We start from the raw sequence: 53,906 nt of genomic DNA on the forward strand, positions 1-53,906 counted from the left end.
ACGGCCGCTTCCGGCAATGGCGTGGGTGGTGCGGTGCGCAAGAAGCCGAAGCCGCGCAAGCGCGGTGGCGCGGGCGCCGGTGCCGCCTCCGGTGATGCCGTGACCGCCCCGATGCAGGGCACCGTCGTCAAGGTCGCGGTCGAAGAGGGACAGTCCGTCGAGGCGGGCGACCTGGTGGTCGTGCTCGAGGCCATGAAGATGGAGAACCCGGTCACCGCCCACAAGGCCGGTGTCATCACGGGTCTCTCGGTGGAGGCGGGCGCCGCCATCACCCAGGGCACCGTCCTGGCCGAGATCAAGTAGCGCAACACCATTCGCGTCAAGTAGCGCAACGCAAGTCACCGAGTGGCCGCTCACCTGCAGGTGGGCGGCCACTCGCGCTAATGTCATGGCATGGCTGAACCACCCGAGATCCGTATTGGCACCGCCGAGCGTGAGGACGCGATGAAGCGGCTGTCCGATCATTTCGCGGCGGGCCGGCTCAGCGTCGCGGAGTTCGACGAGCGCAGTGGGGTCGTGGCCGCCGCCCTGACGCGCGGTGACCTCGAGCGGGTGTTCACCGATCTGCCGGAGCCGGTGGCGGAGAAGAGCGTTCCGGCGCAACGGGAGTCGCGGTTCGGTGCGCACTGGCGCGATCGGGTGATGCCGGTCGTTCCGATCATCGCGCTGATCCTTTTCTTCGTGACCCACCAGTGGTGGATGTTCCTGTTGATCCCGCTGGCGGGCGCGGTGCTGTACGGCGGCGGCAATCCGGGGCAGCGGCGGGAGCACCGGGAGCGCCGGCGGCAGCGGCGACTGGATCGGGGATCGGAGGACTGATGGAGCCCATCGAGATCAATGCGGGCAGTTGGTATCTGCGTGCGCTGCGTGCGGACGAGCGCATCGACGACCGGCCCGCCCTGGCCGACTCCGGCATCACCGAGCCCGGCTATGTGGCCCGGCGCAGCGCCGAATGGGCTGAGGAGACCCACTTCTCGTGGGCGGTGTGCATCCCCACCACCGCGGAGATGGTCGCCGAGATCGGTGTGCGGCCCAATGCCGACGGCACCGCGACCGTGACCGGCTGGGCCCGTGCGGGATACGACGCCGCACTGGCGGACGGCCTGGTGACCGTGCGCCGATTCACCGCGGGCGCCCTCGGCCTGGAACCGGTCGACGCCTGAATCCGAGCCGCCGGATGCGTCCCGCTGTCCGGTCCGGACACCGATCTTCGTCGTGAAAGTCCGTATCTACCAGCCTTGATGGCGTCCGCACCCGAAAAATCGGTCGTGCTCGGCCCCGGTCGTGGGTCACTCTGGAGTCGCATCCGAAACCGACGACCCGGGGAGGCGGTTATGTGGAGCTGGAGTGAACACCAAGCAGATCGGGCAGCGGCGGCATCGTTCACCGCGTGGCGGACCCGTGATCCGGAGCCGACAATGACCGATCCGGAATTCAGTGAAACCTCGGACGACGACGGCGCGAGCGGCGGCGGGCGCACAGCCCCGCTCACGGGCGACGGCCGTACCGGGGATGGCGGCGAATCGACGGGGGACGCCGCCGCTGTGTACGCGGAGATGCCGTGTGCGGGTCGGGTGCCGGTCCCGGGCACCCCGGTGGCAGGGGTGGGTAACCCGGTACTCGTGTCCGCCGACGCCGAGTCCGACGCGGCCGAGCCTGCGCGCGAGGACATTTCCGAGCAGGTGCTCGCCGGCCTGTTCGAGGCCCTCGCGGGCATGTTGCAGGCGGTGTCCGCGCCGCGGTAGCGCGCCGGGCGAGCAGGGGCGGTCCGATCCGGACCCGCCCCTTGTCGTTGCCGTGTGGATGCGAGCGGGGGAGTAGCGTGCGGTGCATGGAGAGGTCGCCGCTGGATGTTGACGTGCTGGGCCGGAGTGTTGCCGAGGTGCCCGAGCTGGGTTTCTTCTCGGTCGTCGAGGTGGTCGAGTCGACCGGGTCGACCAATGCGGATCTGGTTGCGCGGGCCGCGGATTCGAGTGCCGATCGGCTGGTGCTGATCGCCGAGTCGCAGGAACACGGCCGCGGCCGCCACGACCGGCGGTGGGTGAGCCCCGCGCGGGCGCAGATCGCCATGTCGCTGCTGGTGCGGGTGCGCGGGATCGATCCCGCCGTGCTGGGCTGGCTGCCGCTGCTCACCGGCGTGGCCGTGGTGGACGCGGTGCGCGCGGTGGCCGGGGTGAAGGCGGTGCTCAAGTGGCCCAATGACGTGCTGGTGGACGGCCGCAAGCTGGCCGGGATCCTGGCCGAGATCGCCGCAGCGGGTGCGGACCCGGCGGTGGTGGTCGGGGTCGGGTTGAACGTCTCCCTCACCGAGGCCGATCTGCCTGTCCCGCACGCCACGTCCCTGCTGCTGGCCGGGGCTCCCGAGATCGATCGCACGGTGCTGGTGCAGGCGATGCTGCGCGAGTTCGCCCGCCGCTTCACCGCCTGGGAGGCGTCCGGCTGGGATATCGCCGAGCTGTCCGCGGCCTATCGCGAACGGTGTGCCACCCTCGGCGCGCAGGTACGCGCGGAGCTGCCCGGTGGGGAGGTTCTCACCGGAATTGCCACGGGCATAGACGAATACGGCAGGCTGCTGGTCGGTGACCGCGCCGTCTCGGCGGGCGACGTCACCCATCTGCGCGCCGAGTACTGACGGAAACGCTTTTCCCGCAACCTGATTCGCGCCGGTTCCCGAACAGGTTCGGCGCGCGGACTATTGGCTGTTCTGTCCGTGCGGGCGACCGCCGTGGCGGTTGCCGCCGGCGGGCCCGGGGAAGCCCGGAAGGGTGAAGCCGGGACCGGGCAGACCGGGACCGGGGATCTCGAGTCCGGGTAGCCGCGGGCCGGCCGGGGCGTCGATGGCCGGCGGTTCGGCGGGGGCCAGTGTGTCGTCCGTCGTCGGTGTGACGGATGCGGCGGCGGGGTCCTCGGGAGGTTCGGTCGTCGGCTCGTTGGTCGGTGGAAGCGCCGCCTGGACAGGAACTTTCGGGGTCGGTACGGCCGAGGTCCGGGCGCGCTGCTCGGGCTGCGGTTCCGCGGCCCGGCTCGTGAACAACGCGGCGCCGATCGCGATGGCGGTGGCGGCGGCCGCGAAGCTCGCGGCGGCGAGCAGTCGCTGCCGGGTCCAGCGGCGGGCGGGCAGATCCAGATCGGCTTCCTTGGACAGCGCGACGGTATGCATATCCATTCGGGCCGGGATTCCCGCGGCGGGCGCCGGGCGCGGGAGGGCGGTGGTGCGCGCGTCGGTGGCGGCCGGGTTCGGGATGGTCACGGTCACCTGCGCCTCGGGAGCCGGCTCGGCCGGTACGGCGGGCGCGGCGAGGGCGGCCTTGGCGGCGGCGGCGAATTCGCCTGCGGTGGAATACCGTTCGCCGGGTTTCTTGGCCAGGGCGCGCAGGACGACGGCGTCGAGGGCGGCCGGAACGGTCTCGTCGAGGGTGGACGGCGGCTTGGGCGCGAGGTCGAGGTGAGCGCGCATGAGCTGCGCCGGATTACGCACCCGGAAGGGCCGCTGCCCGGTGAGGCATTCGTAGAGGACGCAGCCCAGGGAGTAGATGTCGGAGCTCGGTGAGGCGGCGCCCTCGAAGCGTTCCGGCGCCATGTAGGCGGGGGTGCCGACCAGCATGCCGGTCTGGGTGATGGCGCTCTGGCCGTCCTGCAGGGCGGTGCCGAAGTCGATGAGGTAGGCGACGTCGTCGGGGGCGACGATGATGTTCTGCGGCTTGACGTCCCGGTGGATCAGCCCGGCGGCGTGGGCGTCGTCGAGCGCGGAGGCGACCTGGGAGATGAGGTCCACGGCCGCGTCCGCGGCCATCGGGCCCTCCCATTCGAGCAGGGCCTCGATATCGAGGCCGTCCACGAATTCCGAATCGATGTACAGCCGGCCCTCGAGCTCGCCGTAGCTGTGCACGGGCACCACGTGCGGTCCGTGTAGCAGTGCGGCGGCCCGGGCCTCCCGCTCGAAGCGCCGCCGGTATTCGGGATCGGAGGTCAGGACCGGTGCCAGCATTTTGAGCGCGACGGTGCGATCCGCCACGGTGTCGTGCGCACGCCACACTTCCGCCGACCCACCGCTGCCGAGCAGTTCGTCGAGGCGGTATCGGCCCAGGTAGCCATCCCCCAACGGATTTCCTCTCGTCACACTGGGGGACACCTTAGCGAACCGAATTTATTTCAATCGCACACAACGTCCCCCTGGTGTCAGACCGTTTGCAGTTCGCCGCGGGCGGCTTCCCGGGCGAGCATGCGGTCGCGCTGTTCCTCGAACTTGACGACGTCCTGGCCCAGTTTGTCCAGATAGGCGGCCAGCTCCTCGCGCGCTTTCTCGCCGCGCGGCCCGAAGTCGTTGCGCTCGAAGATATTCCAATTCTTCAGCACCGGACCGACCACTTCCTCCAGGTGCTGGCGCAGGTCGTAGATGCCGTGCTTGGCCATCATGACCCCGTTGCGGCGGAAGTTCGGCATGCCGGCGCCGGGCATCACGAAGTGGGTGAGCACCTTGGTGATGGCCGCCACCGCCTGGTCGGGCGCCAGGTCCAGGCCGGCCGCGCACAGGGTGCGGTAGAAGATCATGTGCAGGTTCTCGTCGGCGGCGATGCGCTGCAGCATGCGGTCCGCGACGGGGTCCTTGCAGACCCGGCCGGTATTGCGGTGACTCACCCGGGTGGCCAGCTCCTGGAAGGTCACGTACGCGACATTCTCCAGGAAGCCGCCCCAATCAGCGGGCGACCGCACGCCATTGGTCATGTGGATCATGCGCGCCTGTTCCAGCGCCACCGGATCCACGCCACGGGTGACCACCAGATAGTCCCGCATGACGATGCCGTGCCGGTTCTCCTCGGCGGTCCAGCGGCCCACCCAGGTGCCCCAGGCGCCGTCCTGGGAGAAGTTCTCGGCGATCTCGCGGTGGTACGAGGGCAGATTGTCCTCGGTGAGCAGGTTGGTGATCATCGCGATCTTGGCGACCTCGGTCAGCCGCGACTGCGCGGGATCCCAGTCCTCGCCGCCCATGGCCGCGAAATTGCGGCCCTGCTCCCACGGCACGTAATCGTGCGGGTGCCATTCCTTGGCCATCGACAGATGCCGATTCAGATTCGCCTCGGCGACCGGTTCGAGCTCGCGAAGTATCTGGAACTGCGTCAACTCTCGGGTCACACACGCCTCCTGTGTCTGGCACAACCGGGTAGAGCCTGCTGTCGACGATCACCGGCGAAGCCGGATGGTCCTGCTCGGGAAAACCCTGACGGTCTTGCGCGGTACAACTAGGAAGAAAGGCAACTCGTGCCTGCCGATGGTACCGGCAACCGCACGATTGTGCCCCAGCCCGCAGATCGTCGTGCGGCCTTCCGGCATCCGGCCGCGATAGGGTTTCGGCATGGGTTATCCGGAGGAGGCATTGGCGCCCGAAGAGGTGCTGCTGCTGCACCGCCATCCGCACTGGAAGATGTTGTTCTGGCCGGCTGTGACTTTCATCCTTGTCACCGCGTTGGCCGGATTCGCCGCGGGGGTGACGGCGCGCAATACCGGCGGCACCCTCCAGACCGGTTTGCTGCTCGGCATTCTGGCGTTGTGGCTGGGGATCGTGGTGTGGCGCAGCCTCGCTCCGCTGATCCGGTGGAAGTCGACGCATTTCATCGTGACCGATCGGCGGGTGCTGATCCGGCAGGGCGTGCTCACCCACACCGGCATCGACATTCCGATGAACCGGATCTCGAATGTGCAGTTCCGCCATGGGTTGTTCGATCGCATGCTGGGTACCGGCACGCTGATCATCGGTTCGTCGTCGGAGGATCCGCTGGAGTACGACGACATTCCGCATGTGCAGCAGGTGCACGCGATGCTCTATCACCAGGTCTTCGATGTGGTGCAGAACAATCCGAACGGTGGCGGCTTCTACGGATCCGCCGGGGCGTACCCGTAGTCTGGTGCCGTGACCGCAGTACTGCTGGCCGAAGACGACGAGGCCATCGCCGCCCCGCTGTCGCGGGCGCTGGGCCGTGAGGGCTATTCGGTGACCGTGGAGAGCTACGGTCCCGCCGTGCTCGAACGGGCCCTCGAGGGTGGTCACGACCTGCTGATCCTGGACCTCGGCCTGCCCGGTATGGACGGGCTCGAGGTGTGCCGCCAGGTGCGGGCGCGCGGCGCCGAGCTGGCCGTGCTCATGCTCACCGCGCGTACCGACGAGGTGGACTTCGTGGTCGGCCTGGACGCCGGCGCGGACGACTATGTGGGCAAGCCTTTCCGGCTGGCGGAGCTGCTGGCCCGGGTGCGGGCGTTGTTGCGCCGCAGCGGAATCGGGGACGAGGCGGTGGAGGTGGGCGGCATCCGGCTGGAGCCGGCCGCGCGCCGGGTGCTGGTGAACGGCATCGAGGTGAACCTGGCGAACAAGGAGTACGAGCTGCTGAAGGTGCTCATCGACCGGGCCGGGCAGGTGGTCTCGCGCGAGATGATCCTGCGCGAGGTATGGGGTGACGCCGATCTGCGCGGCTCCAAGACCCTGGACATGCACATGTCGTGGCTGCGCCGCAAGATCGGCGACGAGGGGCCGGTGGCCGAGCGGCGTATCGTGACCGTCCGCGGCGTAGGCTTCCGGTTCAATACCGACTAGCCGCTCAGTTCGAAATCCTTTTGTTGTGCTGTTCCGCGCGCGTCCGAACCCCGAAAACCCGGCGAAGCGAGGCATCTCGACGATGAGACGCAGGATTCTGCTGTCCATGGTGGCCGCCTTGACCCTCACCACTCTGGTTCTCGGTGTGCCGCTGGCGTTCACGGCCTGGAAGTGGGTCGAGGACATCAACCGCAATGAACTGCGCAACCGGCTCGACGGCATCTCCGAGGAGGTGACGCGCCAGGAGCGCGACGGCGTGGTGTACGGCGAGCTGGACACCAAGGCGGTGCGGCTGCTGATTCCGGCCAACGGCAAGCTGACCATCATCTATCCGACGCCGACCGAGCCCAACAAGAAGGTCGACATCGGCGCGGACACGGTGCGCGATCCGCTCTCGGAGTCCTGGTCGATGGGCACCGACGGCTCGCTGCGGCTGGAAGTGCCCTCGGCCCCAATGCATTCCATGCAACGGCAGGCGCTCGGCGCGGTGCTGGGCCTGGTGCTCATCTCGCTGGGCGCGGGCATCGCGGTGGCGGTGGTGACCGCGCGCCGGGTGGCCGACCCGCTGCGGGACGTAGCGGCCCGCGCGGCGCGGCTGGCCATGGGCGACTTCCGCGCCGATCCGCGCCGCCACGGCATCACCGAACTGGACCGGGTATCCGACGTCCTGGATTCGGCCACAGTGGAAATCGCGGGCCGGCTGCAGCGCGAGCACGCCCTGGTCGCCGATGTCTCGCATCAGCTGCGCAGCCGGCTCACCGCCGTGCGCCTGCGCCTGGACGAGCTGTCCGCGCACGCCGACCCGGCGGTGGTGCACGAGGCGGAAGAGGCCATGGCACAGGTGGATCGGCTCACCGACGCCATCGACGAGCTGGTGCGCGCCTCCCGCGACGAGGGCGCGGCCGAACGCGATCCGCTGCCGGTCGTGGCCGAATTGCGCAGTGTCGTCGCGGAATGGCGGCATCCCTTCGCCGAGGCCGGGCGCAAGCTGGTGCTGCTCGGCGACCCGACTCTCAAAGCGCCCGTGACGGGTTCACGCCTGCGCGAGGCGCTCGCGGTGCTGGTCGACAATGCCCTCATGCACGGCGGCGGCACCTGCACGGTGTCGGTGCGCACGGTGACGGGCCGCATGGACGATCGCGAGCCGCTGGTGGTCGTCGAGGTCGCCGACGAGGGCGACGGCGTGCGAGATGAGCTGGCGCCGCACATCTTCGACCGCGGCTTCTCGGCGGCGGGCTCCACCGGGGTCGGTCTGGCCCTGGCCCGCGCGCTGATCGAAGCCGACGGCGGGCGACTGGAACTCCAGCGTCGCCGCCCCGCCCTGTTCGCCGTGTTCCTCGGCTCCTCGGGGGTGGCGTCACGGCCGATCGCGGTCGGCACCGAGCCGCGCTGATCTTCTATCCGTTCTCTAACCGTTCGCTAGCCGGTCCTGAGAATCCGCTTCCTACCTTCGGATTCGTCAACCGGAGCCGGCGCCCGATCGCCGGCGAGAGAACAGGAGACGCCATGCCGATCTTCACCGTCCGCCGCACCGTGACCGCCGCGGTCCTCGGGACCGCCGCCCTCGGGGCGCTGGCACTGCCCGCGCTGGCGCAGGCCGCGACGCCGGATTCGATTGCGGGACTGGCGGATACGGGCAGTAGCGAGCCCGTCCCCCCGGCCGCCCCCACCGGTCCGGGCGTGCTGATCATCAAGGATCGCGACGGCAATGTGACTGTGCGCCAGGCCGAGCCGGGTGTGCCGCCGGTCCCGGACGCCGTGCCGGCCCTCCCGGTGCGGCCGGGCCTGCCGGCGCCCGGCGTGGTGACCGTGCAGCCGGGCGATCCGGGCGTGGCGGTCCTGCCCGGCAAACCGTCGCAGACCATCGTGGTGAACCCGGGTCGCTGAGGCTCCGCTCTCAGCTCGCGTCAGTATCGTCTGGTCTTGTGACGGGTCCCCGGATTCTGATTGTGGACGACGATGTCAGGGTGCTGTCCTCGGTGGCGCGGGGGCTCCGGATGTCGGGTTTCGACGTCGAAACCGCGGCGGACGGGGCCGCCGCGCTCCGCCAGATCGCCGCGTATGCCCCGCAGGCCATGCTGCTCGACCTGAATATGCCGAATCTGGATGGCGTGCAGGTCGTCACGGCACTGCGCTCACTGGGCAACGACATCCCGATCTGCGTGCTCAGCGCCCGCACCGAGGTCACCGATCGTATCGACGCCCTGGAGGCCGGGGCCGACGACTACCTCACCAAGCCCTTCGACCTGGGCGAACTGGTGGCCCGGCTGCGCGCCATGCTGCGCCGCGCCCCCGCCCCGGCCCACGTCACCGACGATCACATCACCGTGGGCTCGCTGACCATCGCACCCGGCGCGCGGCGTGCATGGGTCGACGGCACGCCCCTCGACCTCACCAAACGCGAATTCGATCTGCTCGCCGCGCTGGCCGCGGCGCCGGGGCAGGTCTTCTCCCGCGCCCAGCTCCTCGACCGGGTCTGGGGCTACGACTTCGAAACCCAGACCAAGGTGGTCGATGTGTTCGTCTCCTACCTCCGCCGCAAGATCGAGGCCGCCGGATCCCCGCGGCTCGTCCACACCGTCCGCGGCGTCGGCTTCGTCCTGCGGACCGAGCCGTGACCAGGCTGCCGCGACGGCCGGTGTCGCTGCGCGCCCGGGTCGCGCTGGCGAGCGCCGCGACGGCCGCGGTGGTGGTCGCCGCCATGTCGGTGGTGTTGTTCGCGTTCGCTCCGAACGACGCGGCGAATCAGGTCGGCCGGGTGGTCAGCGCGATCGCGCTCGCCCCCGCCCAGCTGCAACCCGGCCGGTCGCTGCCGGAACCCGTGCTGTCGAGTCTCCCCGTGCCCGGCAGCACGGCTGCTCCCGAGCCGGGCCTGCCCGCCGTCACGAAACCCGGGGTGCTCATCGTGCGCGGCGAGCCGGGCAGTCCGGAGCCGGAATACTCGCGCACGGTGGCGCTCGACGGCCATCCGGTGGCGGTGACCGTGCCGACCGGCGTGGCCTCGGATTCGGCTGCGCAGCAGCGGATCCGGATCGTGCTCATCGGACTGGCCGCGGTGCTGCTGGCGGCGGTGCTGGGCTGGTATTTCGCGCATCGGGCGGTGGTCCCGCTGCGGCGGCTGACCGCGGCGACGGCCGGGCTGGGCGAGGGGCTGGCCCTGCAGACCCCGCGTCATCCGGTGGCCAGCGAGACGACGGAATTGGCCGAGGCCATGAACACCATGCTGGGGCGCATCGCAACCGAGCGCCGGCACACCGGCGAAGCACTGGTCACGGCACGCGATTTCGCCGCCACCGCCGCGCACGAGCTGCGCACGCCCCTGACGGCCATGCGCACCGACCTGCAGGTGCTGCGGTCCATGCCGCTGTCGGATGCCGAGCGCGCGGAGATTCTCGACGAGATCCTGGGTGCGCAGAGTTCGGTCGAGGCCACCCTGCAGGCCCTGGAACGGCTGGCGGTGGGCGATCTGGCCACCGAATCCGATCGGGAGGATCTGGAGCTCGGACAGCTCATCGATCAGGTGGTGGATGACGCCCGGCGCGCGAATCCCGGCGTGCTCATCGACACCGAGGCGGTGGAGCCCATCGTGCTGCGCGGGCTGGCCGCGGGGCTGCGTTCGATCATCGACAATGCGGTGACCAATGCCGTCCGGCACGGCGGGGCGCGGCGCATCGAGATCGCGACGCGGCGCGACGACGATCACGTCGTCCTCACCGTCGACGACGACGGTCGCGGCATCCCGGCACCGGATCGGGAGCGCGTCTTCGAACGGTTCTACCGGGCGAGCACGACGCCGGGCAGCGGTCTGGGTCTGGCCCTGGTCGCGCAGCAATCCCGCTTGCACGGCGGTACCGCGACCATCGGGGAAAGTCCGGCGGGCGGCGTCCGCCTGACCGTCACCCTCAGCTGTGACCCAGCTGCTCCTCGTTCTCGGTGACGAGTTCTTCGGCCTCGTTGACGAGGTCCTCGAATTCGGTTTGCAGTTCCTGCATTTCGTCGGGGAACACCCACCGCTTCATGGCCCAGAATCGGAATGCCATTTGCAGCAGGTTGCCGATGATGAAGGCGCTGAAGAAGTCGGCGATGTTCTCGACGGTGAAACTCACATTGGGCTGCCGGAGGTCGAACACGTAGCTCGACACCCACAGCGGCAGCGCGGCGAGTCCGACGCCGATTCCGCTGACCAGGAAGAACAGCAGCGCTTCGTGGTGCTTCTCGCGCCCACCGCGCTTGTCGAAGGTCCATTCCCGGTTGAGGATGTAGGACACGATGACCGCGATGGTGCCCGACATGATGCGGGCCACGGTCGGCTTGGTGTCCATGATCGTCCATTTGAGGACGTAGAAAATGCCCAGGTCGATGACGAACGTGGTCGCACCGACTATCGCGAACTTGAGTAGTTCGTAATGGCGGTCCGCGAGGGCCCGCAGGGGGGTGGGCAGGCGGTTGACCACTTTGTCGACAAATGACACCCAGCGAGTCTACGTCTCTGGTCCACACGCTGTCCGGCCGGTACAAATCGGGGCAGATACCTGTCATGCGACCCGCGAGTCGGTAGCGGGTGGGTGTCATGACAACATGGTGCAGCGTGAGCGCCCGTTCCTTCGATTCCTCCGCGATGCCCACCGTCACCATGATCGGCGGTGGCCAGCTCGCGCGCATGACCCATCAGGCGGCCATCGCGCTGGGCCAGCGGCTGCGCGTGCTCGCCGAGCGCCCCGACGACCCGGCCGCCCAGGTGACGCCGGACGTGGTCCTCGGCAGCCACGACGATCTGGCCGCGCTGCGCAAGGCCGCCGTCGGCTCGTACGCGCTGACCTTCGACCACGAGCACGTGCCGACCGCGCACCTGGAGGCGCTCATCGCCGAGGGTGTGAACGTGCAGCCGCCGCCGCAGGCGCTGATCTACGCCCAGGACAAGCTCCGGATGCGGCGCAAGCTGGCCGAGCTGGGCGTGCCGATCCCGGCCTACACCGAGGTGACCTCGGTCGCCGACGCGGTGACCTTCGCCGACGAGCACGGCTGGCCGTTCGTGCTCAAGGCGGTGCGCGGCGGCTACGACGGCCGCGGCGTGTGGATGCCCGCCGATGCCGCCGAGGCCGCCCCGATCATCGAAGACCAGCTGGCCCACGGGGTCTCGCTGATGGCCGAGGCCAAGGTGGACCTGAAGCGGGAGTTGTCGGCCATGGTGGCGCGCTCCCCGTTCGGGCAGGCCGCCGCCTGGCCGGTGGTGGAGACCGTGCAGCGCAACGGCCAGTGCGCGGTGGTCATCGCGCCCGCGCAGGACCTGAACGAGGCCAGGGCCACCGAGGCCGAGGCGCTCGCCCTGCGCCTGGCCTCCGAGCTCGGCGTGACCGGCGCCATGGCCGTGGAGCTGTTCGAGACCCACGCCGGCGAGCTGCTGGTCAACGAGCTGGCCATGCGCCCGCACAACTCCGGCCACTGGGGCATGGACGGCGCCTGCACCGGCCAGTTCGAGCAGCACCTGCGCGCGGTCCTGGACTACCCGCTGGGCAGCACCAGGCCGCTGGCCCCGGTCACCGTCATGGCCAATATCCTGGGCGCGCCGCAAGCCCCCGAGATGTCCATGGACGAACGGCTGCACCATCTTTCGGCCCGCATCCCCGAGGCCAAGGTGCACCTCTACGGCAAGGGCGAACGCCCCGACCGCAAGATCGGCCACATCAATATCCTCGGCGACGACGTGGCCGAGACCCGGGAGAAAGCCGAGCGGGCGGCGCACTGGATGTCGCACGCGATCTGGACCGATGGATGGGATCCGCACCATGACTGACACCGCACAGGTTGGCCTCATCATGGGGTCGGACTCCGACTGGCCCACCATGGAGGCGGCCGCGGAAGCCCTGGCCGAGTTCGGCATTCGCTTCGAGGTCGGCGTGGTCTCCGCGCACCGCACTCCGCAGCGCATGCTCGACTACGCCAAGAACGCCGCCGACCGCGGCGTCAAGGTGATCATCGCGGGCGCGGGCGGCGCGGCCCACCTGCCCGGCATGGTCGCCTCCGCCACCCCGCTCCCGGTCATCGGCGTGCCGGTGCCGCTGAAGTACCTGGACGGCATGGACTCCCTGCTGTCGATCGTCCAGATGCCCGCCGGCGTCCCGGTCGCCACCGTCTCCATCGGCGGCGCCCGCAATGCCGGCCTGCTCGCGGTCCGCATCCTCGCCACCGCCGACCCCGAATTGCGTTCCCGCATGGAACGTTTCCAGGCCGGCCTGGAACAAATGGTCCTCGAGAAGGACGAGGCGCTGCGCACCAAACTGCTGGGCTGACACGTCAGCTTTCTCTCGAGCTGACCTCACCGTTCCGCGCGCCGTCGACCGTGGCGTGCGGAACGGCCCGCCCGGGTCGCTACCGTTGGCGGATGCCTACCGACCAGCCCGCACGGCCGCGCGCCGACGCGGATTCGACCCAGCGCCGTCTCACCGTGGTGGATCAGGCGCTACGGCTGTTCGCCGAAAAGGGTTACGAGGCAACGACGGTCGACGAGATCGCGGAAGCGGCGGGGATTTCCCGGCGGACCTTCTTCCGGCAGTTCCGGTCCAAGGAGGACGTGGTCTTCGCCGATCACGAGTCGCAGCTGGCGCAGGCGCGGGCCTTCTTGGAGAGCACACCGTTGGAGGCGGCGCAGGGGGATCCGTGGGATGCCGTGTGCGAGGCCGTGGTCGAGGTGTTCGAGCGGTTCACGCAGTGGCGGGAGATCGCGGCCCGGCGCTACCGGGTGGTGCGGCAGGTGCCGACACTGCGGGAGCGGGAGATCGTGACGGTCTTCCGATACGAGCGGTTGTTCACCGACTATCTGCGCGGGCGCTTGCAGGGGACCGCGGATCTGGAGCTGGTGCAGTTCACGGCCGCGGTGACGGCAACCCACAACTATCTGCTGCGGCGGATGGTCCGGGGAGAGTCGGCGGCGAGCCCGGCGGATCTGCGGGCGGCGCTGGCGGCGATTCCGCGCGGCGGACGCGAGCCCGCGCCGGCCTCGGACGAGATGGTGGTGGCGGTGTTTCCCCGCGATCTCTCGCCACGGCAGGTCGCGGACCTGCTGGCCCGTCGCCTCGATACGCTGTGAGCTGCCCACAGTGGCGCAAATGACACTGCGTGCCACGGATTAGTACGCAGGTACCCGCACGTAATTGCGATTTCGCGGCGTATACTCGACTTCGACTGGCACTGAGTGCCGCACAAGTTGGCGATGCTGGGCAACCAGCGGCGATCCCCCGAAGACCAGGAGAAGAACCCCATGGCGGGCAACCCCGATTTCAACTTGTTCCAGCTCGAGGACTTCCACCACGAGCTGCGCGAGGCCATCCGCGGCCTGTCCGAGAAGGAGATCGCCCCCTACGCGAAGGACGTGGACGGCAACGCCCGCTTCCCCGAGGAGGCGCTGACCGCCCTCAACGCGGCCGGCTTCAACGCCGTGCACGTGCCGGAGGCCTACGGCGGCCAGGGCGCGGACTCGGTCGCCACCTGCATCGTGATCGAAGAGGTCGCCCGCGTCTGCGGTTCCTCCTCGCTCATCCCGGCCGTCAACAAGCTGGGCACCATGGGCCTGATCCTGAACGGCTCCGAGGAGCTCAAGCACAAGGTGCTGTCCGACATCGTCGCGGGCAAGATGGCCTCCTACGCCTTGTCCGAGCGTGAGGCCGGCTCCGACGCCGCCTCCATGCGCACCCGCGCCAAGGCCGACGGCGACGGCTGGATCATCAACGGCTCCAAGTGCTGGATCACCAACGGCGGCCGGTCCGACTGGTACACCGTCATGGCCGTCACCGACGCCGACAAGGGCGCCAACGGCATCTCCTCGTTCATGGTCCACAAGGACGACGAGGGCTTCGTGGTCGGCCCGCTGGAGCACAAGCTGGGCATCAAGGGTTCCCCGACCGCCGAGCTGTACTTCGAGAACTGCAAGGTCCCCGGCGACCGCATCGTCGGCGAGCCCGGCACCGGTTTCAAGACCGCCCTGCAGACCCTGGACCACACCCGTCCGACCATCGGCGCGCAGGCCGTCGGCATCGCGCAGGGCGCCCTGGACGCCGCGATCGCCTACACCAAGGACCGCAAGCAGTTCGGCAAGGCCATCGCCGACTTCCAGAACACCCAGTTCATGCTGGCCGACATGGCCATGAAGATCGAGGCCGCCCGCCTCATGGTCTACACCTCGGCCGCCCGCGCCGAGCGTGGCGAGAAGAACCTCGGCTTCATCTCCGCGGCCGCCAAGTGCTTCGCCTCGGATGTGGCCATGGAGGTCACCACCAACGCCGTCCAGCTCTTCGGCGGCGCCGGCTACACCACCGACTTCCCGGTGGAGCGCATGATGCGCGACGCCAAGATCACCCAGATCTACGAGGGCACCAACCAGATCCAGCGCGTCGTCATGTCGCGTCAGATCCTGCGCTGATCGCTGTTCGATCTGGCGGACACGCGGGAGGCGGCTCCGAGCTGGGCTCGGGGCCGCCTCCGTTGCGTTCGGCCCGGATGAGGGAGTGCCGGGCCGGACGTCTGCGAACTACTGCGCGGACAGGCCGCTGAGCAGGCCGCCGATCAGCGGGACGGAGTTGGAGCTGACCGCCGGCGGGCCCTCGGCGGTGGCCGCGACATGGGCCTCGGTGACGAACAGGTTCCAGGAGCCCGCCGCCCGCCACGTGACGCGCGGGCCGCCGACGCGGCGAAATCTGTTCAGTAGCTGAAGGATTGCTCTGGCAATCGGCTCGCCGCCCATGTGCGGCAGGAGGGTTCGCCGGAACCTCTCTTCGCGGCTTCCTCGGGTAAAGCGCGGGTTTGAGGACTGTTCGGGTGGGGATGCCGGGGGCACTATGGAGCCATGGCCGGAGTCGAAATCAACGACACCTTCGTCCGGCGCACACTGGCCGACGGACGGGTGGAAGAGGTCGCGTGGACGGAACTGGCAGAGGTACGGATCATTACGGCGGCCGACGGCCCGTTCGCGGGGGACGTGTTCTTCGTGTTGATCGGGGCGACCGGTAAGGGGTGTGTGGTGCCCTACTCGGCCGCCGACACCGCGTTCCTGGCCAAGCTGCAGTCACTACCGGGGTTCGACGACGCGAAGGTGGGGGAGGCGATGGTGGGCAGCGCCGACCGGCATTTCCGGGTCTGGCAGCGTCGGCACCACCGCGCGAATTAGGCCACCAGGTCGGCGTATTCGGGGTGCTCCCCGATGTACTTCTCGACGTACCAGCAGGTGGGAATGATCGAGAAGCCGTCCGTGCGCGCGTCGTTCAGCGCGAACTCCACCACCTGCGCGGCCACGCCGCGGCCCCGGAACTCGGGAAAGGTGAGGGTGTGCTGGATGTCGCGGACCCTGGTGTCGCCATTCACCCGCTCCGCGTAGTCGGCGTAGCCCGCGAGAGTGCCGTCCAGGTAGATCTCGTAGCGGGTCGCGTCGGCGTTGTGTTCCAGCTTCGTACTCATGACCGGTGTGAACTCCCTTGCGATGCGGATTGTTCCGGCGGGACGGTCAGAGGACCGCGCCCGGATTGAGTATCCCGTGCGGATCCAGCGCGTCCTTGATCCGGCGAGTGAGCGCCATCACATCGGGGCCGAGCTGGTCCGGTAACCAGGCCTTCTTGAGCCGGCCCACGCCGTGCTCGCCGGTGATGGTGCCGCCCAGGCCGATGGCCAGGTTCATGATCTCGCCGAACGCGAGGTGCGCGCGCTCGGACTCCTCCGGGTCGGCGGGGTCGTGGACGATCAGGGGATGGGTGTTGCCGTCGCCCGCGTGCGCGATGACGGAGATGAGCACCCGCCGGTGCGCGGCGATCTCGGCGATGCCGGTGACCAGGTCGCCGAGCCGGGGCAGCGGCACCCCCACGTCCTCGAGCAGCAGCGGCCCTTTGCGTTCCACGGCCGGGATGGCGAATCGCCGTGCCGCGCAGAAGGCTTCGCCCTCCTCCGGATCGTCGGTGCGGAAAGCCTCGGTGGCCCCGGCCTTTTCGCAGGCGGCCAGCATGATGTCCGCCTCGTGCCCGGCGTGTTCGCCCGGGGCGTCGGACCGCGCCACCAGCAGCCCCGCCGCGTTCCGGTCGAGTCCCATGCGGAGCTCGTCCTCGACGGCATTGATGGCCACCGAATCCATGAATTCCAGCATGGAGGGGCGCAATTGGCCGGTGATGGCCAGGATCGCGTCGGTCGCCGCGGTGAGCGTGGGGAAGGTGGCGACCACGGTGGACTGCGGGGGCTGCGCGGGCAGCAGCCGCAGGGTCAGCTCGGTGATGATCCCCAGCGTCCCCTCGCTGCCCACGAACAGTTTGGTCAGCGAGAGTCCCGCCGAGTCCTTGAGCCGCGGCCCGCCCAGCCGCACCGTGGTCCCGTCGGCCAGTACGACCTCCATGCCGAGCACGTAATCGGTTGTGACGCCGTACTTCACGCAGCACAATCCGCCGGCATTGGTGGCCGCGTTCCCGCCGATGGAGCAGATCTCGAAGGAGGACGGGTCCGGCGGATACCACAGCCCGTGTTCGGCCACGGCCCGCTTGACCTCGGCGTTCAGCAGTCCCGGCTGCACCACCGCGGTCCGCGTCACGGTGTCGACGCTGATCTCCCGCATCTTCTCGGTGCTCAGCACCAGCGCCCCGGGCTGCGCGGTGGCCCCGCCGGACAGTCCGGTCCCGGCCCCGCGCGGCACGATCGGCACCCGATGCTCGGCCGCCCACCGCACGGTGGCCGCGACCTGCTCGGTTGTCAGCGGCCGCACCAGCGCGAGCGCGGTCCCGGCCTCCGGATCCAGCGCCCGATCCTGCCGATATCCGGTCAGCACGTCCGGATCGGTCACCACCATGCCCGTCGGGAGCAGACCGCTCAGTGTGTCGAGATCGATGTCCACACTCAGGAACGTACGGGCTTCCGGCTGATTTGTCCGGAAGCCCGTACGACAAGCGGGAGTTCTCACTGTGCGGTGGCGGCCTTCGGCAGGGCGAGTGCGGCGGTGAGCACGACGGCCAGCACCGCGGCCCCGCCGAGCGCGGCCATCTCCATGGCGGTCACGTAGCCGCCGGTCCCGTGGTGCGCGCCCAGGGCGCTGAAGAAGATCACCCCGAGAACCGTTGCGCCGATGGCGTTTCCGAACTGCTGCGAGGTGGTCAGCACGCCGGCCGCCATCCCGGCCTGCCGCGCCGGAATCCCCGACGACAGCACGGCCCCGACCACCGACGGAATGGTCAGCCCATTGCCGGTACCGACGATCATCATGCCGGGGATGAGCGCGAGCACGGTCACGTGCTGGCCCATGATGGCCAGCACGGCCAGGGTCAGCGCCAGCCCGGCGAGGCTGGTGAGCGTCCCCACCACCATGACCCGATTGCCGATCCGGGCGGCGACCCGCGGCGCGAGGAAGAACGAGCTGCCCGCGAAGCACAGTCCCAGCGGCGCGAAGGCGAGCCCGGCGGTGAGCGGTGAGAGCCCGAGCCCGTTCTGCAGCATGAGCGTCAGGCACAGCATGAATCCGGCGAAGAAGGTCAGGTACCCGCCCGCGATCACCAGTCCGAGGCTGAACCCGCGTTCGCGCACCATGCCGGTGTCGAGGACGGGTTCGCCGCCGCGCGTGGCCAGCCGGTTCTCGTAGCGCAGGGTGAGCAGCAGCACCGGGATCGAGGCGAGCATGCTGACCCAGGTCCACACCGGCCAGCCCTCGGGACGCCCCAGCGTGATCGGGACCAGCAGCAGTGCCAGCGCGGCCGAGATGCCCAGCGCGCCGATCGGGTCCAGTTTCGGCCGGTGGGTCGGCTCGTGCCGGGGCAGCCAGCGCGCGGCCAGGGCGGCGGCGATCAGCCCGATGGGCACATTGATGTAGAAGATGGTGCGCCAGCCCCACCCGAACAGGTCGGCGTCGAGCAGTACCCCGCCCAGCACCTGACCCGATACCGCGCCGATGCCGATGGTTGCGCCGAAAGCGGCCATGGCCCTGGGCCGTTCGTGCGGCGGGAAGAGCGTGTTGATGAGCGCGAGCATCTGCGGCACCATGAGCGCCGCGGTGCCGCCCTGCAGAACGCGGAAGGCGACCAGCGCCCAGGCATTGGGCGCGAGCCCGCACAGCAGTGAGGCGAAGGTGAACGCGAGCATGCCGATCACGAACAGCCGCCGGTGTCCGTGCAGGTCGCCGAGCCGGCCGCCGGTGATCAGGCCCGAGGCGTAGGCGAAGCCGTAGCCGCCGACGATGAGTTCCAGCGCCGATTCACCGGCGTGCAGGTCGTGTTCCAGCGAGGAGGCGGCGACATTGACGACGAACCAGTCGAACATCGCCATGAACATGGCACTGAGGATGACGGGCAGCGCGCGCCAGCGGGCGGCGAACTCGAGGGGCCCGGTCGCGACGGGAGCCGTTGCGGCAGGCCGGTTTTCGAGGGTGGTCACGTCGTTCTCCCGAGCGTGAAGGGGGAATGGGGGTGGTGGGCGCGCCGTTGCGCCGGAAACTCGAGCCTTGTAACTAACCGGTTGGTTAGAGATATTCCACGGGGATCCCCGGCTTGTCAACCAATTGGTTGGTTACCATCGAGGGCATGGCAGGCACCAGAGATCCCGAGGCCACGAAGGCGCGCATCTTCGAGGCCGCGACCGCGGAATTCGCGCAGTACGGGATCGCCGGCGCGCGGGTGGATCGCATCGCGCGCAATGCCAAGGCCAACAAGCAGCTCATCTACGCCTACTTCGGCGACAAGGAGAAGCTCTTCCACCAGGTGCTGGAGAAGACCATGCTGGCCGTGGCCGGCTCGGTGACCACCGATATCGAGGACCTCGACACCTGGATCGACCAGCACATCGACTACCACCGCGAGCATCCCGAACTGCTGCGCCTGCTGCAGTGGGAAGCCCTGGAACTGGGCCGGGAACACGCCTCGGCGGGCGAATTGCGCTGCGGCCGTTACCTGGAGAAGCGCGAGAAGGTCGAGGTGGCGCAGGGCAAGGGCCTGATGCGCGCGGACATGCCGGCCGGTCAGGTATTGATGCTGCTCATGTCGATGATCAACTATCCGCTGGCCGTCCCGCAGGTCAACGCCTTCACCATCGGCGTGGACGCCGATCCGGAGGAGCAGCGCACCTGGATCAAGGACGCCATCCGCCGCATCGTCGCGCCCGAGACCGCGGCGCCGGCCGCCGGGCCGGACGCGGGCACCGGGGCGTAAACGCTCGTACTCGCGCAGTACACTGCCGCCGTGTCCGATGCCAAGCTAGAGATCCAAATGCTGCACGACCGCGTCATGGTCAAGCTCAACCCCGAGGCGGGCGAGCGGCGCAGCAGTGGCGGCATTCTCATCCCGGCCACCGCGCAGGTGGCCAAGCGCCTGTCGTGGGGCGAGGTCTGCGGCGTGGGTTCCCATGTCCGCGCGGTAAGCGTCGGCGACCAGGTGCTGTTCAGCGCCGACGATCAGTTCGAGGTGGAGATCCAGGCGCAGGCGTATTACGTGCTGCGCGAACGCGATCTGCACGCCGTCGCCAACTCCCACCCCGAGCACGGCACCGGCCTCTACCTGTAGTCGATCGAATATCAACGGCCCGCGTTCCTTTCGAGAACGCGGGCCGTTGTCGTACCGGTGTGTCAGACCGTCTTGATGATGCCGCCGTCGATCACATAGTCCGCGCCGGTGATGATGGCGGCCTGCTCGGAGGTCAGGAAGGTCACCAGCGCCGCCACCTCCTTCGCTTCGGCGATGCGGCCGGAGGCGATATTGAACTGCGCCGGAATGGCGTTCAGGAACTGCTCGTGGTCCATGCCGTTGGCCGCGGCCAGCTTCGCGCCGAGGTGGTCGGGGCCGCGCCAGATGTCGGTGCCGACCGGCCCGGGCGACACCGTGTTGACGCGGACGCCCTGCGGGCCGAATTCCTCGCTGAGTCGCTTGCCGAAGTTGGTGAGCGCGGCCTTGGCCTCGCTGTAGCCCGCCGGGCCGGACGCCGGAATCCGGGCGTTGATCGAGGACACGGTCACGATCGCGCCGCGCCGCTCGATGATGCTCGGCAAGGCCGCGCGGGTGGTGGTCACGACGCCGAACAGGTTGAGGTCGAACAGCTTTCGCCACTGCTCGTCCGAGGATTCCAGGAACCCGCCCAGGGTCAGCTGGTCGGCGTCGCCGCCGCCCACATTGTTGACCAGGATGTCGATGCCGCCGAGCTCGGACAGCGCCGCCCCGACCGCGGCCAGCGCGCCCTCGGTGGTGCTCAGATCGGCGGAAACCGCTGCCGCCGCGACCTTTTCGAGCTCCGGGGTGACATTGCGGGCCACGCCCACGACGCGCACGCCCTCATCGGCCAGCGCTTCGGCGACGGCCAGCCCGATGCCCCGGCTGGCGCCGGTGACGAGGGCGGTCTTGCCGTTCAGTCCGAGATCCATGATTCGTACCTTTCTTGAACTGTAGGTCAAAAACTGGGGTAAAGGAAAGGGCCGCCGGATGCGGCCCGTGAGTCGGTCAGAGGGTGGTCAGTGCGGTGTCGATAATGCGGTACAGCGTCTCCGCGTCCGCGATCTTGGCCATGATGCGAAGGCCGCCAATGGTATTCATCAGGAACTCGCTGTAGGCCAGGGCGTCGAGGGGCGTCGGGACATCGCCGTCGCGCTTGCCCTGCTCGATGCGCTCGACGAACGCCTCGACCAGGTGTGCGTGCGCGGCTGTCACCGCCTTGGTCGCCTCGGCATCATGCCCGCCGAGCTCCATGGCGGTATTCACCACCAGGCACCCCCGGCGGACCGGCTGCGCCAGATCGTTGTCGACGGTCCACCGCATCCAGGCACGAAGTCGTTCGCGGGTCGTCCCCGGCTGTGACAAGACCTCCCGGGCCAGTTCCACCCCGGTCCGGTCGTACCGCGCCAAGCACTGGTCGAACAACTCCCGCTTGCTTCCGAAGGTGTTGTACAGACTGCCTTTTCCGACTCCGCAGGCTTCCGCGAGCTGGGCGGGAGAGGTGTTCGCATAGCCATGGGTCCAGAACGTCTCCATTGCACGTTCCACCACGGCGTCTTCGTCGAAGCTCCGTGGCCGGCCCATGAATGCAAAAGTACCCCGTTCTAGACCTGTAGGTCAAGAACGGGGTACTTCACGAAACCGCTACAGCGCCTTCAGTTCTTCGGTGACCGCGCCGACGGACTTCTTGGCGTCGCCGAAGAGCATGGAGGTGTGGTCGGCGTAGAACAGCGGGTTGTCGATGCCGGCGAAGCCGGAGTTCATCGACCGCTTGAGCACGATCACGCTCTTGGCCTGGTCGACGTTGAGTACGGGCATGCCGTAGATCGGGGACGAGGCGTCCTCGCGGGCGGCCGGGTTGGTGACGTCGTTGGCGCCGATGACCAGGGCGACATCGGTGCGGGCGAACTCGCCGTTGATGTCGTCCATTTCCTTCATGGCGTCGTAGGAGACCTCGGCCTCGGCCAGCAGCACGTTCATGTGGCCGGGCATACGACCGGCGACCGGGTGGATGGCGTATTTGACCTCGACGCCCTTGGCCTCGAGCAGGGCCGCCATCTCCTTGACCGCGTGCTGGGCCTGGGCCACGGCCATGCCGTAACCGGGGACCACGATGACCTGGTTGGCGTAGGCCATCTGGATCGCGGCGTCCGCGGCGGAGGTGGCCTTGGCCTGCTTCTGCTCGCCGGCACCGCCCGCGCCCGGAGCCGTTCCGCCGCCGCCGAATCCACCGGCGACGATGGCCGGGATGGACCGGTTCATGGCCTTGGCCATCAGGTTGGTCAGGATGGTGCCGGACGCGCCGACGATCATGCCGGCCACGATCATGGCGGTGTTGTCCAAAGCCAGACCCGCCGCGGCCGCGGACAGACCGGTCAGGGCGTTGAGCAGCGAGATGACGACCGGCATGTCGGCGCCACCGATGGGCAGCACCACCATCAGGCCGAGAATGCCGGCCAGCACCAGCACCGCGATCATCCAGTACTGCGGCACGCCGGTGTCGGTCGCGCCGATGCCGATGACCACGGCCGCGGCGATCGAGCCGGCCAGCAGCAGCAGGTTCAGCGGCTGCTGCAGCTTGCCCACGCCGATCGGCTTGCCGGGCAGGATCTCCTGCAGCTTGCCGAAGGCGATGACCGATCCCCAGAACGAGACCGAGCCGATGATGGCAGCGAACAGCGAGGCGATCACGATGTGCACCGTGGGCTGCTCGTGCACCGCGGAAAAGCCCTTGGTGTCGAGGAATTCGGCCCAGGCGATCAGCGCCACCGTGCCACCGCCGACGCCGTTGAACGCGGCGACCAGCTGCGGCATGGCGGTCATCTTGGTGAAGCGAGCGGGCGGAACACCCAGCCCCACACCGACCACCAGGCCCGCGACGATGATGATCCAGTTATTGGTGTGCCGGATGGAGATGAGCGTCGCGACGACCGCGATGACCATGCCGGTCGCGGCGATCCAGTTGCCGCGCACCGCGGTCTTCGGGCCGGTCAGGCCCATCAGACCGTAGATGAACAGCGCGAACGCGACGATGTAGAGGATATTGACCAGATTGTCCATGGCTCAGCGGCCCGCCTTCACAGATTCATCGCTTCGCTTCGCTTCACCCGCAGCAGGCTTCTTCGCCTTGAACATGCCCAGCATGCGGTCGGTCACGACGAAACCGCCGATGACGTTCAGGGTTCCGAACACGACGGCGACGAACAGGATGATCTGCATCAGCACCGACGGGTGCTGCACCTTGCCGAACACCACCAGCGCACCGAGCACCACGATGCCGTGAATGGCGTTGGTGCCGGACATGAGCGGGGTGTGCAGGGTGTTGGGCACCTTGGAGATCACGGCGAAGCCCACGAACCCCGACAGCACCAGGATCGCGATATTCGCCAGCAGTTGGGTGTACATCAGGCTTCCACCTTCTGAGCGCTCGGCTCGCTTCGCTCGCGTGTGACGCAGGAATCCGCCAGCACCTGATCGGAGAAATCGGGTGCCAGCGCACCGTCTTCGAGCATGAGTTCGAGCAGGGCGGCGATGTTCTTGGAGTACAGCTCGCTGGCGTGCTCGGGCATGGTGGCCGGCAGGTTCAGCGGCGAGGCGATGGTGACGCCGTGACGCACAACGGTTTTGCCGGGCTCGGTCAGCTCGCAGTTACCGCCGGTCTCACCGGCCAGGTCCACGATCACGCTGCCGGGCTTCATGCCCTGCACCGCGGCCGCGGTCACCAGGCGCGGGGCCGGGCGGCCGGGCACCAGCGCGGTGGTGATGACCACGTCGAAGCCCTTGATGGCGTTCTCGAGGGCCTGCTGCTGCTGGGCCTTCTCCTCGTCGGTGAGCTCGCGGGCGTAACCGCCCTCACCGGCGGCGTCGATGCCCAGGTCCAGCCACTGCGCACCCACCGAGCGCACCTGGTCGGCGACCTCGGGGCGCACGTCGTAACCGGTGGTCCGGCCGCCGAGACGCTTGGCGGTCGCCAAAGCCTGCAGACCGGCGACACCCACGCCGAGCACCAGCACGGTGGCGGGCTTCACGGTACCCGCGGCGGTGGTCAGCATCGGGAAGAAGCGGGTGGACTCCGACGCGGCCAGCAGCACGGCCTTGTAGCCGGCGACATTCGCCTGGGACGAGAGCGCGTCCATCACCTGGGCGCGGGAGATACGCGGAATGGCTTCCACCGCAAAGGCCTGCACGCCCGCGCTCTTCAGCGCACCGATCTTGTTGTCGGCGTTGCGAGGTGCGAGGAACCCGATCAGCGTCTGCCCCGACGACAGCTTGGCGATCTCGCTGTCGTTCGGCGCGGCGACCTTCACCACCACCTCGGCGCTGTACGGATCACCCAGCGTCGCACCGGCTTCGATGTACGCCTCGTCCGGAATCAACGCGCCCAGACCGGCACCGGCCTCGACGATCACCTCGACGCCCTGCTTCAGCAGGGCCGGGATGATCTTCGGCACCAATGCGACGCGTCGTTCGTCCGGGTTCGTCTCGCGAACCACTCCGACGCGCGCACCGCGGGGCGCAGCGGTCTGTGCGCTCTGCGTTGTGTCCACTAGTCAAACTTCCTTCTCGTGGTGAGCCCAGGTCACCCTCATGTCGGGGCCGCTTCACCGGTCCAACGGCGGGCCGAACTTACTCGGTAGTAAGTTCGTGAGAATTCTCGCAACTGTACCTGGTTCGGCGTGAGCGTAGCGGAGATGCCCGTCACATGGTGTGGCGAGAAAACCGGACAACTCCATGCTCGACCGGGGTTCGATCGGCGACAAGTGCGAAGAATTCCGCGTGCTACTCACCGGTAGGTGCGTTGCTGGTTGTGCCCGCATCGGGGGCGTGTAGGGGGTGTCGCACATCACTTGTACGCCGTAATGTCTGCATGGTGAGTGGCTGCATGTTCTGCCGGATCGTCGCGGGCGACGCACCCGCGGCCAAGATCTTCGAAGACGACACCCTGGTGGCATTCCTGGACATCCGGCCGATCACCCGCGGGCACACCCTGGTGATCCCCAAGCGCCACGCCACCGATCTCGACGAACTCGACCCGGCCCTGGGCGCACAGCTTTTCGCCTTCGGCCATCGCCTGGCCAAGTCCATGCGCCGCGCCGGCCTCGCGGCCGACGGCGCCAACCTGCTGATCAATGACGGCAAGGCCGCCTTCCAGACCGTTCACCACGTGCACCTGCACGTGATCCCGCGCCACCACGGCGACACCCTGCGCTTCGCCAAGGGTTTCGTACTGCGCCGCCCGCACGACACCGAGCGGACCGCCGCGGCACTGCGCTCCGGGCTGGACCGGCTCGCCGACGAAGAAAGGGAGACCACCGCATGACCGACACGGTGCCGGACCGCGCCGAGATCACGGCTCTCTTGTCCGACCAGTGGGACGCCCTTACCCGGCTGGTGGACGGCCTGGACGAGAACCGCTGGCGCACGGCCTCACCACTGCCGGGCTGGACCGTGTTCGATGTGCTCGCCCATGTGATCGGCACCGAATCGATCCTGCTGGGCGAGCCGACCCCCGATCTCGCCGTGGCCGGCGGGCATATTCGCAACGACATCGGCGCGCTCAACGAGAAGTGGATCGACTCGCTGCGCCCGCTCGCCGGTTCGCAGCTGCTGGAACGGTTTCTGGACGTCACCGGTCGTCGGCTGAAGACGCTGGAGCAGACCACCGACGAGGCCTGGGCCGAACTCGTGCCCACTCCGGTGGGCATGGCCCCCTACGGCCGATTCATGCGGATCCGCCTGTTCGACTGCTGGATGCACGAGCACGATATCGCCGACGCGCTCGGTGTGGCCGTCGACGAGGGCGGCAGCCGGGGCGCGGCGGCGTTCACCGAACTGCTGACCGTGCTGGGCAAGGCCGCGGTCAAAGGCGCGGGCGCACCGGACGGTTCGCGTATCACGTTCGAGCTCGCCGGTCCGGTGCCGCAGACGCTGCACCTGGCCGTCGACGGCGGCCGGGCGAGCCTGGTGGAAACCCTCGACGCCCCGGCGGGTCTCGTGGTGACCATGGACTCCGGCCTGTTCGCCCGCCTGCGGGGCGGCCGCACCACCGCGGACGCGCACGCGGGGGAGATCACCCTCACCGGCGACACCGACCTCGGCGACCGCCTGGTCCGCAGCCTGGCCTTCACCATCTGACCCGTGCGACTGTTCCTGTCCAGCTACCGTTTCGGCGCGCACCAGCGGCGGCTGCTCGAACTGGTCGGCGATCCCGGACCGGTGGCGGTCATCGCCAATGCCTGTGATGCCTGGCCCTCGGCCTGGCAGGGTGCGGTCACCAGCGACCTGGTGCCGTTGCGCCGGCTGGGTTTCCGGCCCGATGTGCTGGATCTGCGCGACTACCTCGGCCGCCCGGCCGAGGTCGAGCAGCGGCTGCGCGAGTACCCGATGGTGTGGGTGCGCGGCGGCAACACCTTCGTGCTGCGCGCCCAATTCGCCCGCAGCGGAGCCGATCTCGCGCTCACGACGCTGCTCGCGCAGGACGCGCTGGTCTACGCGGGCTACAGCGCGGGCGCCTGCGTCATGACCCCCGACCTGCACGGCATCGAAGCCATCGACGACCCGGACGAGGTCCGCACCGCCTGCGGCGTCGAACCACGCTGGGACGGACTGGGTCTGGTCGATCACCGCATCGTCCCGCACCTGGATTCCCCGACCGATCCCGAGGGGCTGTCCCGGAAGCTGGTGCGCGAGTACGCCTCCACGGGAATCCCGCACTGGGCCCTGACCGACGACCACGTCGTTGTCGTCGACGGGGCTCGCACCGAGGTGCTGACCTAGCGGTCCCCGCATGGAAAAAGCCCGCGCACGCCGACGGCGTGCGCGGGCTTTTCTGCCCGACAGATGGTCAGTGCCCCTTGTGGCGGATGCCGTGGCCGAGAGCGACGGCTGCCGCACCGAACGCGCCGATGGCCAGCGTCGCGAAGCTGGCGACGTACGCGCCTTCGGTCGGGACCGCGGCGTGCGGGCCGAGGTGCAGGACGTGGGCGGTAAGGATGGAGCCCGTGATCGCGCCGGCGATCGAACCGCCGGCGGTGCGCACCAGCGAATTGATGCCCGAGGCGATACCGCTCTCGCTCATCGGCACGTGCTGCACGGCCAGGGTGCCCAGTGCCGCGTAGCCGATACCGAAACCGGTGCCCTGCAGCACATTCGCCATGATCATGTCGAACTGGTGATCGTGCGAGACGGCCAGCCAGCCCATGGACAGACCGGCGAAGACTGCGCCGATGGCCAGGGTGTAGGCCGGACCGATCTTGGCGGAGATGCGGCCGGTGTTGAAGGAGAAGAAGGTCATCAGCGCCGCGCTCGGGATGCCGTAGAGGCCGACCGAGAGCACGGTCCCGGACAGACCGTAGCCGACCTTGTCCGCCGGGGTCTGAATGAAGTTGGATACCAGCGAGAACGCGCCGAACATGGAGAAGCCGAGCAGAGCGGAGGCCACATTGGCCGACAGCGACTGCGGTCCGACCAGCAGCTGCAGGCGCACCAGCGGCTGTTCGACCTCGAGCTCCACGAATACCCAGATGGCGGCGAGCACCGCGGCGGCGGCGAACAGCGCGATGACCGAGCCGGAGCCCCAGCCCCAGCGCGGGCCCTCGCTGATGCCCAGCAGCAGGCAGACCAGCAGGGCGGCCAGCAGTGCGGCGCCGACGAAGTCGGGCTTGCCGCCGTGGCGGACGCCATTGTTCTTGGCGCTCACCTGGATCAGCACGGTGGCGATCACGCCCAGGCCCGCGGTCAGCCAGAAGACCGGGTGCGGGTTGGTGGTGTGGTCGGCGATGACGCCGGTGGCCAGCAGGCCGATGGTGCCGCCGACGCCCATGGTGCCGGACACGATTCCGATTGCGCTGACCAGTCTTTCGCGCGGGAAGGTGTCGCGGATGATGCCGATGGCGAGCGGGATCATGGCGGAGGAGATGCCCTGCAGGGCGCGGCCGACGATGTAGACCGGCAGCGAGGTGGCGAAGGCGCAGATGACCGAGCCCACGATCAGCACGCCCATCGCGACCATGACCATGGGCTTCTTGCCGTACATATCCCCGAAGCGGGAGAGCAACGGGGTGGCGACCGCACCGGAGAGCAGGGCGGCGGTGAACAGCCAGGTGACACCGGCGACGTCGGTGTGCAGCTGAGTGATGAAGCGCGGCAGTAGCGGAATCACGACGGTCTGCTGGAGTGACACGACCAGGCCGGCCGCGCACAGCGCGAGCAATGTCAGGCCGAGATGGGCCTTCGAGTGGTCTGCGGGTTTGGTCCCGTCGACCTGACCGACAGCGGTCGTAGTCATGCAGCGATCCTTTGGTTTACTTACCAAAATTAAGTAAATGGGTTTCGTAAGATAACCACATGCCGCGACCGGAAGCCACTCCCGCCGAACAAGTTGATGCAGCTCACATAGTGGAACTGGAGCGTGCGCTGGCCCGAGTCGCCTATCTGCTGACCCGGGTCCGCCGCCACGATCAAGCCATGGTGCAGTGCGGGCTCACCATGGATCGGGCCAGTGTCCCGCTGCTGCGGCTGCTCGCCGACGCCGGCGAACCCATGCGCCTGGGCGAGCTCGCCACCCGCCTCGATGTGGAGGCCCCGCACGTGAGCCGCCAGATCCAGCGCCTGGAGAAGGCGGGCTACGTCGAGCGCGTTCCCGACCCGGACGACCGTCGCGCGCAACGGGTCCGCCCCACCGCCTCCGGCCGGCGCGCCGTCGAAGCCGTGCGCCAGGTCCTGCGCGGCTGGATGGCCGAGGCCCTCACCGACTGGACCACCGAGGACCTCCAGGCGCTCTCGGTCCTCAACCACCGCATGGTGGACGCCTTCCTCGACCACGCCGAAGTCATCGGCGACCTCGGCGCGACCGCGCGAGACCGGCCCAGCCGCACCGCCTGACCCCGCGACTATCGGCCCGCGGGCGCTCGCGCGGGTGCGGCGACGGCGCGAGCGCCCCAGGCGCACAACAGCATTGCCACCAGCGGCACCGCCATCGCGGCGGTCAGCGGCATGGCCTTGTCGAGCCAGCCGATGATCGCGGGCCCGGCCAGCAAGCCCACATACCCGAGCCCGAACACTCGCGACATATCGGTGGCGGCGGTGCGCGAGCCCAGGTTCCCGGCGGCGGTGAACACCTGCGGCACGCCGCCGGACAGCCCGATGCCGCACAACGTCCACCCCAGCAGCGTGAGCGGCAGCCACCCGGAGGCCACCACCAGTCCGAAACCGATGGCCGCCAGCAGCGTTCCCCAGCGCACGATGGCCACTCGCCCGAACCGCCCGCTCACCCGGTCCGTGCCGAACCGGCCGAGCGTCATGGCCAGCGAGAACCCGGTGAATGCCAGCGCCGCCGTCCCCGCCTCCACCCCGAGCCGCCCCTGCACCTGCAGCGCACTCCAATCCGCGGCCACCCCCTCCGCCATCAGCAGCGCGAACGCGATCAACCCGAGCGCCAGTACTGTGCGCCCGATCCGTGCGCCCGCCGGTGACTCCGGCCTCGGATGCCCGCCGTTCCGCCCAGCCGGGGCAATGGCGGCGGCGTCGGTGAGTCCGCGGGACAGGGTCGATTCCGTCCCGGGCGTCACGGCGTCATCGACGGCGCCGCGAATGGGCAGGCCATCCGCGCGCGGGTCGAAGTGCTGGACCGCCGCAGGGTCGGTGCGGTTGCCTTCGGCCGCCGACACATTCGGGACCGAGTGGGTCGCGGGGACGGTGGGCGGGAGCAGGCGCGGAATCGCGATGGCCACGGTGGCGAGGCCGAAGGCACTCGACAGGGCGAAGGTCGTGTGCAGCGGCCAGTGGGCGTGCTGGGTCGCCGCGCCGAAAGCGGAGCCGAGGAAGCCGCCGCAGGAGAAGAAGGCGTGGAAGGCCGACATGATGGGGCGGGCGTAGGCGCGCTCGATGTGGACGGCCTGGGCGTTCATGGAGACGTCGATCGCGCCGTTGGCGACACCGAAGGCGGCCAGGGCCAGTCCGAGAGTGAACGGGGAGGTGGCGTGGGCGGGGCCGAGCAGGGCCAGGGAGAGCACGGTGGCGGCGGTGGCGGTGAGGGTGCGGCTGCCGAGCCGGTCCGCCAGGGGTCCGGCGGCCTGCATACCCAGGATGGCGCAGGCCGCCATGAGCAGGATCAGCATGCCCAGGGTGGTGGGTGACACGCCGGTGCGCCCGGTGACGGCGGGGATGTGCACGATCCAGACGGCCGAGAGCATCCCATTGAGGCCGAACACCGCGAACAGCGCCAGGCGCGCCTTCCGGATCCGGGGAGCGGGCGTCGTAGCGGCCATCGGTACGACGCTACCGGGTGTGGTCCCGGCATCTCCCTGGTTTCCGCAACCCCTCGCGGCTTCGTCGGCGCTCGGGGCTGCGATCCGAATCATCTGCAGTACAACCTGTTTGATATCGAGTGTAGGCGGGGGCACCGACACGTTATGCGCTTGCCGGGACCGCCCAGGCGCCCGAACTCGCCACCTCGCGCACATACTCGGCGAAGTCGCGCGGCTCCCGGCCCAGCGCCCGCCGCACCCCGTCGGACAAGTGCGCATTCCGCCCGTCGAGCACCGTGCCGAACAGGTAGTCCAGCAGGCTGATCTCCTCGCCGGGCACCCCGTAGGAGGTCAGCGCGGCCACGAAATCGGTTCGGGTGAGCGGAACGTAGGCGATCTCCCGCCCGGTCGCCGCGCCGATCTCCGCCACCGCCTCGGCGAAGGTGAGCGCGCGCGGGCCGGTCAGCTCGTACACCTGTCCGGCGTGCCGGTCGTCGAGCAGCGCCGCCACCGCCACCTCGGCGATATCGTCCGCGTGCACGAACGGCTCCGGCACGTCCCCGGCGGGCAGCGCGACCTCACCGGCCAGGATGAAATCGGCGAACGCGCCCTCGCTGAAGTTCTGCGCGAACCAGGCGCACCGCACCACGGTCCACCCCAGGCCCGAATCCCGCACGATGGCTTCGCATTCCAGCGCCTCGGGCTCGCCGCGACCGGACAGCAGCACCAGCGTGCGCACGCCGGCGGCGACCGCCTGATCGCAGAACGCCTTGATATCCGCGGGCGCGCCCGGAACCGCCAGATCCGGCTGGTAGGCCAGGTACACGGCATCCACTCCCGCCAGGGCCGCCGCCCAGGTGCCGCGGTCGGTCCAGTCGAACGGGATTGCGGCCGTACGCGAACCGGCCCGCACCGGCACGCCGCGGGCGGCCAGCAGGGCGGCCACCCGATGCCCGGTCTTACCGGTCGCACCGAGCACGAGAACGGTGTTTGCGCTGTTCGAGGTGTTTTCGATGATCATGTATCGAGTACACAGGGATTCGGCGAGCACGAACATGGTTGAGAAGCGCACGGGCATTTGCCATCGTCTTCGGTATGGATGCGTTGGCCAGCCTGCTCGAAGGACCACGCGCGCGAGCCGCATTCGTGATGCGCTCGTCGGTCGACCCGCCCTGGTCCCTGCGCATCCGCGACGAGGCCCCGCTGACCGTGGTGGCGGTGGTGCGCGGCGGCGGCTGGGTGACACCGGAGCCCAAGGGCGGCAAGCCGACTCCGCCGCGACAGCTGCGCACCGGCGATATCGCCATCTTCCGGGGACCCGACCACTATGTCGTCGCCGACGACCCGGCCACGCCGCCGCAGGTGCTCATCGAACCCGGCAATATCACCACCACCATGGAGGGTGAAGTGCTGTGCGAGGCACTGAGTCTGGGAGTGCGGAGCTGGGGCACCAGCGTCGACGCCGAGACCGTGCTGGTCACCGGCACCTACGAGCACGAGTCGGCGGCCAGCCGCCGCCTGCTGCGGGCGCTGCCGCCGGTCGCGGTGCTCGGCCGCGGCGAAGTCGATGCCCGGGTGCTGGATCTGCTGGTCGACGAGGCCGCCAAGGACCTGCCCGCCCAGAGCGTCATGCTGGATCGACTATTGGATCTGCTGCTCATCGCCGCCCTGCGCGCCTGGTTCTCCCGTTCCGACGCGCCCGCCTGGTATCACGCCTACGGCGATCCGCTGGTCGGCCGGGCATTGCGCCTGATGCAGCACAATCCGGCTCACCCGTGGACGGTGGCGTCGCTGGCCGCCGAGGTCGGCGTCTCCCGGGCCGCCCTGGCCCGCCGGTTCACCGAGCTGGTCGGCGAGCCGCCGATGGCCTTCCTCACCGACTGGCGGCTGGCCCTGGCCGCCGACCTGCTGCACGAATCCGACGCCACCCTGGAATCCATCGCCCGCCGGGTCGGCTACGGCAGCGCCTTCGCCCTGTCCACCGCCTTCAAACGCCACTACGGCATCAGCCCCCGGGACCACCGCGCCATCCCTGACGAACGCTCCGCCTGACGAACAGCCCTCCAGGACCAAGCGGATAGAGTTTGTTCTCGGCATGCCCTCACTCGAAGGTTCGCGGCCGTCTCGATTCTGGACTGACCGGAGCGGGGGAGCGCCGCGGAGGAGCGGAGGGAGGGAAGAATCGAGACTTCAGGGCCGCGAACCCGCCCGGAGCGAAGCGGAGGGCAAAATGAAACAGAGCTACCCGGTGCTCTGGCCGGTGCCGACGCGCTGGGCCGACAACGACCACTACGGTCACGTCAACAACGTGACGTACTACTCGTACTTCGATACCGCGGTGAATGCCTGGCTGATCAGCGCCACCGGCACCGATATCCGTGACCTGCACGCCATCGGCGTGGTGGCGCAGACCTCCTGCACGTTCCTCGGCTCGCTCAGCTTCCCGGACATGCTGCGGGTGGGCATCCGGGTCGCGCGGCTGGGCAACTCCAGCATCAACTACGAGCTGGCCGTCTTCCGCGACGCCGGCGACAGCCTGGAGCTGGCCGCCACCGGCACCTTCACCCACGTCTACGTGGACGAGCAGACCCGCAAGCCGGTGCCGATCCCCGCGGTCATCCGCGCGGCGGCCGAGCCGCTGGTGGTCACCGCGTCCGCGGAGGGCTAGACCCGGCCGAGCAGGGTCAGCGGATCCTCCAGCAGGGCCGCGATGCTCGCCAGAAAGCGCGAGCCCAGTTCGCCGTCGATCATGCGGTGATCGAAGCTGAGCCCCAGGCTGGTCACCCAGCGCACGGCCAGTTCGTCGCGATGGACCCACGGGCGCTTGCGGATGGAGCCCAGGCACAGGATGGCCGCCTCGCCCGGATTCACCAGCGGCACACCGGTATCCACGCCGAAGACACCGACATTGGTGATGGTGAAGGTGCCGCCGGTCAGGTCGGCGGGCGTGGCGGTGCCGCTCCGCGCCTTGCCGGCCACCCCGGCGATCTCCAGGCACAGATCGCGCAGCGTGAACCCCTGCGCGTCCTTGAGATTCGGCACCAGCAGCCCGCGTTCGGTCGCGACCGCGATGCCCAGATTCACGTAGTGCTTGGTGACGATCTCCTGATTGGGTTCGTCCCAGGCCGCATTGATCTCGGGGAACTCGAGCAGCGCCGCCAGCGTCGCCCGCGCCACCAGCGCCAGCGGAGTCAGGGTCAGGCCGGTGAATCTGGGCGTGGCCCGCAGGTGCTCGAGCAGCTCCATGGACGCGGTGAAATCCGCGGTCACGAAGGCGCTGGCCTGGGGAATGTGCTGGGCGCTGGCCACCATGGCGGCGGCGGTGCGCTTGCGGATTCCACTGATGGGCGTGCGGGTTTCGCGTTCGGCCGGGGCGGAGCGTCCGGCCGCCGGATGCATGGGCAGCACCTCCGGCGCGGCATGCGGCGTCGGCAGGGCGCTGAGGGTGCCGGGCGGCGGCGGGGTGTGGATCGGAATGTGGCCCGTCCCAAGGGCTTCGGGCCGCATCCCGTACAGGTCCTCCGCGGTGACCGCGCCCTGCGGCCCGGTCCCGATCACCGCCCCCAGATCGATCCCGATCTCACGGGCCAGTTTCCGGGCGGCGGGGGTGGCGGCGGGCCGTCCGGCCGGGGCCGAGCTGCCGAGTCCCTCGGCGCCGTCCGAGCCCATCGCGCGCCGGTTCGAAACGGTCGGTGCGTCAGTCGTTTTCGCGGCGGCCCGGGCGGCGCGGCGGGACACCGGCTCGCTGTCGGGGCCGTAGCCGACCAGCACCGATCGCCGTTCTGCGGGGGGCTGCGCGCCGGTCTCATCGCTCGTCTCCGCACCGGCGCTCGGCGCCGCGGCGGCACCGGTCCGCACCGCCACGCCGATCCGGATGAGCGGCGCGCCGACCGGCACGGTGTCGCCCGGTTCCGCCAGTAGTTCCAGCACCCGGCCCGCGTACGGGCTCGGTAGCGCCACCTGCGCCTTGGCGGTCTCGACCTCGGCGATGATCTGGTTCAGGTCCACGGTGTCGCCGACCGCGACGGACCACGACACCAATTCCGCGTCGGTCAATCCCTCTCCGAGATCGGGCAAACGGAATTCCATGACCTGCTGCTGATCTTCCACCGGGCTTCCTCCGTGGCTTGACCGTTAGGCGGCGAGCGAGCGATCGACCGCGGCGAGAATGCGATCGGGGTCGGGCAGGTGGTGCCGCTCGAGTTTAGCCGGGGGATAGGGGATGTCGAAGCCACCGACGCGCAATACCGGTGATTCCAGATGGTAGAAGCAGCGTTCCGTGATCCGCGCCGCGATTTCGGCTCCCAGCCCGGCGAATACGGGTGCCTCGTGGACCACGATGAGCCGTCCGGTTTTCCGCACCGAGGTTTCGATGGTGTCGAAATCGATCGGGGACAGGCTGCGCAGATCGATCACCTCGATCGAATGTCCCTCCGACGCCGCGATATCGGCGGCGGTGAGCGCGGTGGCGACGGTGCCGCCGTAGGCCACGATGGTGGCGTCCTCCCCGCTGGCGCAGACCTGGGCCTGGTCCATCGCGGGTCCGCCATCCCGGTCCAGCCGGTCGAAATCCACCTCGGCCTTGTCCCAGTACCGGCGCTTGGGTTCGAAGAAGATCACCGGATCGTCGAGGGCGATGGCCTGGCGGATCATCAGATACGCGTCCGCCGGATTGCTCGGCGAGACCACCCGCAATCCCGCGGTGTGCGCGAAATACGCCTCCGGTGATTCCGAATGATGCTCGACCGAGCCGATGCCGCCGCCGAACGGAATGCGAATGGTGATGGGCGCGATCACCTTTCCGCGCGTGCGGGAGTGGATTTTCGCGACCTGCGAGACGATCTGGTCGAAGGCCGGATACACGAATCCGTCGAACTGGATTTCACAGACCGGCCGAAATCCGCGCAATGCCATTCCGAAAGCAGTTCCCACGATTCCGGATTCGGCGAGCGGCGTATCGATGACGCGGTTGTTGCCGAAATCCTTCTGCAGCGTGTCGGTGACCCGGAAGACCCCGCCCAGCCGCCCGATGTCCTCACCCATCAGCAGGACCTTCGGGTCGTCCTCCAGTGCGCGGCGCAGCCCGTGGTTGATGGCTCCCGCGAAGGTGGTCTTCATCGCCCCACTCCCTCCAGATAGGCGGCGTACTCGCGGCGTTCCTCCTCGATCAGCCGATGCGGTGTGGCGTACACGTGGTCGAACAGCTCCGCGGGTTCCGGATCGGGCATGGTGAGGGTGGCGGTGCGCAGCCGGTGCGCCACCTCGTCGGCGCGTTCGGCGACCGAGGTCTCGAAGTCGGTGTCCCACAGCTCTTCTCGTTCGAGCAAGCGCCGCAGGCGGTCGATGGGATCGCGCTGCTGCCAGATCTCGAGTTCGGCGGCGGTGCGGTAGCGGGTGGGATCGTCGGCGGTGGTGTGCGGGCCCATCCGGTAGGTGATGGCCTCGATGAAGCTCGGCCCGCCGCCGGCCCGTGCGCGCAGCAGCGCCTGCCGGGTCACGGCCAGCACCGCGAGGGCGTCGTTGCCGTCCACCTGCACGCCGGGAATGCCGTAGCCGAGGGCGCGCCGCGCGATCGGGGTGGCGCTCTGTATCCGGACCGGCGCGCTGATCGCCCAGTGATTGTTCTGGCAGAAGAACACCATCGGGACACTCCAGCCGGCCGCGAATCCGAGTGCCTCGGCGATATCGCCCTGACTGGTCGCACCGTCGCCGAAGTAGGCGATGGTGGCGATCTCGGCGCCTTCGAGGTGCGCGGCGTAAGCGTAGCCGGTGGCGTGTAAACCGTGCGCCCCCACCACGATCGAGGGATTGGTCATCTTCACCGCGTCGGCGTCCCAGCAGGAGTGGGCGGCGCCGCGCCACAGCCGGGTGAGGTCCTCGGGCGGGACGCCGCGGCAGTAGGCGACGCCCGCCTCCCGATAGCTGCAGAACACGTAGTCGTCGGGGGCGAGGGCGTGGGCCGAACCGATCTGCGCGCCCTCCTGGCCGAGCAGTGGCGGCCACAGTCCGAGCTGGCCCTGCCGTTGCAGGGCGGTGGCCTCGGTGTCGATGCGCCGGGCCACCACCATGTCGGTGTACATGGCTCGGAGCCGGGTGCCGTCGATATCGGCGACGAGCGGGGCGTGTCCGCGATCCAGTACGCGACGACCGTCTGGCTGTACGAGCTGCACCGGGTAGGTGTTCTTCTCGGGCATGGATATCGCCTCCTGACACCGGGTTACACCGTTGTCGCCCGGGGATTGTGTCCCGTGAGCAACCGATGTGTGTCCTGTACCACACAGCATCCTCCGTTGAGCGATGTGTGCAAGCATGGCGTGCCCAACTGTGCAGAATGCTCGGTCGATGGCTGGTCCGGGGTGTCATACTGATCCCCATGAGCAGCAGGGAGCCCCTTTCTGCCCCGCTGGACGCCACCGATGCCCGGCTGTTGCTGGAGCTGGTGGCCAACCCGCGCGCGACCGGTGTCGAATTGGCCGCTCGCCTGGGTCTCTCGCGCAATACCGTGCAGGCCAGGCTGGCTCGCTGGGAGGCGAGCGGGGTGCTGGCCAGCTTCGAACGCCGGGTCGATCCCCGGGTGCTGGGTTATCCACTGGCAGCCTTCGTGGCGGTGGTCGTGGATCAGCATCGGCTCGACTCGGTGGTTGCCGAGCTGGCCGAGATTCCGGAGGTCACCGAGGTCTGCGGCATGACCGGGCCGACCGATCTGACGGTCCGGGTGGTCGCCGCCGACGCCGATGATCTGTACCGCCTGACCGGCAGCATTCTGAAGATCCCGGGGGTGGAGCGCACCAATATGGCGCTGGTGATGCGCTCGCTGGTCGGGCCGCGTGTCACGCCGCTGCTGGAGCGGCTGGCACTGCAGAACGGGTCCGGGGGTCACCCGCAGGATGCCGACCGGTTCTGACTGTTTTGGTGAATTTCAGTCCAGTTTCGGGGGATTGGCCGCTGACCTCGGGGTGACTGGACCGCGACGATGACCCGATGAGCACCAGCGTCACCAGCACTCCGGAGGTCAGGAGTCCGCGCACGGCCGGGATCGGGCAGCCGATAGGGGCCGGGATCGTCACCGCGCTCGTCGGATTCACCAGCTCGTTCGCGGTGGTGCTGGCGGGCCTGACCGCCATGGGGGCGACCTCGGCGCAGGCGGCGTCCGGGCTGCTGGCGGTCTGCGTGACCCAGGCGGTCGGCATGATCGTGCTGAGCCGGCGGTACCGGATGCCGATCACACTGGCCTGGTCCACCCCGGGCGCGGCATTGCTGGCCGGTACGGGCGCGGTGTCCGGCGGCTGGGCGGCCGCCGTGGGCGCGTTCGCGGTGGCGGGCGGACTCATTGTGCTGACCGGTTTCTGGCAGCGGCTGGGCGCGCTCATCGCGGCGATTCCGGTGGAGATCGCGCAGGCCATGCTGGCCGGAGTGCTGCTGCCCATGTGCCTGGCGCCGGTGAAGGCGCTGCCGGTGAGCCCGGCGGTGGTGGTGCCGGTCATCGCGACCTGGCTTGTGCTGCAACGCTTCGCGCCGCGCTGGTCGGTGCTGGCCGCCTTCGCGGTCGCGGCCGTCGGCGCGGGTGTCGACATCACCGTCACCCATCGCCGCATGGACCTGTCGGCCATGGTGCCGCGGGTGGAATGGACTGTGCCGCACTGGAGTTGGCAGGCGGTGATCGGGGTCGCGGTGCCGCTCTACATCGTGACCATGGCCGCCCAGAACATTCCGGGTACGGCGGTCATGAAGACCTTCGGCTATCAGGTGCCGTGGCGGGCGGCCATGACGGTCACGGGCCTGGGCACCATGCTCGGCGCGCCCGCGGGCGGGCACGCCATCAACCTGGCGGCCATCAGTGCCGCGCTCTCCGCCGCGCCGTCCGCGCATCCGGATCCGAGGCGCCGGTGGATCGCCGCGTTCACCGCGGGCTGCATGTACCTGGTGCTCGCACTGGCCTCGGGTGCACTGGTGATGCTGGTGGCCGCGGCGCCGAAGGGCGTGCTGGAAACCGTTGCGGGCCTTGCCCTCATCGCCACGCTGGCGGGTGCGCTGACCGCTGCGTTGACGCCCGCCGCCCACCGTTCCGCGGCCGCGCTCACCTTCCTGGTGGCCGCGTCCGGAATCTCGTTGCTCGGCATCGGCGCGGCCTTCTGGGCGCTGGTCGCGGGCCTGCTGGCGCGCTGGTTCCTGCCCCCGTCGAAATAGCGGGCCGGGCAGGCTGCGTGGCGCGGCCGGCGGTGGCTAGGGTGGGGTGGTTCGGCTTCAACGGGCGATGAATCGGCGAAGAGGAGTTGGCTTGAGTTCGGTGCTGATTTCGGTTGCGGAGCTTGCGGACGTGCTGGGCCAGAGCGGCGGCCATGTGCGATTGCTGGACGTCCGGTGGGCGCTCGGAGATCCGGACGGACCGCAGCATTATCTGGACGGCCATATTCCGGGCGCGATATTCGTCGACCTGGAAACCGAACTCGCCGATCCGCCCTCCGCCGCCAAGGGCCGCCACCCCATGCCGGACCTGGCGCACCTGCAGAAGTGCGCGCGCAGCTGGGGCGTGTCCGACGGGGACATGGTGGTCGTCTACGACGCCACCGGCGGCATGGCCGCCGCGCGGGCCTGGTGGCTGCTGCGCTGGGGCGGCGTGGCCGATGTGCGCATTCTCGACGGCGGACTGCCGGCGTGGGAGCAGGCCGGGGGCAAGATCGTCACCGGTGACGAAACCGCCCCGCCACCGGGCACCGTGGTCCTGTCCCCGGGCAATATGCCGACCATCGACGCCGATGGCGCGGCCGGCTGGCCGGGCCTGCTGCTGGATGCCCGCGCGGGCGAGCGCTACCGCGGCGAGGTGGAACCTGTGGACCCGCGCGCCGGGCACATTCCGGGAGCGGTGAGTGCGCCGACCGCCGAGAACCTCACGGCCGCCGGGCAATTCAAGTCGCTCCCCGAATTGCGTTCCCGTTTCGAGGGATTCGGTTCCGGGCCGGTCGCGGTGTACTGCGGTTCCGGTGTCACGGCCGCCCATCAGGTCGCGGCGCTGGCCATCGCCGGCATCGACGCCGCGCTCTATCCCGGCTCCTGGTCGCAGTGGTCCAACGACCCCAAGCGGCCGGCCGCCATCGGCGCCGAACCGGCCTGATCAGCCGGGTTTGACGGCGGTGAGGACGCCGGTCGCGAACGGGCCGGTGCGGAATTCGACTGCCGTGAAACCGATGTCGGTGAGCACGTCGCGGTAGCGGCGGATGTCGACCGCCGACAGCGGATCCCCGGCCCCGTCGCCGTCGTGGGAGTGACCCTGGCCACCGGCGCGGTGCGCGGCCAGCTGGGCCATGGCCCGAACGGCGAGCCCGCGCAGGCCCGAGGTCGGATGGGTGTCGGCGAGCAGCAGGCGGCCGCCCGGGCGCAGGACGCGGAAGACGCCCGCCAGGGCGGTCTTTCGCTCGGATTCGGCGATGTGGTGCATGGCGAAGGTCGAGGTCGCCACATCGAACGAGGCGTCCGGGTAGGGCAGCGACTGGGCCGCGCCGAGGTCGAAGCTGCAGTTGGGGGCGGCGTGGGCGGTCGCGTAGGCGATCATCTGCGCAGACGGGTCCACGCCGATCGCCCGGCCGTCCGGTCCGGCCTGCCGGGCCAGCTCATTGGCCAGCCGCCCAGGGCCGCAACCGAGATCGAGAGCGTGATCGCCCGGGCGGATGCCGCTGGTCGTGGCGAAGTACCGCGCCAGGCTGCCCGCTCGGCCCAGGAAGTAGACGTCGGTGAGCAGCTGATAGCGGCGCGGCCAGGTGATGAGGGCCCCGACGGGCCGGGATTCGATATCGGACACTTGCTCGTGCTGGGTCATGTGATCAATCATCGAAGGATGAGAAATCCCAGGCCAGACGCAGTTTCTGAGGATTTGTACGATTCCGGACAGTCGGACGGAATCCGTCCGGGAACGGCCCCGGAGGCCGGGACCATGAGGCCGGAGGCCGACCGCCGCGTCCGCCGCACCCGCACGGCGCTGCACCGGGCGCTCATCGAGCTCATGCAGGACCGGCCCTATGCCCGGATCACGGTGCAGGACATCATCGATCGCGCCGATGTCGGCCGCTCCACCTTCTACGCGCACTACCGCGACAAGGACGATCTGCTGCTGGTCAGCTGTATCGAGCATGTGCGGGGCGAGATTTCGGCGCAGCTGGCCTGCTATCCGGGAGAGTCGCCGCCGCTGGCCGCCGTCGAGATCCTGTTCAAGCTGGTCGCGGCGCATCCGGACGTGTACCGGCCACTGGTCCGGCAGCGGGCGAACACCATTGTGCTGCGGTCGATCCGGCAGATGTACGCCGAACTGCTGACCGAGCACCTGGGCCCGCGGCTCGGGCCGGACCCCGTCGCGGCGGGCGTGGCCATCACATTTCTGTCCTGGGGTCTATACGGATTGCTCGAATCGGTCATGGATCCGCGCCAGGAACTCACCGCCGATCAGGCCTACCGGCACTTCGCCACGCTATGGGCAGCGGCGGGCGACCCGCGCCAGGGCGTCCCGGTCGGCGGCGGTGACCGGTAGCCCGTACCGGTTCGCGGCCATCAGATACTTGCCCGCGTAGAAACAGCGGTTCGCGCGAGCGGGCGGCAGCCAGTCGCCGGGCGTGCGATCGCCCTTGTCCTCGTTGGTCTTTCCGTCCACCGCGAGCAGGTTGTAGTCGACATCGTTGGCGAAGCGCACGCGCCGCGGCAGCGGCCATCCGGCCGCGCCCAGATCCCAGGCGGCCGCCAGCGGATACACGTGATCGATCTGCACGGCCATGGCCGCGCCCCGATCGAAGGCGATGCGCTGCCCGGTATAGGGATCGTCGAGCGACCCGGCCACCACCACGCAATCGTTCCCGGGCCGGAAGATCACCCGGGTGAGCTGCCTGGCCAGCACGGTATTGCGGCTGTCGCACCCGTCGTGACCGCCGGGCCCATCGTGATCATCGGTCCACGCCGGTCCGAACACGCAGCCCTGGCCGCTGCCGCAACCACGTTCGTAACCGCCCGGACGCGGCCGGGCGGGCACCGTGCGGACACCCGCGAGCAGCCGTTCGAGCTGGACGCGGGCGGGGCTACCCGGCGCCGGGGTCACCTGCCCGAGGGACTCGCACCCAAGGACCACGAGCAGGACGACTACGGCGCCGAGCAGCCGGAGCAGGAAGGTTCCACCCGTGAGCCACACGGCAATACGTGTACCGCACCAGCCGATCGGTGCGTGCCGTCACGCGGACTTCGCACTCCCGTTGGGCTTACTAGAGCCAGGCGTGCGCGAGGATGTCGTCCGCGGCGGTTTCGGAGAGCTGCGGCGGAAAGCGGGTTGCCGCAATGGAATCCACACGCGCGCCATCGTGGCCGATGACCCACGAGCCGCCCCGCTCCTCGCATTCGGCGATCTTGGCGAAAACGGTGAGCAGGAACGTGATGGAGTCGCGCGGGTCCGCGGTGCGGGCGAGGCGCTGCGACTCGCCGGGCCGGGACAGATCCAGCCACACCCCGGACTGCCCGTCCAGGCGCATCCCCACGATCTTGCTCGTGTCCACGAAGGTGAATTTCCGCCGTTCCCACTGTGTCGTGGGGGTGAAGCTCTGCTCGAGCACTTGGAGCAGAATCGTCATCGTCACGGCCTCCCTACGGTCTCGAAAGTGCCACGGCTCCGGATTGAGTCGCGGTGGATTGTCGGGTGCGCCCCGCGCGGCTGCCGTCCGGGCACGACAATGTAGTGCAGCGGACACAGCGGACACCGACGCGTGCGGTGACCTGCGGATTTATCCAGTATGTTCCGTATCCGATCAGAAATAAAGAGGGGCCGGCCGGCTTGTCGGGGGTGACTGATTGGATGGGCGGATGTTGCACGGGCTGTGGTCGCCGGGGTCCGGGTTGGTGCTGTGGCACGACCCGGGCGAGGACACGGCCGGGGATGCGGAGGGATTGCCGGAGCCGCTCGGGTCGATCGTGCGCGGGGCGAAGTGGCGGCATCGGGCGCAGGTGCTGGTGAGGGGGGAGTACGGGCCGGAGCAGACGCGGGTGCGGGCGCATGCGCTGGCACCGGAGACGGCTGCCCGGGTGCTGTCGCAGGAACTACCGGCGGGGGCGGTGGCCGGGGATCTGCGTTTTCTCGGGCATGTGGCGCGCGGGGTGCAGCGGTGGGTGCGGGCGGGGCGGGTGGTGCCGGAGGTGCGGCGGGACGACGGGGAGTGGTGGGTACGGTGGCGGCTGGTGGGCGGGCAGCGGCAGCGGGCCTGGCTGGCGGAGCTCACGGTGGCCATGCCGGGTGCGTTGCAGGTGGCCGGGCGGCCCGCCGAGGTGCTGGAGAACCTCGTCGGCGAATTGGCCGATCCTCTCGTGCGCCTGCACATTCCGGAGCGGCCGGATCGGGAATCGGGGTCGCATCCGCTGCTGACCGCGCTGGCCGAGGCGACGCCGCTGGAGACCGGATCGCATCGGGTGGCCTCGGTGCTGGACGACTGGCGGACCAGTCTCACCGCCGACGAGCCGGAGCTGGTGCTGCGGCTGCTGGAACCGGACGGCGAGGAACCGGGCGAACTGTGGCGGCTCGAGGTCTGCCTGCGCGAGGAAGGGGAGGCGCCGCAGCCGGTGCTGCTGCCGGGGGATCCGCAGCTCATGCGGATTGCGGGGGAGAAGCTGGCGGCCGCCAAGCAGGCCTATCCGCGGCTGCGCGATCTGCCCGGCGATGCCCGCAGCATGGATCTGTTCCTGCCCACCGAGGTGGTGATGGATCTGGTCGCGCACGGGGCGAACGCGCTGCGGTCGGCCGGGGTGCGGCTCATGCTGCCGCGGGCCTGGCGGGTGGCCGCGCCCGCCATGAAACTGCGGGTGCAGAGCCCGGCTGCCACCGAAACCGCCGTCGGGCTCAAGGGTTTGGTGTCCTTCCGCTGGGAGCTGGCCCTGGGCGACACCGTGCTGACGCCCGCCGAGATGTCGCGGCTGATCGACGCGAAATCGGATCTGGTGCGGCTGCGCGGGGAATGGGTGCAGGCCGATCATCGCATGCTGGCCGCGGCCGCCGACTACGTCTCGGGCCGCACCGACGAGACCGAGACCACCGTCGGCGGCCTGTTCGCCGAGCTGTCCGCGCATCCGGTGATCGGGGTGCCGCTGGAGGAGGTCACCGCGACCGGCTGGGCCGCGGAGCTTTTCGACGGTGAGCGGTCGGTCGAGCCCGTCCCGGATCCGGTCGGGCTGAAGGCCCAGCTGCGGCCGTATCAGCAGCGCGGCCTGACCTGGCTGGCGGCCATGAGCCGGCTCGGATGCGGGGCGATCCTCGCCGACGACATGGGTCTCGGCAAGACCGTACAGGTACTGGCGCTGCTGGTGCACGAGCGTGAAGCAGCCGCGGCCGCAAGCGAATCGGAGGCGCTCGGGCCTACCCTGCTGGTGTGCCCGATGTCGGTGGTGGGCAACTGGCAGCGGGAGGCCGAACGCTTCGCCCCGGATCTCCGGGTGCTGGTGCACCACGGCGCCGGGCGGCGCTCGGGCGCGGAATTGGCTGCGGCGGTGGCGGATTCGGATCTGGTGGTCACCACCTACGCGCTGCTGGCCCGGGATGTCGAGGACCTGAAGCGCCAGGACTGGCAGCGGGTCGTACTGGACGAGGCGCAGCACATCAAGAACGCGGGCACCCGGCAGGCGCGCGCGGCACGGCTGGTGCCGGCCCGGCACCGCCTGGCGCTCACCGGAACCCCGGTGGAGAACCGGCTCGAGGAGTTGCGCTCGATCCTGGATTTCGCCAATCCCAAGCTGCTGGGCAAGGCCTCCGAGTTCCATGCCCGCTTCGCGGTGCCGATCGAGCGCGAGCACGACGAGAACGCCGTCACCCGTCTGCGCGCCATCACCTCGCCGTTCGTGCTGCGCCGGGTCAAGACCGATCCTGCGGTGATCTCGGATCTGCCGGAGAAGGTCGAGATGACGGTGCGGGCCAACCTGACCGTGGAGCAGGCAGCGCTGTATCAGGCGGTGCTGGACGATATGTCGGCCAAGCTGAAGGCGGCCGAGGGCATGGAGCGCAAGGGCGCGGTGCTGGCCGCGCTGACCCGGCTCAAACAGGTGTGCAACCATCCCGCGCATTTCCTCGGCGACGGGTCGGCGCTGCTGCGCCGGGGGCATCATCGGTCGGGGAAGCTGGCGCTGGTGGAGGACATTCTGGAGTCGGCGATCGCCGACGGGGAGCGGGCGCTGCTGTTCACTCAGTTCGCGGAGTTCGGAAACCTGCTGGCGCCCTTCCTGTCCGAGCGTTTCGGGGCGGAGGTGCCGTTCCTGCACGGCGGGGTGAGCAAGCAGCGCCGCGACGGCATGGTCACCCGCTTCCAGGAGGAGGACGGCGCGCCGCTCATGCTGCTGTCGCTCAAGGCGGGCGGCACCGGCCTCAACCTGACCGCCGCCAATCACGTGGTGCACCTGGACCGCTGGTGGAATCCGGCGGTGGAGAACCAGGCCACCGACCGTGCCTTCCGCATCGGCCAGCGCCGTGATGTCCAGGTGCGCAAGCTGGTCTGCGTCGACACCATCGAGGAGCGCGTCGACGACATGCTGAAGGGCAAGAGTCAGCTCGCCGACCTCACCGTGGGCACCGGCGAGAACTGGATCACCGAACTCGGCGACGAGGAATTGCGGGAACTGTTCGCCCTGGGATCGGAGGCGGTCGGCGAATGAGCAATGTCATCGACTTCAGCGAGTACGGCAAACGCCGCCCGGTGCGCGGCGGGGTGCAGCCGCGCAGCCGCCGCGGCACCGCGTTCGCCCGGACCTGGTGGGGCCGTTCGTTCCTGGAGGCGGTCGAGGGCGTCGCGGACGCCGGTCGTCTGGCCCGCGGCCGTTCCTACGCCCGCGCCGGTCAGGTGGTGAACTACCGCCTGGAGCCCGGCCTGGTGAGCGCGGAAGTGCAGGGCAGCCAGCCCCGCCCGTTCATCTCGGTGCTGACCCTGCGGCAGTTGCGCGACGACCGCCTCGACGAGCTGGTGGACCTGGTCCGCGCCACCCCCGGCATGCTGGGCGAGATCGCCGCGGGCACCCTGCCCCAGGCCCTCGGCCCACTGTTGCTCCCCACCACGGTGTCGGAGCTCGACTTCTCGTGCAGCTGCCCCGATTCCGGCTGGCCGTGCAAGCACACCGCCGCCGTCTGCTACGTCATCGCCGAACGCCTCGACGAGCGCCCGGGCGAACTGCTCACCCTGCGCGGCGTCGAACTCGACGCCCTCATCGGCAGCGTCCAGCGCGCCGATCCGCCCGCCGAATCCACCGATCTCTACGGCGACGCCACCGCGCTCCCCGCCCTCCCGAAGCCCGAATTCCGTCCGGCCCCGGACGATCTCGACGCCGTCCTGCTCCGCCAGGCCCTGCGCATGACGGCCGAGGACGAGCAGTCCGTCGCCGCCGGTCTCCGCGAACTCCGCGCCCTGTACCGTGCCCTCGACACCTGATCGCCTGATTCGCGGCCTGTTTCAGTAGCTGCGGACAACTCGAATCCCACAGTGGCCCAGCCGCTTCTGGACCGCTGGGAGTGCGTGCGGGTGCACGTCGGCCGTGACCCCCGCAGCGCTGACGGTCAGGCCGTGGCGGCGCGGGCGGCGGGACGGCCCGTCCTGCGGCGTTCGCCCTGGGATTCGAAGTGGTAGTCGCGCAGGTCGAAATGGGCTGCGCGCCAGGCGGCTTCGGGAGTGCTCATGGCGCGCAGCGGGACGTCGCCGTTCTTGTCGAAGTAGTAGGAGTTGGCCAGGGTGCAGCTGTCCTGCCAGAAGACCTGGGTGCCGCGGCGGGCGAGCATTTCCTGGAAGTAGCGCTCGTTGGCCTCGGGGGTGACCTCGATGCGGGTCGCGGCGCGGCGGCGGGCATTGCGGAGCAGGCGCAGAATGTGGGTGGTCTGCATCTCGATGAGGGTGAAGTAGGACGCGCCGTTGTAGCCGTAGGGGCCGATGATGGTGAAGAAGTTGGGGAAGCCGGGCACACTGACCCCCTCGTAGGCCTGCAGGCGGTGGGTGTCCCACCAGTCCTCGAGGCGCAGGCCGCCGCTGCCGTGCAGGTCGAAGGTGGGCATATTGCCGGACTCCATGACCTTGAAGCCGGTGGCCATGATGAGCACGTCGACCTGGTGGTGGCGGCCGGTGGTGCGCAGTCCGGTGGCGGTGATCTCGGTGATGGGATCGGTTTCCAGCGTGACGTTCTCGCGGTTGAAGGTCTTCAGGTAGTCGTTGGAGAACGACGGGCGCTTGCAACCCAGCGCGTATTTCGGCGTGAGCTGCCCCCGGACGACCGGATCCTGCACCTGGTCGCGCAGGTGGGCCAGCCCGGTGCGCTCGCCGAGCTTCACCATGGGCAGCACCTTGTAGTAGTGCGCCGAGAGCGGGAAGGTCAGCTCCACGAACGCCTGGCTGAGCCAGCGGGTGAGGAACTGCCCGCCGGGCAGCCGCATCAGCGCGCGCACCGGTGGCGGCAGGGGCGCGTCCGGCCGGGGCAGGCACCAGATCGGAGTGCGCTGGAAGACGACGAGTTCCGCCACCTCCGGGGCGATCTCGGGAATGATCTGGATGGCCGAGGCGCCGGTGCCGATGATGCCGACCCGCTTGCCACGCAGATCGATCCCGTGATCCCAGCGCGCGGTGTGCATGGTCTCGCCCCGGAACCGTTCCGCGCCGGGGATATCGGGCAGTTTGGGCCGGGTCAGCACCCCGGTCGCGCCGATCAGGAAGCGGCAGGTGAGCTCGTCGCCGTCGGTGGTGCGCACCCGCCACAGGTGCAGTGCGTCGTCGAAGTCGGCGCGGGCGATGGTGGTGCCGAACCGGATCCGTGGCCGCAGCCCGTATTTCTCGACGCAGTGCTCGGCGTACGCCTTCAACTCGCGTCCGGGCGCGTACACCCGCGACCAGGAGCGCTGCTTCTCGAACGAGTACTGGTAGCTGAACGACGGAATGTCCACGGCGATACCGGGATAGGTGTTCCAGTGCCAGGTGCCGCCCACCCCGTCCGCCTCGTCGATCATGACGAAATCGTCGAAACCGGCCTTGCGCAGCGCGATCGCGGTCCCGATTCCCGAGAATCCCGCGCCGACAATGACGATCTCGTGGTCCACGACGGTCTTTGTCACGATGCGCCCTCCGCGTAGATGATGCAGTCCACCCGATGCTCGACCCCGTCCACGGTGCGAATCCCGAGCGGCGCGAGCCGGGCGATGGGCCAGCTGATGAGCCGGCAGTTCCGCTGCCGCAGGGCCCGGTAGTAGCGACTGTGTACCCGCACCGCGGCGGGCCGATCCGGCGTCAGCTGCCGCCGCTCCCACGAATCCTCAACCTGCGCCCGCAGATTCGCCGCGGCCGCCCGCCGCAGCGTTTGCTGAGCGCACCAGCGCAGGACGCCCGGCCCTGAGACGCCCAGCGCGCTCAGGACGGGTCTCGGAGCTCCACGGGCAACCTCCCCGGCTCCGGGATGCGGTGGACCGCCTTCACGCGGCGCTCGTGTTGAACTGCGTTCCTCTGCGCCTCTGCCGGCCGGCGCGGTGCTGTCTCCCTGGCGGCCGGCCCTACGCTCTTCCTGGCGAGCCGGATCTCCGGGCAACGGCGGCGCGGAGTCGCTGGGCAGCAGTCCCAATGCATCGGCGGGCAACTGGCGCAGCAGAATTCCGGCTCCGGGGACGGGTGGGGTGGGCAGAATCCAGATCGGATCATGCTGGAACACGGTTACCCTGCGCGCCTGGGCGACGATCGGCGGCACTACCCGGGCCAGTGCGGCGCCGCTGCCGATGACCGCGACGTGCAGGCGATCCAACTCGTGCTGGTCACGCCAGTGGGTGCAGTGAATCGTGGGCCCGGTGTAGGCGTCGCGGGCTCTGCCCGGGTCGCTCCGGCGGATCGGGGCGGTCATTTCGCCACCGGCTCGTAGGTCAGGGCCTTGGACCAGGAGGGGGTGTGGCGCAGGACGCGCACGGGGAAGTGGTCGATGGCCTTGTTCAGGGCGTCGTTGATGCCCTGGATCGGCTGCCAGTGGTTGATGGTGGCCATGCCGTGCAGGCGGACCACGTGGTAGAGCGGCATGCGCTTGATGTCCGGGCTGCGGTCACCGGCTTTCTCATAGCGCCGCACGGCATTCCAGAGCTTCTCCTCGTCCAGCCCCATCGCCATGATGGTGGCGGACATGCGGGACAGCAGCGGCGTGTACAGCAGCGCGCCGAGCAGGAAGGTGGGCCGCAGCGCGAAACCCGCTGTCTCGATGGCGATTCGTCGCAGCGGTCCCGCGCCGAGCTGCTCGAGCACCTGGAACCCCACCGCCAGATGCCGGGACTCGTCGCTGTTGATGTGCCGGAACACCTCGTGGCACAGTGGATCCCGTACCTCGTCGAGCAGGAACTTCACCAGTGCCCCGTCCAGCGCGCACTCCAGCGAGGGGATCACGGTGCCGAGCACGGGCAGGGACAGATCGTCCCCGTACCGGTCCAGCCATTCGATGACGAGCCGGATGTTCTTGTTGGGCAGCGGCATCGCGTCCCTGTCGAGCATGCCCCAGCGCCGCATCAGGGCCAGTTCGGCATTGGCGTGCTTCTGCTCCTCGGCGTGGAAGTACCGGTAGATCTCCTTGAGCGGCCCGTCGGGGGCGCGCAGCGTGAGCGCCGCGAACCCGCGGGCGCCGACGTGCTCGATCCACACCAGATCGGCCATGAAGGCCGCGAGCGCGGGTCGCTGCTCATCGGTGATGAGCTCGGCTCCCGGTGCGTCCCAGTCGAGATCGGCCAGCGCCCACTGCCGATCCTGGACGACACCGAGCATGTCGGAATACGCGAACGCCATTGTTCAACTCCTTGCCGCTGTGGCTACCGCACCAGCCGCTCCAGCAATCCGGCGGCGCGGGTGTAGGTCTCGGGCAGCAGTCGCTTGGACTGCCAGATCGCCTTGGCCTCGAGCTGCGGGACCACGTACAGCTGACCGTGATCCACCGCGTCGAGGGTGGCGCGGGCGATGGACGCGGGCGGGCGGCCGGTCCAGCGGATGAGGCGGTCGCCCCAGAGCTGGATGGTCTCGTCGCCGATCTCCACGCCTTCCAGAATGTTGGTCCGCACCCCGGTGGGACACAGCACGGTGACGGTGACGCCGGTGCCGGACAGTTCCGCGGCCAGCGTTTCCGACAGCGCCAGCACCCCGGCCTTGCTCACGTTGTAGGCGCCCATGCGCGGCGCGGACCCGAAGGCGGCCGCGGAGGCCACGTTCACGATCGAGCCGTGTCCGCTCGCGCGCAGCCGGGGCGCGAAGACGTGGCAGCCGTGGATGACGCCCCACAGATTGACGTCGAGCACCTGATGCCATTCCGCGGGCGGGGTGTCGCCGATGAGTGTGCCGCCGCGCCCGATGCCGGCATTGTTGACCACCAGATCCGGGCTCTTGCCGAACCATTCCTCGGCGGTGTTCGCCAGCACGGTCACCTGGTCCAGGCTGCGCACGTCGCAGACGGTGTCGAAGGCCTTTCCCCCGGTGTCGCCGATCATTTCGGCGGTGTCGCGGGCGCGCCCGGCGTCGATGTCGGAGCAGACCACCCGCCCGCCGCGCTTGCCGATCTCGATCGCGAAGGCGCGGCCGATGCCGCTGCCCGCACCGGTCACCACCGCGTCCGCCTGCTGAGTGCGGCGGGGTCCGCCGAAGGGGTTGAGTCGCATGGGAACTCCCGGGGCCGTGCCGTCCGGGCAGTCAAGTGGTGGCGTGTGCCACCACTGGCCGCACCTGCCACCAATTAGGCTCCCGGTGCGCTATTTTGTCAACTATGGACGTGCCCGCACCGGCAGCCGCCGACATGTCCCCGGGGCCCGCGCCGACCCGGCGCGGCGGCACCTGGGGCGGCCGCACCCAGGAGGAACGCCGCGCCGAGCGCCGCGATCGGCTGATCGCGGCGGCGCTGGACATCTGGCTCGAAAACGGCTGGGCCGCAGTGACAATGCGCGGCGTGTGCACCCGCGCGGGCCTCAATGACCGCTACTTCTACGAGCACTTCGCCGATCGCGACCAACTGCTGGGCGCGGTCTGGGACGAGGTCGGATTCCAGGTGCTGGCGGAACTCTCGGCCGTCGTCGCCGAGAACCTCGAGCATCCGGCGCTGGGCATTCTGCGCGTGGCCATCGCTCGCGCGGTCGCCCTGCAGTCGGAGGGCCCGGCGCGCATCCTCTTCGGCGACCATGCCGGCAGCCGCATCCTCGAGGAGCGCCGCACCGCCATGCTCACCGAGGCCACCGACCTGCTGATCGCCACCGCCCGCCCCTACCTGCGGCCCGGCGTCGACGAATCCGACCTGCGCATGGGCGTTCTCATGGGCATCGGCGGCTTCATCGAACTCCTGACCGCTTGGCGCACGGGCGCCATCGACGCCGACGCCACCCGCATCGTCGACCACGTCAGCCGCACCGCCGATCTGCTCGGCGCGCCGTACCTCTCTTTGCCCGGTTAGCGGCTACTTCACCGCCCAGACCATGGACTCCGGCCCGGCGAGGTGCTCGGTCAGGGGGTCGCGGAAACCGGTGTCGGCCAGCCAGGTTCGCAGGTCCGCGGCGGTGTAGTCGAAGCCGCCGGGGGTCTCGATGAGCATGTTGAGGCTCATCAGCAGACCGGAGAGATTGGTGCGGCGGTCGTCGTCGATGAGCGACTCGTAGACGAGGATGGCGCCGCCGTCGGGGAGGGCGCGGTGGGCCTTCTCCAGCAGCATGAGCTTGGTGGGCAGGTCCCAGTTGTGCAGGATGTGGCCGAAGACCAGGACATCGGCCTCGGGCAGCTCATCGGTGAAGAAGTCGCCGGCCTGGAAGATGGCCCGATCCGCCACCGGCGCACTGTATTCGGTGAAGATCGGCTCGACTGCCGGCAGGTCGTAGCCGATGCCGTGCAGGTGCGGATTGGTCTCCAGGACGGTGCGCAGCAGCGCGCCCTGGGCGGTGCCGATATCGGCCATCGACTTCCAGCGATGCCACGGGAACACCTCGGCGAGGGCGTGCGCGCTGGGCAGCGACAGCCCGGTCATGGCGCGCTGAAAGTCATAGAGCCGCTGTGGATCCCGGTAGAGCGTGGTGAAGAAGTCGCCGCCGTCGCGGGCCTCGTTCTGCGGCTGCCCGGTGCGCAGGCCCTCGGTGAGCCGGCCCCAGAACGGGTAGAGCCGGGCCGCGGCCATCTCCAGGAAGCCGCCGATGTACTCGCTGCCGGTGCTGTCCAGGTAGGTGGCGGTGTCGGCGGTATTGGCGTACCGATTGTCGGTGCGCCGCAGCATCTCCATGGCCACCAGCGCGTCGAAGAAGTCGCGGCCGGCCCGCGGATGCAGGCCCAGTTCGCGCTGTAACTGTTCCGCGGTCAGTTGCCGATGCCCGAGCACCGTGAACACGCCGAGTTCGACTGCGCTGAGCAAGGTCCGGGACTCCCAGAAACCCATTCCGATCCGCAGGATCCGTTCCATGGCGCATCACGATAGCCACAGCGACCCTGCGGCAAAGGCGGACGCGGCAAATCCGTCCCGGGGAGTGGGCTCAGAGCACGTCGATCCCGTACACCCGTTCGGCATTGCGGCGGAAGATCTGCTCGATGGCCTTGTCGTCGGCCCCGTGCCCGGCCAGCGCGGTGGCCACCGCCTCCGCGGCATTCGGGATGCTCGTAATCGGCTTGTCCACCGGGAAGTTCGAGCCCCAGATGAGCCGATCGGCACCGAACGCGTCGAGCGCGTGCTCCAGCATCGGCGAAATCCGTTCCAGCAGCACCGGAACCGGGGTCGGCTGACCCCGCCGCGGCACCGGATGCCCGAGGATCGGCATCATCAGGCCGCTCACCTTGGCCACCACATTGGCGTGCTGGGCGAGAGCGGTGAGGTCGTCGCGCCAGCGCACGAACAACTCGCGCCGCTGCCCGGGATTGCGCCCGGTGTTCCGCCCGACCGGCCCGAAAATACCTGCGGGCGTGGCGAGATGGTTGAGCACGATGGTAGTGCCGGGATAGCGCTCGGCCAGCGCGGCCACCTCGGGCAGCTGTCCCGAGTACACCCACGCCTCGAACGAGAGCTCGCGGTCGGCGAGCGCGCCGAAGCCGTCCAGGAAGGCAGGAGAAGTGAGCAGGCCCGGGGTCTTGCAGGTCGCGCGCACGTCCGGGTCCGGGTGGTATTCGACGCGGGCGCGAATGCCCCGGAACAGCGGCGAGGCGGCCCGGTGCGCGTCGAGCAGTTCGGCGAACTCGGCGGCGGTGGGGTCGCCCGCGCCCATGATCGCCCCGAGCGCGGGGGTGTCCACGCCGAAGGGCAGGCTGCTCACCCACCGGGTTTCGTCGGCGGGCCCGAGCGGGCCCTTGCCGACCCACTCCACCTCGATGTGCACGATGGCCTCGACCGGAACGTCCCCGGCGTCTTCCTGATAGTCACGCGGCAGGTACGGATGGATGACAGGTGTTGGATCCCCGACGAATTCGCGGTCGCGCCGCGGCGCCAGCCGTTTCGCCAGATCGATCGGTACCGGCACATAGCGGAACAGCTTCGCCAGCCCGCTGAACTCACGTGGCGTGGTGAGCGGATCCCACTGGTGAATGTGGGCGTCCACGACAGTCATTCCCGCGAGGTCCATGAGGTCCCTTCCGCCTGGGTCGGCCTGCCCCGGATTGTTCCACGCCGACGCGTCCGCGCTCCGGAAATCAGACCCGGAAATCAGACACTGAAACCACCTGCCGCGTTCCGGTCCGCTGTCGTCCCCCGGTCATGTGGTCGGAACGATGGTGCGCGCGCCGGGGGCCGCCGCGGCCTTCGCCAGGCGGAGGTCGAGTGTCACCAGCGGGACGGTGCTCAGACATTGCGCCGATACTGACCGCCCACTGTGAAGAAGGTGTCCGTGACCTGCTGGAGTGTGCACACCCGCGCGGCCTCCATCAGCACCTCGAAAACGTTCTCGTCGCTCGCCGCGGCGGCCGCGAGCCGGGCCAGCGCCGCGGGCGCCGCATCCCGGTGCCGATCGGTGAATTCGCGGACTCGTTGCAGCTGAGATTGCTTTTCGGCCTCGGTGCCACGGGCCAGTTCCAGCACCCGAGGCGCTTCCTCGTGCCCATTGCGGAAGGTGTTGACCCCGATGATGGGCAGGCTGCCGTCGTGCTTGCGCCGCTCGTAGAGCATGGACTCGTCCTGGATCCGCCCGCGCTGATAGCCGGTCTCCATGGCCCCGAGCACCCCGCCGCGCTCGCTGATCCGCTCGAACTCGCGCAGCACCGCCTCCTCCACCAGATCGGTCAGCTCGTCGATGATGAAGCTGCCCTGCAGCGGGTTCTCGTTCATCGCGAGCCCCCACTCCCGGTTGATGATGAGCTGGATGGCCAGCGCCCGGCGCACCGATTCCTCGGTCGGCGTGGTGACCGCCTCGTCGTAGGCATTGGTGTGCAGGCTGTTGCAGTTGTCGTACACCGCGATGAGCGCCTGCAGTGTGGTGCGGATGTCGTTGAAGCTCATCTCCTGTGCGTGCAGTGACCGCCCGGAGGTCTGCACGTGGTACTTCAGCTTCTGCGACCGCTCGTTGGCCCCGTACCGGTCGCGCATGGCGATGGCCCAGATGCGCCGTGCCACCCGGCCGATCACCGAGTACTCGGCGTCCATGCCATTGGAGAAGAAGAACGACAGGTTGGGCGCGAAGTCGTCGATGTCCATGCCCCGCGCGAGATACGCCTCCACATAGGT

General features: G+C 69.3%; 59 protein-coding genes (1 of these 59 running past the window's edge). 31 read left to right on the forward strand and 28 right to left on the reverse strand.

Annotated elements, in window-relative coordinates:
- The 5 genes from ACFXKA_RS31755 to ACFXKA_RS31775 all read left to right on the forward strand — a co-directional run.
- On the forward strand, positions 1–303 hold a 303-nt coding region (locus tag ACFXKA_RS31755), incomplete at its 5' end, for a biotin/lipoyl-containing protein (RefSeq protein WP_379430118.1).
- 90 nt (positions 304–393) lie between these two features.
- Complete coding sequence (locus ACFXKA_RS31760) at positions 394–819, forward strand: DUF1707 domain-containing protein (RefSeq protein WP_354830123.1); 426 nt, start codon at positions 394–396, stop codon at positions 817–819.
- On the forward strand, positions 819–1,163 hold the full coding sequence (locus ACFXKA_RS31765; protein ID WP_379430119.1) for a hypothetical protein: 345 nt from the start codon (positions 819–821) through the stop codon (positions 1,161–1,163). Before ACFXKA_RS31760 ends, ACFXKA_RS31765 begins: the two co-directional genes overlap by 1 nt.
- Before the next feature lie 255 nt (positions 1,164–1,418).
- Positions 1,419–1,745 (forward strand): hypothetical protein, encoded by a 327-nt coding sequence (locus ACFXKA_RS31770; RefSeq protein ID WP_379430120.1) that lies wholly within the window; start codon positions 1,419–1,421, stop codon positions 1,743–1,745.
- Between the two features lie 86 nt (positions 1,746–1,831).
- Positions 1,832–2,632 carry a biotin--[acetyl-CoA-carboxylase] ligase gene (locus tag ACFXKA_RS31775; RefSeq protein ID WP_379430121.1) on the forward strand — a complete coding sequence of 267 codons (801 nt, stop codon included), beginning with the start codon at positions 1,832–1,834 and terminating at the stop codon, positions 2,630–2,632.
- 60 nt (positions 2,633–2,692) lie between these two features.
- Here the strand turns inward: ACFXKA_RS31775 and ACFXKA_RS31780 are convergent, their stop codons facing one another.
- Both ACFXKA_RS31780 and ACFXKA_RS31785 read right to left on the reverse strand, forming a co-directional pair.
- Entirely contained in the window at positions 2,693–4,120 is a 1,428-nt protein-coding gene (locus tag ACFXKA_RS31780; protein ID WP_379430122.1) for a protein kinase, read from the reverse strand.
- Between the two features lie 59 nt (positions 4,121–4,179).
- Positions 4,180–5,133, reverse strand: a complete 954-nt coding sequence (locus tag ACFXKA_RS31785) for an acyl-ACP desaturase (RefSeq protein WP_354830115.1) — start codon at positions 5,131–5,133, stop codon at positions 4,180–4,182.
- A gap of 220 nt (positions 5,134–5,353) precedes the next feature.
- On the opposite strand from ACFXKA_RS31785, the gene ACFXKA_RS31790 reads away from it, so the two are divergent.
- The 6 genes from ACFXKA_RS31790 to ACFXKA_RS31815 all read left to right on the forward strand — a co-directional run bounded on the left by ACFXKA_RS31790 (position 5,354) and on the right by ACFXKA_RS31815 (position 10,523).
- Positions 5,354–5,899, forward strand: a complete 546-nt coding sequence (locus ACFXKA_RS31790; protein ID WP_354830113.1) for a PH domain-containing protein — start codon at positions 5,354–5,356, stop codon at positions 5,897–5,899.
- A 9-nt stretch (positions 5,900–5,908) separates the two neighbouring features.
- Positions 5,909–6,586 carry a response regulator transcription factor gene (locus ACFXKA_RS31795; RefSeq protein WP_354830111.1) on the forward strand — a complete coding sequence of 226 codons (678 nt, stop codon included), beginning with the start codon at positions 5,909–5,911 and terminating at the stop codon, positions 6,584–6,586.
- Between the two features lie 82 nt (positions 6,587–6,668).
- Positions 6,669–7,979: a HAMP domain-containing sensor histidine kinase gene (locus tag ACFXKA_RS31800; RefSeq protein ID WP_354830109.1), complete on the forward strand. Its 1,311-nt coding sequence runs from the start codon at positions 6,669–6,671 to the stop codon at positions 7,977–7,979.
- Positions 7,980–8,092: 113 nt separating this feature from the next.
- A complete protein-coding gene (locus ACFXKA_RS31805; RefSeq protein ID WP_379430123.1) occupies positions 8,093–8,473 on the forward strand; it encodes a hypothetical protein in 381 nt (126 codons plus the stop codon).
- A gap of 38 nt (positions 8,474–8,511) precedes the next feature.
- Positions 8,512–9,204, forward strand: a complete 693-nt coding sequence (locus ACFXKA_RS31810) for a response regulator transcription factor (protein WP_354830105.1) — start codon at positions 8,512–8,514, stop codon at positions 9,202–9,204.
- Positions 9,201–10,523: an ATP-binding protein gene (locus ACFXKA_RS31815; protein ID WP_379430124.1), complete on the forward strand. Its 1,323-nt coding sequence runs from the start codon at positions 9,201–9,203 to the stop codon at positions 10,521–10,523. Before ACFXKA_RS31810 ends, ACFXKA_RS31815 begins: the two co-directional genes overlap by 4 nt.
- On the opposite strand, the gene ACFXKA_RS31820 is transcribed toward ACFXKA_RS31815, so the two are convergent.
- Positions 10,489–11,058 carry a GtrA family protein gene (locus ACFXKA_RS31820; RefSeq protein ID WP_354830101.1) on the reverse strand — a complete coding sequence of 190 codons (570 nt, stop codon included), beginning with the start codon at positions 11,056–11,058 and terminating at the stop codon, positions 10,489–10,491. The two genes, ACFXKA_RS31815 and ACFXKA_RS31820, sit on opposite strands and share 35 nt — an antisense overlap.
- A 98-nt stretch (positions 11,059–11,156) precedes the next feature.
- Between ACFXKA_RS31820 and ACFXKA_RS31825 the strand changes: the two genes are divergently transcribed.
- From ACFXKA_RS31825 to ACFXKA_RS31840, 4 genes are all read left to right on the forward strand, one after another.
- On the forward strand, positions 11,157–12,380 hold the full coding sequence (locus ACFXKA_RS31825) for a 5-(carboxyamino)imidazole ribonucleotide synthase (RefSeq protein WP_379430125.1): 1,224 nt from the start codon (positions 11,157–11,159) through the stop codon (positions 12,378–12,380).
- Positions 12,373–12,876, forward strand: coding sequence for a 5-(carboxyamino)imidazole ribonucleotide mutase (gene purE / locus ACFXKA_RS31830; RefSeq protein ID WP_379430126.1), 504 nt, complete (start codon positions 12,373–12,375; stop codon positions 12,874–12,876). Before ACFXKA_RS31825 ends, purE begins: the two co-directional genes overlap by 8 nt.
- A gap of 92 nt (positions 12,877–12,968) precedes the next feature.
- Complete coding sequence (locus ACFXKA_RS31835) at positions 12,969–13,673, forward strand: TetR family transcriptional regulator (RefSeq protein WP_379430127.1); 705 nt, start codon at positions 12,969–12,971, stop codon at positions 13,671–13,673.
- A gap of 171 nt (positions 13,674–13,844) precedes the next feature.
- Complete coding sequence (locus ACFXKA_RS31840) at positions 13,845–15,002, forward strand: acyl-CoA dehydrogenase (protein ID WP_354831566.1); 1,158 nt, start codon at positions 13,845–13,847, stop codon at positions 15,000–15,002.
- A 108-nt stretch (positions 15,003–15,110) separates the two neighbouring features.
- Here the strand turns inward: ACFXKA_RS31840 and ACFXKA_RS31845 are convergent, their stop codons facing one another.
- Positions 15,111–15,323, reverse strand: coding sequence for a hypothetical protein (locus tag ACFXKA_RS31845; protein ID WP_379430128.1), 213 nt, complete (start codon positions 15,321–15,323; stop codon positions 15,111–15,113).
- A gap of 102 nt (positions 15,324–15,425) precedes the next feature.
- Between ACFXKA_RS31845 and ACFXKA_RS31850 the strand changes: the two genes are divergently transcribed.
- A complete protein-coding gene (locus ACFXKA_RS31850; protein WP_354830095.1) occupies positions 15,426–15,746 on the forward strand; it encodes a hypothetical protein in 321 nt (106 codons plus the stop codon).
- Here ACFXKA_RS31850 and ACFXKA_RS31855 read toward each other — a convergent pair.
- The 3 genes from ACFXKA_RS31855 to ACFXKA_RS31865 all read right to left on the reverse strand — a co-directional run bounded on the left by ACFXKA_RS31855 (position 15,743) and on the right by ACFXKA_RS31865 (position 18,970).
- Positions 15,743–16,033, reverse strand: coding sequence for a GNAT family N-acetyltransferase (locus tag ACFXKA_RS31855; protein ID WP_379430129.1), 291 nt, complete (start codon positions 16,031–16,033; stop codon positions 15,743–15,745). The two genes, ACFXKA_RS31850 and ACFXKA_RS31855, sit on opposite strands and share 4 nt — an antisense overlap.
- A 46-nt stretch (positions 16,034–16,079) precedes the next feature.
- A complete protein-coding gene (locus ACFXKA_RS31860) occupies positions 16,080–17,399 on the reverse strand; it encodes an FAD-binding oxidoreductase (protein WP_379430187.1) in 1,320 nt (439 codons plus the stop codon).
- A gap of 107 nt (positions 17,400–17,506) precedes the next feature.
- Positions 17,507–18,970 (reverse strand): MFS transporter, encoded by a 1,464-nt coding sequence (locus tag ACFXKA_RS31865; RefSeq protein WP_379430130.1) that lies wholly within the window; start codon positions 18,968–18,970, stop codon positions 17,507–17,509.
- Between the two features lie 146 nt (positions 18,971–19,116).
- Between ACFXKA_RS31865 and ACFXKA_RS31870 the strand changes: the two genes are divergently transcribed.
- Both ACFXKA_RS31870 and ACFXKA_RS31875 read left to right on the forward strand, forming a co-directional pair.
- Positions 19,117–19,740: a TetR family transcriptional regulator gene (locus tag ACFXKA_RS31870; RefSeq protein ID WP_379430131.1), complete on the forward strand. Its 624-nt coding sequence runs from the start codon at positions 19,117–19,119 to the stop codon at positions 19,738–19,740.
- Positions 19,741–19,770: 30 nt separating this feature from the next.
- Positions 19,771–20,091 (forward strand): co-chaperone GroES, encoded by a 321-nt coding sequence (locus ACFXKA_RS31875; protein WP_328601883.1) that lies wholly within the window; start codon positions 19,771–19,773, stop codon positions 20,089–20,091.
- A gap of 62 nt (positions 20,092–20,153) precedes the next feature.
- Here ACFXKA_RS31875 and ACFXKA_RS31880 read toward each other — a convergent pair whose 3' ends face one another.
- The 5 genes from ACFXKA_RS31880 to ACFXKA_RS31900 all read right to left on the reverse strand — a co-directional run bounded on the left by ACFXKA_RS31880 (position 20,154) and on the right by ACFXKA_RS31900 (position 24,557).
- On the reverse strand, positions 20,154–20,942 hold the full coding sequence (locus ACFXKA_RS31880; protein ID WP_379430132.1) for an oxidoreductase: 789 nt from the start codon (positions 20,940–20,942) through the stop codon (positions 20,154–20,156).
- 76 nt (positions 20,943–21,018) lie between these two features.
- The gene (locus tag ACFXKA_RS31885) at positions 21,019–21,594 is read right to left on the reverse strand and encodes a TetR/AcrR family transcriptional regulator (protein ID WP_379430133.1); all 576 of its coding nucleotides are present in this window, start codon (positions 21,592–21,594) and stop codon (positions 21,019–21,021) included.
- A gap of 60 nt (positions 21,595–21,654) precedes the next feature.
- A complete protein-coding gene (locus ACFXKA_RS31890; RefSeq protein ID WP_379430134.1) occupies positions 21,655–23,070 on the reverse strand; it encodes an NAD(P)(+) transhydrogenase (Re/Si-specific) subunit beta in 1,416 nt (471 codons plus the stop codon).
- Positions 23,071–23,073: 3 nt separating this feature from the next.
- Complete coding sequence (locus tag ACFXKA_RS31895; protein WP_040855936.1) at positions 23,074–23,415, reverse strand: NAD(P) transhydrogenase subunit alpha; 342 nt, start codon at positions 23,413–23,415, stop codon at positions 23,074–23,076.
- The gene (locus ACFXKA_RS31900; RefSeq protein WP_379430135.1) at positions 23,415–24,557 is read right to left on the reverse strand and encodes a Re/Si-specific NAD(P)(+) transhydrogenase subunit alpha; all 1,143 of its coding nucleotides are present in this window, start codon (positions 24,555–24,557) and stop codon (positions 23,415–23,417) included. Before ACFXKA_RS31900 ends, ACFXKA_RS31895 begins: the two co-directional genes overlap by 1 nt.
- Positions 24,558–24,880: 323 nt before the next feature.
- Between ACFXKA_RS31900 and ACFXKA_RS31905 the strand changes: the two genes are divergently transcribed.
- Genes ACFXKA_RS31905 through ACFXKA_RS31915 form a run of 3 tightly spaced genes read left to right on the forward strand, consistent with a single transcriptional unit; the run spans position 24,881 to position 26,787 of the window.
- Positions 24,881–25,330: an HIT family protein gene (locus tag ACFXKA_RS31905; protein ID WP_354849392.1), complete on the forward strand. Its 450-nt coding sequence runs from the start codon at positions 24,881–24,883 to the stop codon at positions 25,328–25,330.
- A complete protein-coding gene (locus ACFXKA_RS31910; RefSeq protein ID WP_379430136.1) occupies positions 25,327–26,145 on the forward strand; it encodes a maleylpyruvate isomerase family mycothiol-dependent enzyme in 819 nt (272 codons plus the stop codon). Before ACFXKA_RS31905 ends, ACFXKA_RS31910 begins: the two co-directional genes overlap by 4 nt.
- A 3-nt stretch (positions 26,146–26,148) precedes the next feature.
- The gene (locus ACFXKA_RS31915) at positions 26,149–26,787 is read left to right on the forward strand and encodes a Type 1 glutamine amidotransferase-like domain-containing protein (protein WP_379430137.1); all 639 of its coding nucleotides are present in this window, start codon (positions 26,149–26,151) and stop codon (positions 26,785–26,787) included.
- Between the two features lie 67 nt (positions 26,788–26,854).
- On the opposite strand, the gene ACFXKA_RS31920 is transcribed toward ACFXKA_RS31915, so the two are convergent.
- Positions 26,855–28,297, reverse strand: coding sequence for an MFS transporter (locus ACFXKA_RS31920; protein WP_354849400.1), 1,443 nt, complete (start codon positions 28,295–28,297; stop codon positions 26,855–26,857).
- A gap of 59 nt (positions 28,298–28,356) precedes the next feature.
- On the opposite strand from ACFXKA_RS31920, the gene ACFXKA_RS31925 reads away from it, so the two are divergent.
- The gene (locus ACFXKA_RS31925) at positions 28,357–28,893 is read left to right on the forward strand and encodes a MarR family winged helix-turn-helix transcriptional regulator (protein WP_379430138.1); all 537 of its coding nucleotides are present in this window, start codon (positions 28,357–28,359) and stop codon (positions 28,891–28,893) included.
- An 8-nt stretch (positions 28,894–28,901) separates the two neighbouring features.
- On the opposite strand, the gene ACFXKA_RS31930 is transcribed toward ACFXKA_RS31925, so the two are convergent.
- Positions 28,902–30,278, reverse strand: a complete 1,377-nt coding sequence (locus tag ACFXKA_RS31930) for an MFS transporter (protein ID WP_379430139.1) — start codon at positions 30,276–30,278, stop codon at positions 28,902–28,904.
- A 142-nt stretch (positions 30,279–30,420) separates the two neighbouring features.
- Complete coding sequence (locus tag ACFXKA_RS31935) at positions 30,421–31,278, reverse strand: NAD(P)H-binding protein (protein WP_379430140.1); 858 nt, start codon at positions 31,276–31,278, stop codon at positions 30,421–30,423.
- Positions 31,279–31,352: 74 nt separating this feature from the next.
- Here ACFXKA_RS31935 and ACFXKA_RS31940 point away from each other — a divergent pair, with 74 nt between their 5' ends.
- Both ACFXKA_RS31940 and ACFXKA_RS31945 read left to right on the forward strand, forming a co-directional pair.
- Positions 31,353–32,309 (forward strand): cupin domain-containing protein, encoded by a 957-nt coding sequence (locus ACFXKA_RS31940; RefSeq protein WP_379430141.1) that lies wholly within the window; start codon positions 31,353–31,355, stop codon positions 32,307–32,309.
- 178 nt (positions 32,310–32,487) lie between these two features.
- Entirely contained in the window at positions 32,488–32,925 is a 438-nt protein-coding gene (locus ACFXKA_RS31945; protein WP_379430142.1) for an acyl-CoA thioesterase, read from the forward strand.
- On the opposite strand, the gene ACFXKA_RS31950 is transcribed toward ACFXKA_RS31945, so the two are convergent.
- The 3 genes from ACFXKA_RS31950 to pdhA are packed head-to-tail and all read right to left on the reverse strand — an operon-like array spanning position 32,922 to position 36,451.
- Positions 32,922–34,367, reverse strand: a complete 1,446-nt coding sequence (locus ACFXKA_RS31950; RefSeq protein ID WP_379430143.1) for a dihydrolipoamide acetyltransferase family protein — start codon at positions 34,365–34,367, stop codon at positions 32,922–32,924. The two genes, ACFXKA_RS31945 and ACFXKA_RS31950, sit on opposite strands and share 4 nt — an antisense overlap.
- A gap of 24 nt (positions 34,368–34,391) precedes the next feature.
- Positions 34,392–35,375 (reverse strand): alpha-ketoacid dehydrogenase subunit beta, encoded by a 984-nt coding sequence (locus tag ACFXKA_RS31955; protein WP_379430144.1) that lies wholly within the window; start codon positions 35,373–35,375, stop codon positions 34,392–34,394.
- Positions 35,372–36,451: a pyruvate dehydrogenase (acetyl-transferring) E1 component subunit alpha gene (pdhA, locus tag ACFXKA_RS31960; RefSeq protein WP_379430145.1), complete on the reverse strand. Its 1,080-nt coding sequence runs from the start codon at positions 36,449–36,451 to the stop codon at positions 35,372–35,374. The genes ACFXKA_RS31955 and pdhA overlap by 4 nt, the downstream gene beginning before the upstream one ends.
- Positions 36,452–36,630: 179 nt before the next feature.
- Here pdhA and ACFXKA_RS31965 point away from each other — a divergent pair, with 179 nt between their 5' ends.
- From ACFXKA_RS31965 to ACFXKA_RS31975, 3 genes are all read left to right on the forward strand, one after another.
- Positions 36,631–37,161, forward strand: coding sequence for an Lrp/AsnC family transcriptional regulator (locus tag ACFXKA_RS31965; protein WP_354849423.1), 531 nt, complete (start codon positions 36,631–36,633; stop codon positions 37,159–37,161).
- 77 nt (positions 37,162–37,238) lie between these two features.
- Positions 37,239–38,444 (forward strand): benzoate/H(+) symporter BenE family transporter, encoded by a 1,206-nt coding sequence (locus ACFXKA_RS31970; protein WP_379430146.1) that lies wholly within the window; start codon positions 37,239–37,241, stop codon positions 38,442–38,444.
- 67 nt (positions 38,445–38,511) lie between these two features.
- The gene (locus ACFXKA_RS31975; RefSeq protein ID WP_379430147.1) at positions 38,512–39,369 is read left to right on the forward strand and encodes a sulfurtransferase; all 858 of its coding nucleotides are present in this window, start codon (positions 38,512–38,514) and stop codon (positions 39,367–39,369) included.
- On the opposite strand, the gene ACFXKA_RS31980 is transcribed toward ACFXKA_RS31975, so the two are convergent.
- On the reverse strand, positions 39,370–40,071 hold the full coding sequence (locus ACFXKA_RS31980; protein ID WP_379430148.1) for a methyltransferase domain-containing protein: 702 nt from the start codon (positions 40,069–40,071) through the stop codon (positions 39,370–39,372).
- Between the two features lie 114 nt (positions 40,072–40,185).
- Between ACFXKA_RS31980 and ACFXKA_RS31985 the strand changes: the two genes are divergently transcribed.
- Complete coding sequence (locus ACFXKA_RS31985) at positions 40,186–40,776, forward strand: TetR/AcrR family transcriptional regulator (protein ID WP_379430149.1); 591 nt, start codon at positions 40,186–40,188, stop codon at positions 40,774–40,776.
- Here ACFXKA_RS31985 and ACFXKA_RS31990 read toward each other — a convergent pair.
- Together ACFXKA_RS31990 and ACFXKA_RS31995 are read right to left on the reverse strand one after the other, a co-directional pair.
- Positions 40,717–41,424, reverse strand: coding sequence for an HNH endonuclease family protein (locus ACFXKA_RS31990; protein ID WP_379430150.1), 708 nt, complete (start codon positions 41,422–41,424; stop codon positions 40,717–40,719). The two genes, ACFXKA_RS31985 and ACFXKA_RS31990, sit on opposite strands and share 60 nt — an antisense overlap.
- A gap of 70 nt (positions 41,425–41,494) precedes the next feature.
- Entirely contained in the window at positions 41,495–41,857 is a 363-nt protein-coding gene (locus ACFXKA_RS31995; RefSeq protein ID WP_354849435.1) for a hypothetical protein, read from the reverse strand.
- A gap of 229 nt (positions 41,858–42,086) precedes the next feature.
- Here ACFXKA_RS31995 and ACFXKA_RS32000 point away from each other — a divergent pair, with 229 nt between their 5' ends.
- Together ACFXKA_RS32000 and ACFXKA_RS32005 are read left to right on the forward strand one after the other, a co-directional pair.
- Positions 42,087–44,912 (forward strand): DEAD/DEAH box helicase, encoded by a 2,826-nt coding sequence (locus ACFXKA_RS32000; protein WP_379430151.1) that lies wholly within the window; start codon positions 42,087–42,089, stop codon positions 44,910–44,912.
- Complete coding sequence (locus ACFXKA_RS32005; protein ID WP_379430152.1) at positions 44,909–45,679, forward strand: SWIM zinc finger family protein; 771 nt, start codon at positions 44,909–44,911, stop codon at positions 45,677–45,679. The genes ACFXKA_RS32000 and ACFXKA_RS32005 overlap by 4 nt, the downstream gene beginning before the upstream one ends.
- Before the next feature lie 125 nt (positions 45,680–45,804).
- Here the strand turns inward: ACFXKA_RS32005 and ACFXKA_RS32010 are convergent, their stop codons facing one another.
- Genes ACFXKA_RS32010 through ACFXKA_RS32025 form a run of 4 tightly spaced genes read right to left on the reverse strand, consistent with a single transcriptional unit; the run spans position 45,805 to position 49,893 of the window.
- Positions 45,805–47,340, reverse strand: coding sequence for a flavin-containing monooxygenase (locus ACFXKA_RS32010; RefSeq protein WP_379430153.1), 1,536 nt, complete (start codon positions 47,338–47,340; stop codon positions 45,805–45,807).
- A complete protein-coding gene (locus ACFXKA_RS32015; protein ID WP_379430154.1) occupies positions 47,337–48,113 on the reverse strand; it encodes a hypothetical protein in 777 nt (258 codons plus the stop codon). The genes ACFXKA_RS32010 and ACFXKA_RS32015 overlap by 4 nt, the downstream gene beginning before the upstream one ends.
- Positions 48,110–49,033, reverse strand: a complete 924-nt coding sequence (locus tag ACFXKA_RS32020; RefSeq protein WP_379430155.1) for a ferritin-like domain-containing protein — start codon at positions 49,031–49,033, stop codon at positions 48,110–48,112. The genes ACFXKA_RS32015 and ACFXKA_RS32020 overlap by 4 nt, the downstream gene beginning before the upstream one ends.
- A gap of 23 nt (positions 49,034–49,056) precedes the next feature.
- Entirely contained in the window at positions 49,057–49,893 is an 837-nt protein-coding gene (locus ACFXKA_RS32025) for an SDR family NAD(P)-dependent oxidoreductase (protein ID WP_379430156.1), read from the reverse strand.
- Positions 49,894–50,027: 134 nt separating this feature from the next.
- Between ACFXKA_RS32025 and ACFXKA_RS32030 the strand changes: the two genes are divergently transcribed.
- Complete coding sequence (locus tag ACFXKA_RS32030; RefSeq protein ID WP_379430188.1) at positions 50,028–50,675, forward strand: TetR/AcrR family transcriptional regulator; 648 nt, start codon at positions 50,028–50,030, stop codon at positions 50,673–50,675.
- 3 nt (positions 50,676–50,678) lie between these two features.
- On the opposite strand, the gene ACFXKA_RS32035 is transcribed toward ACFXKA_RS32030, so the two are convergent.
- The 3 genes from ACFXKA_RS32035 to icmF form a co-directional block, all read right to left on the reverse strand.
- Positions 50,679–51,665: a methyltransferase gene (locus tag ACFXKA_RS32035; RefSeq protein WP_379430157.1), complete on the reverse strand. Its 987-nt coding sequence runs from the start codon at positions 51,663–51,665 to the stop codon at positions 50,679–50,681.
- A 70-nt stretch (positions 51,666–51,735) separates the two neighbouring features.
- A complete protein-coding gene (locus ACFXKA_RS32040) occupies positions 51,736–52,797 on the reverse strand; it encodes an amidohydrolase family protein (protein WP_379430158.1) in 1,062 nt (353 codons plus the stop codon).
- A gap of 230 nt (positions 52,798–53,027) precedes the next feature.
- Positions 53,028–53,906, reverse strand: partial view of a fused isobutyryl-CoA mutase/GTPase IcmF gene (gene icmF, locus ACFXKA_RS32045; RefSeq protein ID WP_379430159.1) — the 3' end only. It continues 2,394 nt past the right edge of the window; the window shows 879 of its 3,273 coding nt (coding positions 2,395–3,273); the start codon falls outside the window, past its right edge; its stop codon occupies positions 53,028–53,030.

Origin of the sequence: Nocardia sp. NPDC059228, from assembly GCF_042754245.1 — a bacterium.
In the GTDB taxonomy this organism is placed as follows: Bacteria; Actinomycetota; Actinomycetes; order Mycobacteriales; family Mycobacteriaceae; genus Nocardia.

Excerpts from the sequence above, each read along its gene's own strand:
- ACFXKA_RS31760 (WP_354830123.1), top strand. The coding sequence starts at position 394 with ATGGCTGAACCACCCGAGATCCGTATTGGCACCGCCGAGCGTGAGGAC.
- ACFXKA_RS31765 (WP_379430119.1), top strand. The coding sequence starts at position 819 with ATGGAGCCCATCGAGATCAATGCGGGCAGTTGGTATCTGCGTGCGCTG.
- ACFXKA_RS31770 (WP_379430120.1), top strand. The coding sequence starts at position 1,419 with ATGACCGATCCGGAATTCAGTGAAACCTCGGACGACGACGGCGCGAGC.
- ACFXKA_RS31775 (WP_379430121.1), top strand. The coding sequence starts at position 1,832 with ATGGAGAGGTCGCCGCTGGATGTTGACGTGCTGGGCCGGAGTGTTGCC.
- ACFXKA_RS31790 (WP_354830113.1), top strand. The coding sequence starts at position 5,354 with ATGGGTTATCCGGAGGAGGCATTGGCGCCCGAAGAGGTGCTGCTGCTG.
- ACFXKA_RS31800 (WP_354830109.1), top strand. The coding sequence starts at position 6,669 with ATGAGACGCAGGATTCTGCTGTCCATGGTGGCCGCCTTGACCCTCACC.
- ACFXKA_RS31805 (WP_379430123.1), top strand. The coding sequence starts at position 8,093 with ATGCCGATCTTCACCGTCCGCCGCACCGTGACCGCCGCGGTCCTCGGG.
- ACFXKA_RS31825 (WP_379430125.1), top strand. The coding sequence starts at position 11,157 with ATGACAACATGGTGCAGCGTGAGCGCCCGTTCCTTCGATTCCTCCGCG.
- purE (WP_379430126.1), top strand. The coding sequence starts at position 12,373 with ATGACTGACACCGCACAGGTTGGCCTCATCATGGGGTCGGACTCCGAC.
- ACFXKA_RS31835 (WP_379430127.1), top strand. The coding sequence starts at position 12,969 with ATGCCTACCGACCAGCCCGCACGGCCGCGCGCCGACGCGGATTCGACC.
- ACFXKA_RS31840 (WP_354831566.1), top strand. The coding sequence starts at position 13,845 with ATGGCGGGCAACCCCGATTTCAACTTGTTCCAGCTCGAGGACTTCCAC.
- ACFXKA_RS31845 (WP_379430128.1), bottom strand. The coding sequence starts at position 15,323 with ATGGGCGGCGAGCCGATTGCCAGAGCAATCCTTCAGCTACTGAACAGA.
- ACFXKA_RS31850 (WP_354830095.1), top strand. The coding sequence starts at position 15,426 with ATGGCCGGAGTCGAAATCAACGACACCTTCGTCCGGCGCACACTGGCC.
- ACFXKA_RS31855 (WP_379430129.1), bottom strand. The coding sequence starts at position 16,033 with ATGAGTACGAAGCTGGAACACAACGCCGACGCGACCCGCTACGAGATC.
- ACFXKA_RS31860 (WP_379430187.1), bottom strand. The coding sequence starts at position 17,399 with ATGGTGGTGACCGATCCGGACGTGCTGACCGGATATCGGCAGGATCGG.
- ACFXKA_RS31870 (WP_379430131.1), top strand. The coding sequence starts at position 19,117 with ATGGCAGGCACCAGAGATCCCGAGGCCACGAAGGCGCGCATCTTCGAG.
- ACFXKA_RS31880 (WP_379430132.1), bottom strand. The coding sequence starts at position 20,942 with ATGGATCTCGGACTGAACGGCAAGACCGCCCTCGTCACCGGCGCCAGC.
- ACFXKA_RS31885 (WP_379430133.1), bottom strand. The coding sequence starts at position 21,594 with ATGGGCCGGCCACGGAGCTTCGACGAAGACGCCGTGGTGGAACGTGCA.
- ACFXKA_RS31890 (WP_379430134.1), bottom strand. The coding sequence starts at position 23,070 with ATGGACAATCTGGTCAATATCCTCTACATCGTCGCGTTCGCGCTGTTC.
- ACFXKA_RS31895 (WP_040855936.1), bottom strand. The coding sequence starts at position 23,415 with ATGTACACCCAACTGCTGGCGAATATCGCGATCCTGGTGCTGTCGGGG.
- ACFXKA_RS31910 (WP_379430136.1), top strand. The coding sequence starts at position 25,327 with ATGACCGACACGGTGCCGGACCGCGCCGAGATCACGGCTCTCTTGTCC.
- ACFXKA_RS31920 (WP_354849400.1), bottom strand. The coding sequence starts at position 28,297 with ATGACTACGACCGCTGTCGGTCAGGTCGACGGGACCAAACCCGCAGAC.
- ACFXKA_RS31925 (WP_379430138.1), top strand. The coding sequence starts at position 28,357 with ATGCCGCGACCGGAAGCCACTCCCGCCGAACAAGTTGATGCAGCTCAC.
- ACFXKA_RS31930 (WP_379430139.1), bottom strand. The coding sequence starts at position 30,278 with ATGGCCGCTACGACGCCCGCTCCCCGGATCCGGAAGGCGCGCCTGGCG.
- ACFXKA_RS31935 (WP_379430140.1), bottom strand. The coding sequence starts at position 31,278 with ATGATCATCGAAAACACCTCGAACAGCGCAAACACCGTTCTCGTGCTC.
- ACFXKA_RS31940 (WP_379430141.1), top strand. The coding sequence starts at position 31,353 with ATGGATGCGTTGGCCAGCCTGCTCGAAGGACCACGCGCGCGAGCCGCA.
- ACFXKA_RS31945 (WP_379430142.1), top strand. The coding sequence starts at position 32,488 with ATGAAACAGAGCTACCCGGTGCTCTGGCCGGTGCCGACGCGCTGGGCC.
- ACFXKA_RS31955 (WP_379430144.1), bottom strand. The coding sequence starts at position 35,375 with ATGAAGACCACCTTCGCGGGAGCCATCAACCACGGGCTGCGCCGCGCA.
- pdhA (WP_379430145.1), bottom strand. The coding sequence starts at position 36,451 with ATGCCCGAGAAGAACACCTACCCGGTGCAGCTCGTACAGCCAGACGGT.
- ACFXKA_RS31965 (WP_354849423.1), top strand. The coding sequence starts at position 36,631 with ATGAGCAGCAGGGAGCCCCTTTCTGCCCCGCTGGACGCCACCGATGCC.
- ACFXKA_RS31970 (WP_379430146.1), top strand. The coding sequence starts at position 37,239 with ATGAGCACCAGCGTCACCAGCACTCCGGAGGTCAGGAGTCCGCGCACG.
- ACFXKA_RS31975 (WP_379430147.1), top strand. The coding sequence starts at position 38,512 with ATGAATCGGCGAAGAGGAGTTGGCTTGAGTTCGGTGCTGATTTCGGTT.
- ACFXKA_RS31980 (WP_379430148.1), bottom strand. The coding sequence starts at position 40,071 with ATGACCCAGCACGAGCAAGTGTCCGATATCGAATCCCGGCCCGTCGGG.
- ACFXKA_RS31985 (WP_379430149.1), top strand. The coding sequence starts at position 40,186 with ATGAGGCCGGAGGCCGACCGCCGCGTCCGCCGCACCCGCACGGCGCTG.
- ACFXKA_RS31995 (WP_354849435.1), bottom strand. The coding sequence starts at position 41,857 with ATGACGATTCTGCTCCAAGTGCTCGAGCAGAGCTTCACCCCCACGACA.
- ACFXKA_RS32000 (WP_379430151.1), top strand. The coding sequence starts at position 42,087 with ATGTTGCACGGGCTGTGGTCGCCGGGGTCCGGGTTGGTGCTGTGGCAC.
- ACFXKA_RS32005 (WP_379430152.1), top strand. The coding sequence starts at position 44,909 with ATGAGCAATGTCATCGACTTCAGCGAGTACGGCAAACGCCGCCCGGTG.
- ACFXKA_RS32015 (WP_379430154.1), bottom strand. The coding sequence starts at position 48,113 with ATGACCGCCCCGATCCGCCGGAGCGACCCGGGCAGAGCCCGCGACGCC.
- ACFXKA_RS32020 (WP_379430155.1), bottom strand. The coding sequence starts at position 49,033 with ATGGCGTTCGCGTATTCCGACATGCTCGGTGTCGTCCAGGATCGGCAG.
- ACFXKA_RS32025 (WP_379430156.1), bottom strand. The coding sequence starts at position 49,893 with ATGCGACTCAACCCCTTCGGCGGACCCCGCCGCACTCAGCAGGCGGAC.
- ACFXKA_RS32030 (WP_379430188.1), top strand. The coding sequence starts at position 50,028 with ATGTCCCCGGGGCCCGCGCCGACCCGGCGCGGCGGCACCTGGGGCGGC.
- ACFXKA_RS32035 (WP_379430157.1), bottom strand. The coding sequence starts at position 51,665 with ATGGAACGGATCCTGCGGATCGGAATGGGTTTCTGGGAGTCCCGGACC.
- ACFXKA_RS32040 (WP_379430158.1), bottom strand. The coding sequence starts at position 52,797 with ATGACTGTCGTGGACGCCCACATTCACCAGTGGGATCCGCTCACCACG.